The following is a 55,580-nucleotide window of genomic DNA, read 5'->3' as shown; positions in this document are numbered from 1 at the left end:
TCTTCACCGCCGCCAACGTCTATCTGGGCCTGCGGGTCGGACTGACTTTCGCCTCGGCCATTCCGGCGGCGGTGATCGCCATGGCGGTAATGCGGACGTTCCGCACCTCGACCATCTGGGAAAACATGACGGTGCAGACCGTCGCCTCCGTCGGCGGGGCGATGAGCGCCATCATCTTCGTCCTGCCCGGCCTGATCATGGTCGGCGCCTGGCGCGAGTTCCCGATCTGGGAGTCGATCACCATCTGTCTGCTGGGCGGCATTCTGGGGGTCACCTTCTCGATCCCGCTGCGCCGGGCGCTGGTCGTCAACGGCGGCCTGCCCTACCCCGAAGGCGTGGCCGCGGCCGAGGTGCTGAAGGTCGGTTCGCGCGGCGCGGATCAGACCGAAAGCGCGGTGCGGGAAAACAAGGCCGGCCTGTGGGTCGTGGTCTGGTCGGCCGTCGCCTCTGCCCTGTTCGCCTTCCTGCAGGCGGCGCGCGTGTTCGCCGGTGAAGCCGCCCGCTTCGTCAAACTGCCCGCCGCGCTCGGCGGCGGCGCGACCGGTCTGGGCGCCGGGATGCAGTTCGCCCTGCTGGGCGCCGGTCACCTGATCGGCCTGACCGTGGGTCTGGCCCAGCTGTTCGGCCTGCTGGTCGCCTGGTTCATCATCGTTCCGATCATGACCTCGCCGGACTATGTCACCTGGACCGCCGGGATGGGTCTGGAATCGCTGGCCGCCAGCGTGGCGCCGGGCGCATCGGCCGCTGAACTGGCCAATACCGTGTGGCGCAACGAAGTCCGCTTCATGGGCGCGGGCGTCATCGGCGTGGCCGCCATCTGGACCCTGATCAAGCTGGCCGGCCCGCTGGTCGGCGGCCTGACCTCGGCGCTGGCCACCCAGGCAAGGCGCAAGGGCGGCGAAGTGCTGGACCGCACCGAGCAGGACATTCCGATCAACTGGGTCGGCAGCGTCTCCGTCGCCTGCGTGATCGGCATCGCGGCCCTGCTGGCCTTCGTCGCCAACACCCAGCCCGCGCTGGCCGCCACCGCCCCGATGCTGGTCGCGGGCGGCGTAGTCTATGTGGTCATCATCGGCTTCGCCGTGGCCGCCATCTGCGGCTACATGGCCGGTCTGATCGGTTCGTCGAACAGCCCGGTGTCGGGCGTCGGCATTCTGGCGATCGTGGTCGCTTCGCTGCTGATGCTCGCCGTCATCGCCATCGCGGGCGTTCCCGCCGATCCGGCCTTCATCACCTACGCCCTGATCGTCACCGCCATCGTCTTCGCCGTGGCCGTCATCGCCAACGACAACCTGCAGGACCTGAAGACCGGTCAGCTGGTGGCCGCCACGCCGTGGCGTCAGCAGACGGCCCTGATCGTCGGCGTGGTCGCCGGCGCCATCGTCATCCCCTTCGTGCTGAACGCCATGAACCGCGCGTTCGGCTTCGAGGGTGGACCGGTCGGCATCGCCTCGGAGCCGCTGGCGGCGCCGCAGGCGACCCTGATCTCGGCTCTGGCCAAGGGCGTCATCAGCGGCGACCTGCGCTGGGACCTGATCGGCGTCGGCGCCGTGATCGGCGTGGCCGTGATCATTCTGGACGCCGTGCTGAGCGCGACGACCAAGGGCAGGATCAAGCTGCCCCCGCTGGCCGTCGGCATCGGCTTCTACCTGCCCGCCGCCATCACGACGATGCTGGTCATCGGCGCGACCGCCGGCTGGCTTTACGAGAAGGCGCTGAAGGGCAAGTCGTTCGAGGAGGTCGGCAAGCGCATGGGCATCCTGATGGCCTCCGGCCTGATCGTCGGTGAAAGCCTGTTCGGCGTGCTGAACGCGGGCGTCATCGGCGGCACCGAAAACGAGGCGCCGTTCGCGGTCTTCGGCATCGGCGAGCACTGGCCGGAAGGCGGCGGCATGCTGACCGGCGCGCTGGTCTTCGGCCTGATCGCCCTAGCCCTGTACAACTGGATCAAGCGCCAGTCGGCCAAGGTTTGACCGCCCTCTGATCGCCGCTTTCGGCGGCGATAAGCGAACATCCGGCGCCAGTGCGTGCTTCACGCGCACTGGCGTTTCGGCGTTCGGGCCTGTATGAGGCGCGCGCCTTCCCTGCAATTACGCCCTGTCCAGCGGCCCGAACCGTTCCGGCCGCCCATTCGCGATACTCAAATGAATCTGCGCAACGTCGCCATCATCGCCCACGTTGACCACGGCAAGACGACCCTGGTTGACCAACTGCTCGCTCAATCGGGCGTGTTCCGAGCCAACGAAGCGACGACCGAGCGCGCGATGGACTCCAATGACCAGGAAAAAGAGCGCGGCATCACCATTCTGGCCAAGGCCACCTCGGTGCTGTGGAACGGCAAGGCCGGCGAGACCCGCATCAACATCATCGACACCCCCGGCCACGCCGACTTCGGCGGCGAAGTCGAGCGCATCCTGGGCATGGTGGACGGCTGCGTCATCCTGGTGGACGCCGAAGAGGGCGTCATGCCCCAGACCAAATTCGTGCTGACCAAGGCGCTGAAGATGGGCCTGCGTCCCATCCTCTGCATCAACAAGGTCGACCGCGCCCACGCTGACCCGGACCGCGTTCACCTGGAAACCATCGAGCTGTTCGAGGCCATCGGCGCCACGCCAGAGCAACTGGACTTCCCGCACATCTACGCCTCGGGCCGCAACGGCTGGGCGACGCTGGACCTGAACGAGAAGTCGGACACCCTGGCCCCGCTGTTCGACCTGATCGTCGAGCACGTGCCGCCGCCCGCCGTGCAGGCCAACAAGGACCAGCCGTTCCGCATCCTGAACGTGCTGATCGAGTCCGATCCGTTCCTGGGCCGCATCCTGACCGGCCGCATCGAGAGCGGCAAAGCCATTCCGGGCATGCCGATCAAGGCGCTGGACCGCGACGGCAAGCAGATCGAACAGGGCCGTATCACCAAGGTTCTGGCCTTCCGCGGCCTGAAGCGTCAGGCGCTGGACGAAGGGTCGGAAGCAGGCGACATCGTCGCCATCGCCGGCATGTCCAAGGCCACCGTGGCCGACACCCTGTGCGCGCTGGAAGTCACCGAGCCGCTGGACGCCCAGCCGATCGACCCGCCGACCATCTCGATGACCGTCGGCGTGAACGACAGCCCGCTGGCCGGTCGCGAAGGCGACAAGGTCCAGTCGCGCGTCATCCGTGACCGCCTGCTGAAGGAAGCCGAGGCCAACGTCGCCATCCGCGTGACCGAGACGCCGGGCGCCGACGCCTATGAAGTCGCCGGTCGCGGCGAACTGCAACTGGGCGTGCTGATCGAGAACATGCGCCGCGAGGGCTTCGAGGTGTCGATCAGCCGTCCGCGCGTGGTCTATCAGACCGGCGAGAACGGCGAGCGTCTGGAGCCCATCGAGGACGTGGTCATCGACGTGGATGACGAGTTCACCGGCGTGGTCATCGAGAAGCTGTCGACCCGCAAGGCCGAACTGAAGGACATGGGCCCGTCGGGCGCCGGCAAGACCCGTATCCAGCTGGCCTGCCCGTCGCGTTCGCTGATCGGCTATCAGGGCGAGTTCCTGACCGACACCCGCGGCTCGGGCGTGCTGAACCGCGTGTTCAGCCACTACGAGCCCTACAAGGGCGCGATCGAGGGCCGCCTGAAGGGCGTGCTGGTGTCGAACTCGGATGGTGAAACGGCGGCCTACGCCCTGTGGAACCTCGAAGAGCGCGGCGTGATGTTCGTCGGCGCCGGCGAGAAGACCTATCAGGGCATGATCATCGGCGAGAACTCGCGGTCGGACGACCTGGACGTCAACCCGATCAAGGGCAAACAACTGACCAACGTCCGCGCCTCGGGCAAGGACGAGGCCGTGCGCCTGACCCCGCCGCGTCGTCCGTCGCTGGAACAGGCCATCGCCTACATCGAAAGCGACGAACTGGTGGAAGTGACGCCGAAGTCGATCCGCCTGCGCAAGTCGGTGCTGAACCCCAGCTTCCGCAAGCGTCGCGTGAAGGAAGACTAGGCTGCGTCGGCGATAGCCGGAGCTTCAGAAGGGCGGGCCGCAGGGCTCGCCCTTTTTGCATTCAGGCCCAGCATGCCGGTCCAGCCGCCGCTGGTCAGCAGGGCGACGTCCAGCAGGGCGAGAGCCAGCGGGGTCGAGGTCGGGGCGGCGATGAAGCAGGGCCGCCAGTCGGGCGCGAACTTGGCCTTCCAGGCGCGCAGGCCCGCGAAGCCATACAGGGCGCCGCCCTCCTCGAACACAAGGGCGCCGACGCGGGCGAAGACGGGGGCCAGACGACGGTTCTCGAGGCCCGCCAGGGGCGCGCGGCCGAGGTCGAGCCAGCGGTACTCGGCCTCCTTCGCCCATTCGATGGCGCGGATGAACAGATAGTCCATGACGCCGGGGGGCGCATCGGGGGTGAAGCGCATCAGGTCCACCGCCAGCCGGTCGCCGCCGGGCATCAGATTGGCGAAGGCGATGATCCGTCCTTCCTGCCGCACGACAGCGACCGGGGTGAGCGTCAGATAGGCCGGATCGAAACGGCCCAGCGAAAACCCCTTCTCGACCCCGATGTGGTGGGTCAGCCAGACATCGGACACGGCCTTCAGCTGGTCCATGACGTCCGCGGCGCCGCCGGGCGGGAGCATCTCGAAGTTCGCCCCCTCGCGTTCGCAGCGATTGACGGCGGTGCGCAGGTTCTGGCGCGACTTGCCCTGAAGGGTGAAGGCGTGGGTGTCGACCAGGGCCTCCTCGCCGATCTTGCGGACCGCGAGGCCAAGGGTGGCGAGGTCGGCCAGCGCGCTTTCCTCGACCGCATAGAAGACCGGAACGCCGCCGTAGCTGTCGGCCAGCTCGGCGAAGGCCCAGAGCAGGGGCAGACGCTCCTCCTGCGGGCCGACAGGCTCTCCCATGGTGATCCAGCGGCGACCGATGACGCGATAGGCCAGGAAGGTCCGGCCCGAGGGGCTGAACATCAGGGCCTTGTCGCGCAGCATGGCCAGCCAGCCGTCCGGCATCACGCCCTCCCCGGCGTGCAGCACCGTCAGGGCGCGCTGGATATCGGCGTCGTCGGCGGGGCCGTGGCTGCGGGCGCCCGGGGCGGAGATCAGGGACCGTCCGGCGACAATGACGGCCAGCAGGGCGAGAACGGCGCCGACGCGCAGGAAGCCCGACACCTCACGGTCGATCAGCAGGCTCCACCACAGGTCATCGGAATAGGCCACATCGCGATAGGCGAAGAAGCCGAGCCAGAGCATGCCCGCCACCACGGTCAAGACCAGCATCAGCCACGAGGGCGACAGGGTCTCGAACACCCGCGAGCGACGGTCGAACGCCGCGCGGCAGGGGGCCAGAAGCGCGGCGAGCAACAGCACTTGCGCTGCCTCTTCCCAATCCAGTCCCTTGAGCAGCGAGAAGAAGGCCGCGACGAGCAGGACCACGATGGCGGCCAGCCAGGCGCCCCGCCGACGACGCCAGAGCCCCGCCGACAGCAGCAGCAGGAGGAATCCGGAGATACTGGCCCCGAAGTGGGACAGTTCAATCAGAATCGGCGGCAGGACGGCGCGGATATGATCCAGCCGGTCCTCATAGGCGGGCGTCACGCCGGAAGTCAGCAGCAGGGCGGCCGCGCCGACGCACAGCGCGGCGAAGATCTGGGGTGACACCTCGAACAGCAGGGCCATGGCCCTGCCGATCAGTCTGCTCGCCCGCGCGCCGTTTACCTTGAACATGGCGCAGATAGACCCGAAGTCGGCCAATCACGGCAAGCCCAAGGTCATTTTCGGGCAGCTGAAACAAACAGAAACAGGCCGTGTTGGGACCGGGCGAGCAATCTTGCCCGCCCAGATTGAAAGCTGACATCATGCGAAAGACCGCGCTCCTCACCGGCGTCGCCGGCCTGTTCCTCATGACCGCTCCGGCGATCGCCCAGGACGGCACGGCGCCGTAACAAGACCCGTCCGCCCCTCCCGCCTCTGCCCAGCCCCGCTCGCTTGAGCTTCAGCCCGGGTCGCCCGTGGTCGGCTCGGACGGCTTGCCCCTCGGCGTTCTTGAAGGCGTCCGCAACGGGCCTTCCGGACAGGAGCTTACTGTCCGCGGTTCCGACGGCGTGCTTCGCGGCGTTCCGACGTCCGGCGGTCTTGAGCCGCAGGCCAACGGCGTGAAGGTCGGCTGGACGGCGAGTCAGTTCTCCGCCGCGCCCGCGATCGCCGCCGCGCCCGAGCCGTCCGCGCCCCCGGCGCCAGAGCCCATGCCGGAGCCTGCTCCGACGCCGGCCCCTTCGGAACCGACCTCGCCGCCGGAGGCCTCGCCTCCGACCACCGCGCCGGAACCCCGGACAGCGGGCGAACCCACGCCATCGCCGGAGCCCGCGCCGGGCGAAGGCCAGAGCCCTCCCGGCGCCTGATCGACATGACGCAACAGAAAGGGCGGCTCCTCGCGGAGCCGCCCTTTTTTCAGGCCCGACTGATCATCAGGCCTTTCGCTTGAACAGTCCCAGCAGGAACAGCAGCAGGATGGCGCCCAGGGTGGCGACGAGGGTCGAACCGATCCAGCCGCCCCACGAGAAGCCCAGGGCGTTGGCGATGAAACCGCCGAGGATGGCGCCCAGGATACCCACGATCAGATTGGTCAGCAGGCCGTGGTTGCGGCCCATGATCTGTTCGGCCAGCCAGCCCGCTATGATGCCGACGATAATCCAGAAGATGATGGTCATTTCAGCCTTCTCCAAAAAGCAACGCTCGGGCCGGAAACGCCTCGGTCGAGGTCGGGTTGCCTCCACTGGGCAGAACCGCGATTTTCCGTAATCCCCAAGGACGCGAGCGCGGCATGTCCCTTGCCGCGTGAAAGGCGAGCCGTCCCGCTTCGGGACAGGCGATCCATCAAGGGACCCGGGCCATGGCTTCGGACATCGATCTTCACCTCGGACGTCGGCTGCGTCGCCGCCGTCGCCTGCTGGGCCTGACCCAGCAGCAGCTGGCCATCCAGGTCGGCATCCGCTTCCAGCAGATCCAGAAGTACGAATGCGGCGCCAACCGCATCTCGGCCGCCCGCCTGTGGCAGCTGGCCGAAGCGCTGGAATCGCCGGTGAGCTATTTCTACGACGGGCTGGAAGAGGCCATCGAGCGCCGCGAGGCCGCCAGCCAGGGCGGCGAGATGTTTTCCCGCAAGGAAACGCTCGACCTGATCCAGGCCTACTATCAGCTCGACGAGAAGCCGCGCCGACGCCTGCTGGATCTGGCCAAGTCGCTGCACACGGACGGCTCGCCCGCTTGATGCTTGCCCTAGCGCACGCGACACGGTCGCGTGCTGTGAGGGCGAGGGTTTCCGGACGCGCGTTGCACCGCGTGTCTGATCGGCGGCCCATCCGCGCATTGCACGGCGTCGGAGGGTGACATGACGGCGGGGCGTGAGTATCCCGCCTGTCATGACCGAACATGAGCGCTTCATCGTTGAGCTGGCGAACGCGGCGGCGACCGTCACCCTGCCCTTCTTCCGTTCGGACATCGGACATGAGGACAAGGGCGGCAAGGCGGGCTTCGACCCGGTCACCGAGGCCGACAAACAGGCCGAGGCCGCGATCCGCAAGCTGATCGCCGAACGCTATCCCGACCACGGCGTGATCGGCGAGGAATACGGCGAGGACCGGCCGGACGCCGAGTTCGTCTGGGTGCTGGACCCTATTGATGGAACAAGAGCGTTCATCTCGGGCCTGCCCCTGTGGACGACGCTGATCGCCCTGCGGGTGCAGGGGAGACCGAGCGTGGGCGTGATCGCCCAGCCCTATCTGGACGAGATCTTCCTGGGCGGACCATCCGGCGCGCGCCTGATACGCGGCGGTCAGGAGACCCCGCTGAAGACGCGGTCCTGCGAAAAGCTGACCGAGGCGACGATCTCGACCACCGATCCGAACATCTTCAACGGCGCCGAACTGGGCGCCTGGACGCAGGTGCGGGCGGCGGCGCGACTGGCCCGGCTGGGCTGCGACGCCTACGCCTATGCGATGGTGGCGGCCGGAAAGATGGATCTGGTCGCCGAGACCAGCCTGAAACCCTGGGACTGGTCCGCCCTCGTGCCCGTCATCGAGGCGGCAGGCGGCAAGGTGGTCAACTGGCGCGGCGGCGCGCCCGATGACGCCGGACAGGTGCTGGCCGTAGGCGACGAACGCCTGATCGAACAGGCGCTGGTGACTCTGAAGCGGGCAGCGGTTTAGGCCGAGGGCCGTCGGTGGAGGCGGCGCCCGGCTAGTGATTGGCGGTTAGTGATTAGTGGTTCGATGCCGCGAAAGGCGGTTGTCGCCCTGACGCAGGCCGACCAGCGGCCACCCACGAATCACTAACCGCCAATCACTAGCCGGGCTCAGGCCGCCGAAGGTTCCGTGCCCTGTGGGAAGCCCACGTCAGCGGCCGGTTCAGCGGCGGCGGGTTCGGCCGCCGCGGTCGGGCTGAGATCCTCGACCGGCGAGACATAGGCGGCCATGGCGTCGAATTCCTCGAGGAAGACCGCGCGCTTGTCGTCGGTCTCCATGATGACTTCATGCTTGGCGCCGGGGACCTCGACGTAGCGACCACGGCCCAGACGGCGAGCCGCCCACTTGTTGGTCTGCTTCCAGACGCGATCATCCTCGCCCGATTGCACCACGGCGACAGGGATGCGGACGGCCTTCAGAGCCTTGGGCTTCAGCGCGCGTTCGCCGACGTCCAGCCCGAAAGCGAGCCAGCCCCAGGTCGGACCGCCGACCGCCAGATGCGGGCAGGCGTACAGTTGCTGCCGCCACTGCTCGTAGCGGGTCTCGTCGGACGTCAGGGCGTCCTTCTCGAAGGTGTGGTCGAAGGGATCGTCGGCGTCGTCGAGGACATAGTCGCCCGCCTTGCCGTGACGCAGGTTCCAGCGCACCGCCAGCTTGACCGACCACATCGACCGTTTGCCGGTCCGGATGCGCAGCATCGGGCTGGACAGGATCGCGCCGGAGAAGCGGCTTTCACCGTTCTCGAGCGTCATAAGGTTCAGGGCGCCGCCCATCGAATGGCCGACCATGACCCACGGCTTGGGCGCGCGGGCCTCGAAAGCGTCGAGCAGGCGGGCGTAGTCGTCCAGGAATTCCTCGACCGCGCGGGCGTGCCCTTTCAGCCGGTCCGGCAGCAGGCGGGCCGACAGACCCTGCCCCCGCCAGTCATGGGCCAGAACGCACCAACCCCGCGCCAGGAAGTTGCCGATGACCTCAAAATACTTCTCGATCGGCTCGGTGCGGCCGGGGCTGAGCACCACGGTGCCGCGCGGCTTGCGGGCCACCAGAGCCGAGGGCGTCCAGAAGGCGGCGCGCAGACGCAGACCGCCCGCGCCGCGGAACCACTCTCCCTCGCCGCCGGGAGGCGAGGAAGCGCCCGGAACGCCCATCAGGGGCGCATTGGCGGCATAGGCGGCGGCTCGGTTCACTCAGGCTTCCTGAATTTCAAGGTCATGCGGTCGCTTTCCCCGATCTCTTCATACTTCGTTCGATCAAAGCTCGGGTCCGGCGGAGAACCACGCGCCGCGGTCAGGCGCAGCGGCGGCAAGGTGTCCACTCCAAAGGGATGATCCTTGGTATCCCTTTCATTCGCGTTGATTTCCGACGCAGCGACGAAGGCGAAGCCCGCTTCGGCGGCCAGTTGTCTGACGAACGCTTCCTGCACGTATCCGTTCGCGGCGACCGGGTCCTGGTCCTCCTCGGGACCGAGACGGTGTTGCTCGACACCCAGAATGCCGCCGGGACGCAGGGCCGCCCAGGCGTCGGCGAAGGCCTTTTCGGCGATGCCCGCGGCCATCCAGGCATGGATGCTGCGCATGAACAGAACCAGATCGGCGGTTCCGGCGGGGGCCACCGGTCCGGAGGTCGGGCCGAAGCTGGTCAGCTCGATCTCGCCATACAGTTTGCGATCGTTGGCGAACCGCTGCTGGAAGGCGCCCATGAGCTGGACCTGCGCCGGATCCGCGCCCGGTCCGGTCTGATAGCCGGCGGCGATATAGTGACCGGCGCCCTCGGCGAGATAGGGGGCCAGAATCTCTGTGTACCAGCCACTGCCGGGCCAGAAATCGACCACGGTCATGCGCGGCTGAAGGCCGAAGAAACGCAGGGTCTCCATCGGATGGCGGGCGCCGTCACGCCAGCGGTCCTGGGCGCGCCAGGGACCGGCCACGGCCCACTCCAGCGAGCCCTTGGGCGGACCGTTGGGGGTTTCCGGCGGCTCGGCGGTCTGTTCCTTCTTCCCGCAGGCGGCCAGACCGACGAGGGCCGAGGCCGCAACGCCGGACAATACGCCCCGGCGAGACAGCAACGGTCGCAAACCCTCGGTGATCTTCGTCATGCACGGCCCCCGCGGAGCGGTCGGACCGCCACCGGAGCGGAGGGCTTAACCTTGTTCCCGCGCAGGGTCAAAACCGGGATCGGAAGCGGCACCTGCTTACTCCGGCTTGCGGAATCGCAGGGTCATGCGGTCGCTCTCGCCGATCGCGTCGAAGCGAGCGCGCTCCTCCTCCGTCAGGGGCGTGGGGCGATCATTGGCGTTGCCCTCGCGCGGCGCGCTCACCCGCGTCGGCGGCAGGGTCCAGACGCCGAAGGGGTGATTGTGGTCATCGGCCGGATTGGCGTTCAGTTCGCTTCGCCCCTCCAGCACGAAGCCCGCGGCCTGGGCGGCGTGGATCACATAGCTTTCGGAGACATAGCCGGTCGGGGCGGTCTGGTCGGCGTTCAGGCCTTCGGCGCCGCGATGCTGCTCGATGGCCAGAACGCCGCCCGGCTTCAGCGCCTTGAAGAAGGCCGCCATATAGGGCGCGGTGCGACCGGCGCGGTGCCAGTTATGCAGGGCGCGGGCGACCACGATCATGTCCGCCGATCCGTCCTCGACCCCCATGCCCTCCAGCGGGCGATTGACCCCGACATAGCGGCCACCGGTCGCGGCCGCATAGGGCTCGAGGATGTTTCGCCACCATCCGGCGCGGCCGGGCTCGATCTCCACCACCGTCAGGCCGGGACGCAGGCCCCAGAACGTCAGGGTCTCGAAGGGATGGCGGGCGGCGTCACGGGCGCGATCGGCCTCGGGACGGGTCGGGGACGCGACGGCGGCCTGCAGGGCGGCGTCTTCCTGAAGTTCGGGCGGAAGCATGGCGGCGCGGCGGGCCGAACGTTGGGACGGGCTTTCATCCAGAGACGGGAGCGTCGGCAGCGCCTGGGCCATGGCGGCGGTCGGGACAAGGAAAGCGCTGGTCGCGGCCAGAAGGGTAAGTCGCATCGGGGAGCCCCGCTTCATTTGAAGGAGGCGCGACCCTGACGGCGGAGTGCGGCAGGGGCAAGATGCATCACGTCCTGCGCGACACGATCACGCGCTCTTGACGTCGAAACGCGGCTTCCCATCTGACTTTCCGAGGCCGCCGATGTCGGGGCCTCCGGAGCGCGCGGGGCCGATCACGGGCCGCACGAGCCGAACTCCCATCCTCGGTCCGGGCAACAAACCGCAGGACCGACAACCTTGCTGATCCTCAGGAGGATGACACATGCGTACCTATGATTTCTCGCCGCTCTACCGTTCGGCCGTCGGCTTCGACCGTCTGGCCAGTCTGCTGGAAAGCGCCGCGCGCACCAGCCAGGAGAACGGTTGGCCGCCCTACAACATCGAGACCACCGGCGAGAACGCCTATCGCATCGAGATCGCCGTCGCTGGCTTCACGCCTGACGAGCTGAACATCGAGGTGAAGGAGAACCTGCTCACCGTGACCGGTCGCAAGACCGCCAATGACGATGCGGGCGCCGAGCGCAACTTCCTGCACCGCGGTCTGGCCGAGCGCGATTTCGAGCGCCGGTTCCAGTTGGCCGATTATGTGGTCGTGAAGACCGCCGACCTGGCGAACGGCCTGCTGTCCATCGAGCTGGCCCGTGAACTGCCGGAAGCGCTGAAGCCCCGCCGTATCGAGATCGGCGGCGGTTCGAAGCTGATCGAAGACAAGAAGACCAAGGCGGCGTAAGCGTCGTCAGACCAGAAGCCGAACCCTGAAGGTTGGCCGAACCCGGCCTCAAGCAGCCGACAGGCGCCAGGCCAAAAGAAGAGAGGGGCGGCGCGATGCGTCGCCCCTTTTTCTATGCCTGAAGCGCCGCGTCCAGGCCCTTGGCGCCGAAGGTGGCGGCGCCGCGAAGCTCGGCCTGGCGCAGGCTGGCGCCGTGCAGGATCGCCCGATTCAGAGCGGCGTCGGTCAGGTTGGCGCGCTTCATGTCCGCGCCCGAGAGGTCCGCGCCCTTGAGGCTGGCGCCGGTCAGGTCGGCGGACATCAGGCGGTCGGCGGCGATCATCAAGGGCCCGAGCTGGGCCTCGCGCAGGTCCGAGCCGTCGAGACGGGACCGGGCCAGACGGGCGCCGCGCAGATCGGCGCCGCGCAGGTTGACCGAGCGCAGGTCGGCGCCTTCCAGATGCGCGCCCTGAAGCTGCACTCCGCCCATGTCGAGGCCGTAGAAAACAGCGCCCTTGGCCGACAGGGCCGTCAGATTGTAGCCGCGGATGGACTTCAGCGCCCGCAGGTCGACGCCGTCGAAGACGGACGGCTGGCCCGAGGCGCCGCCGGTCTCGCACCACTGGGCATGTTCGGACAGCATCTCGGCGGCGGGCATCTTGCCCACCGGCTCACCGGCGGACCGGTTGTCCGTCAGGGCGCCGGCCATATCGGCGCCGTCGGTGCGCCACATGGCGGATTTCACCCCGACCAGTACGGCGTCACGCAGGTCGGCGCCCGTCAGGTCCGCGCCGGACAGGTCGGCGCCGGCGAGGTTCGCGCCCTTGAAGCTGGCCTGTTTCAGGTTGGCGCGGACCAGTTTGCAGTCCTTCATCACCGCGTCCGAAAAGTCGGCGGCCACAGCGATGACGCCGGTCAGCTTGGAGCGCTCCAGATTTGCGCCCGCCAGACAGGCCCCCTGGGCCGTGGTGTCGCGAATGGAGCGGGCCTCGACCACCCGGAAGCCGAGCCGGGAGTCCGCCGCGGCGATGGTGCCTTCGCGCAGGTCCGCCTCGAACAGGTCCGCGCCGGTCAGGTCCGCGCCGCGCAGGCAGGCGCCGCGCAGATCGGCCCGTCGCATGCTGGCGTCCCGGAAGACGGCGTCCTGCATGTCGGCCCCGAAGAAGGTCGCGTTATCGAGCCGCGCGCCGGTCAGGTCGCAGTCGATCAGGCAAGCGGCGGCGAAATCGGCGTCGGCCAGATTGCGCCCGGCCAGAGACAGGCCCGTCAGGTCCATCCAGGCGAAGACCGCGCGGGCGCCCCCCGGCTTGGCCTGCCACAGACGGTCGTGCCGGACGCAGATGGCGTCCAGTTCCTGTTGCGTCAGCCGCTTTCTGGCGGCCGGGGTTTGGGCATTACTTCCCGACATTGCCCCGGATTGGCACAGGCGACTTAAAAAAACGTGTGTTTCTAATGCCCTGTCGTGAGCTAGCTGGTCAGCAGGCCCTGTTCGCGCAGGGCTTCGGCCAGCTCGCCGGGGCCGACCCACAGACGGGTGTAACCGGCCTCGCCCAGTCGCTTGAGTTCGGTCGACAGGTCCGCGCGCGACGAGGCGGCGAAGCGGGCGTCGAAGCCCTCGCCGGTCTCGCTGATGCGAACCATGGGGCGGCCGGTCTCGACCCGGTGCAGATAGCCTTCGTACAGGACGGCGGCCTCCTGCGAGAGCAGGCCGGTTTCGACCTCCAGCCCGGCCTTGGTCAGCCGCTCGACGCCCCGGCCCGAGGCGAAGGGCGAGGGATCGACAGCGGCCACGACCACGCGGGTCACGCCCGCGTCCATCAGGAAGTGCGAGCAGGAGGTGCGGCCCGACGAGCGGGCGCCGCAGGGCTCCATGGTCACATAGGCGGTCGCGCCCTTCGCCTTCTCGCCCGCCGCGGGGACCGCCTGTTCCTCGGCATGGGGGCGGCCGCCGGGGGCCGTGGCGGCCTCGGACACGACCTCGCCGTCCTTGACGATCACGCAGCCGACCGCCGGGTTCGGCCAGGTCTGGCCCATCCGCGCCCTGGCGAGCGCGATGGCCCGGCCCATGAAACGGATGTCGTCGGAGGCCTGCTGAGCGGTGGTCATGGCTCAGGCTCCGGCGATCGGCGGCAGCGGGGTGGCTCGGCTGTCGTCCAGATAGCGGGCGGCGGTCGGGGTCAGCGACGCGTCCAGATCGATCTCCAGCGGGTTGCCGGTCGGGATCTCGACGCCGACGATCTGATCGTCGGGCACGTTGAACAGGTGCTTGACGATAGCCCGCAGCGAATTGCCGTGGGCGGCGATCAGCACGTCCTCGCCGGCCCTGAGGCGCGGGGCGATGTCGGCGTCCCAGTAGGGCAGGACGCGATCCAGCGTGGTCTTCAGGCTCTCGGTGTCCGGAATGGCCTTGCCGGCGTAGCGCGGGTCCGTGGTGAAGTCCCACTCGCCGCCCGGCGCCAGCGGGGGCGGCGGAATGTCATAGCTGCGGCGCCAGATCTTCACCTGATCCTCGCCGTGTTTGGCGGCGGTCTCGGCCTTGTCCAGCCCGGTCAGGCCGCCGTAGTGGCGCTCGTTCAGACGCCAGTCCTCGACTACCGGGACATCCTTCAGACCCGCCGAATTCAGCGCCAGGGCGCCGGTGCGTTTGGCCCGACGCAGGACCGAGGTGAACATGACGGCAGGCTTGAAACCGGCTTCCGCGATCAGTTCGCCGCCGCAACGCGCCTGCGCCTCGCCCTCGGCGGTCAGGTCCACATCGACCCAGCCGGTGAAGCGGTTTTCGAGGTTCCACTGGCTCTGGCCATGGCGCAGCAGGATCAGGCGGGGCATGCGGGTCTCCGAAAGTCTGTGCATCGGGGGTAGGCCGGGGGTTGAAAGGGGTCAAGCTCTGGACCGTCCACGATGGTTCGCACCCATCACGACGTTCGCGCGTTGTTGCGGCGCCCGAGCCGCCGGGGCTATCAAGGCGCACCTTCGCCGGGACCGCATCGGTCCGGCAAAACAGGACATTCCATGCTGAAGCCCCGCGCCGACCTTCGTCCCAACACCGCCGAGTACGAGATCACCCCTCTGGTGAAGGCGACCGGCTTCCGCGAGTACGACGCGCGCTGGGTGCTGGAGAAGGAAATCAACCTGCTGGGCATCCAGGCGCTGGGCCTGGGTCTGGCCACCTATATCCACGAGATCGGCCAGACGCCGAAGATCGTCGTGGGCCACGACTTCCGCAGCTATTCCCTGTCGGTGAAACAGGCGTTGACCCTGGGCCTGCTGGAAGGCGGGATGGAGGTGCTGGACATCGGCCTGGCCCTGTCGCCCACGGCCTATTTCGCCCAGTTCGAACTGGGTGCGCCCTGCGTGGCCATGGTCACCGCCAGCCACAACGAGAACGGCTGGACCGGCGTGAAGATGGGCGCCAATCCCCCGCTGACCTTCGGCCCCGACGAGATCGGCCGCCTGAAGGAGATCGTGCTCGAAAATCAGGGCGTGGCGCGCGCCGGCGGGACCCTGACCCGCATCGACGGCTTCCGCGAGAAATACATCGCCGACATCGTCTCGAAGGTGAAGCTGACCCGTCCGATCAAGGTGGTGGCGGCCTGCGGCAACGGCACGGCCGGCGCCTTCGCCCCCGAAGCCCTGCGCCGGATGGGCGCCGAGGTGATCGAGATGGACACGGACCTCGACTACACCTTCCCCAAATACAATCCGAACCCGGAAGATCACGCCATGCTGGTGCAGATGGCGGCCAGGGTGAAGGAAACCGGCGCCGATCTGGCGCTGGGCTTCGACGGCGACGGCGACCGCTGCGGCGTGGTGGACAACACCGGCGAGGAGATCTTCGCCGACAAGATCGGCCTGATGCTGGGCCGCGACCTGTCGGCCCTGCATCCGAACGCGACCTTCGTGGTCGATGTGAAGTCGACGGGCCTCTACAAGACCGATGAGGTGCTGAAGGCCAACGGGGCCGAGACCGTCTACTGGAAGACGGGTCACAGCTACATCAAGCGCAAGACGGCCGAGCTGGGCGCGCTGGCGGGCTTCGAGAAGTCCGGCCACTTCTTCTTCAACGCCCCGCTGGGCCACGGCTATGACGACGGCATCGTGGCCGCGGGCGCCGTTCTGGCCATGCTGGACCGCAATCCGGGCAAGAGCCTGTCGGAGCTGAAACAGGCCCTGCCGGACGCCTGGACCAGCCTGACCATGTCGCCGCACTGTGACGACGAGCTGAAGTACGGCGTGCTCGAGCGGATCGTGGCCGAGTACAAGGCGCTGGCCGATGCGGGCGGGGAAATCCTGGGCCGCAAGATCGTGGAAGCCATCACCGTCAACGGCGTGCGCGTGCACCTTGAGGACGGCAGCTGGGTTCTGGTCCGCGCATCGTCCAACAAGCCGGAACTGGTGGTGGTGGTCGAGAGCATGCGGTCGGAAGACGACATGCGCGCCCTGTTCCGCGACGAGGTGAAGCCTCGTCTGGCGAAGTACGAGGAGATCGGCGCCTACAATCAGGAGATTTGATCTCCTGATTTGACCCCCCTCCCGGCGCGGTCCAGAACCCGATCAAAAGGGGGCGTCGTGACCGGGAACATCCAGCATGTCGTGATCGTGGGCGGAGGCTACTCCGGCGCCATGCTGGCCGCGCGACTGGCCGAGAGCGGGATCGCCTCGACCGTCATCGACCGGGGCGGAGACTTCGGGCTGGGCGTCGCCTATTCCACGCCGTTCGACGGCCACCTGCTGAACGTGCGGGCCAACCGGATGACGGCGGTGGAGGGGCGTCCGGACGACTTCGTCGACTGGCTGGCGGCGAACCACCCGGACCGCGCCGATCCCGAAAGCTTCGCGCCCCGGCGGCTGTATGGCCTCTATGTGCAGGACCGGCTGAAGGCCGTGGACGCCGCCCATCCGGGCCTGATCACCCGCATCACCGGCGAAGCCGCGGCGGTCGAAGGGACCACCGTGAGACTGGCTGACGGCCAGGTCATCGCGGGCGACGCCGTGGTTCTGGCCACCGGTAACCCGGCGCCGAAGACGGCGGCCGATGAGGCCGGAAGCCGGGTCATCTCCGACGGCTGGGCGCCCGGCGCGCTGGACCGGATCGGCGAGACGGATGATGTGATCGTGGTCGGCACCGGCCTGACCATGGTGGACATGGTGCTGTGGCTGGAGGCGCGCGGCTGGCGCGGCCGGGCGAAGACCCTGTCGCGCCGGGGCCTGACGCCACGCGGCCACGAGGCCCGGCCTGACACGCCCGTGCCGCCCACGGACGAACTGCTGCGTGCGGCGCCGTCGAAGCGACTGCACGAGGCTCGGCGGCTGGCGAAGGAGACGACCTGGCGCGGGGTGATGGAAGGCCTGCGCCCGATCACCGCCGACCTGTGGCGTGACGCCGACACCGCGACCCGCGCGCGACTGGTGCGCCACCTGCGTCCCTGGTGGGACGTGCATCGCCACCGCATCGCCGACAGCATCGCCGCCGCCCTGAGCGCGCTGGAGACGGCGGGCCGCCTGACCGTCGCGGCCGGGCGCGTGTCGAAGATCGAGCAGGACGCCGAGGGCGTGACCCTGACCTGGAAGCCCCGGAGCGGCCCGGCGCAACCCCCGCTGACGGCGCGTTGGCTGATCGACTGCACCGGACCGGGGCATGACCCGGCGAAGGACGCGCTGACCGGACCGCTGCTGGCCTCGGGCCGGGCGCGGCTGGACGCCCTTCGGCTGGGACTGGACCTTGACGCGGAGGGTCGGGTGCTGGCCGCCGACGGCACGCCGGACCCGCGCCTGCTGGTGCTGGGCCCGCCCGCCCGCGCCGCCTTCTGGGAAACCATCGCCGTGCCCGACATCCGCAAGCGGATCGAGGCTGTGGTGAAGACGCTGACGGAAACGCCCGTATGAAACGCCTGATCGCCCTCCTGCCCCTGCTGGCCCTGACGGGTTGCGATCTGCCGGTGATGACCGCGCCGACGGCGACGCCCATGGCGGTCGAGAGCTGCATCCTGCCGACCCGCCTGCCCGCGCCGCACATGGAGGCGGTGAAGCCGGAGGATGTGGTCGCCGACCGGCCGATCCTGTTCCACATGCTGGCGGTGACCTGGATGCCCGAGACCTGCCGCAACGGCGGGGACGGTCAGGGGGATATGGCCTGTTCCGGGCCCAATAAGTTCGGCTGGACCCTGCACGGCCTGTGGCCGAACTCGGATGGGCGGCCCTATCCGCGCTACTGCCGGGCGGCGACGCGGGTGTCCGACGCCACCATACGCGCCGAACTGTGCCGGACGCCGTCGGTCGATCTGGTCCAGCATGAGTGGGCCGCGCACGGCACCTGCGGCTGGGACACGCCGGAAGCCTACTTCGCCCAGTCGGCGCAGATGTATGACAGCCTGGCGCGCCCCATGCCGCGCGAAGGAATGACCGCCGGCCAGCTGCGCGACGCCTTCGCCGCCGCCAACCCGGGCCTGCCGCGCGACAGCGTCTACATCGCCACCACGGACCGGGTGCGGCTGCGTGAGGTGCGCATCTGCAACGACCTGTCCTTCAACCCGCGTTCCTGCCCCGGCGGCGAGGTGGGCGCGCCGGACGCCACCGTGCTGACGGTGGAACCGGTGCGGCCTTAACCCGCCGCCTTCACCGCCGCCGAGACATCAGCGACCACCGCCTTCACCAGCGTCTCGTTATCGCCCTCGGCCATGACGCGGATCAGTTTTTCGGTGCCGGACGGGCGGACCAACAGTCGGCCCTGACCGTTCAGGCGGGCCTCTGCGTCGGCGATGGCGGCTTTGACCGTGGCGTCTTCGAGCGGCTTGCCGCCGGTGAAGCGGACGTTCTCCAGCAGTTGCGGGACCGGCTCGAACTGGCGGGCCAGTTCGCTCATCGGGCGGCCGCTCTCGACCAGAACGGCCAGCACCTGAAGCGCCGACATCAGGCCGTCGCCGGTGGTGGCGTGGTCGTGCAGGATGATGTGGCCCGACTGTTCACCGCCCACGTTGAAGCCGCCCTCGCGCATCCGCTCCATGACGTAGCGATCGCCGACCTTGGTGCGTTCCAGCGTCAGGCCCTCGGCGTTCAGCGCGCGCTCGAGCCCGAGATTGGACATGACGGTGGCGACCAGTCCGCCGCCGGTCAGCAGGCCGCGACGGGCCCAGTCCAGCGCGACCAGCGCCATGATCTGGTCGCCGTCGACGATCTGGCCCTTCTCGTCGCAGATGATGACGCGGTCGGCGTCGCCGTCCAGAGCGATGCCGATGTCGGCGCCGTGCGCCTTGACCGCCTCGACAAGGGTTTGCGGATAGGTGGAGCCGCAGTTCTCGTTGATGTTCAGGCCGTTGGGCTCGACGCCCACGGCGATGACCTCGGCGCCCAGTTCATACAGGGTGGTCGGCGCGACCTTGTATCCGGCGCCGTTGGCGCAATCGACGGCGATACGCAGCCCTTGCAGGCTGAGCCCCTTGGGGAAGCTGGCCTTGGCGATCTCGACGTAGCGGGCCTGGCTGTCGTCGATCCGCTTCACCCGGCCGATGCGGTCGGCGTCGGCCAGACCGGCGCCGAGATCCTCGTCCATCATCGATTCGATCTTCAGCTCGACCTGATCCGACAGCTTGTAACCGTCCGGGCCGAACAGCTTGATGCCGTTGTCGAGGTAGGCGTTGTGCGAGGCCGAGATCATCACGCCGATATCGGCGCGCATCGAACGGGTCATCATGGCCACGCCCGGCGTCGGCAGGGGACCGAAGGTGCGCACGTCCATGCCCGCCGCAGAGAAGCCCGCCACCAGCGCCGGCTCGATCATATAGCCCGACAGGCGGGTGTCCTTGCCGATCACCACCAGATGGCGCCGGTCATCGGACGACATAAACATCCGTCCCGCCGCGAGGCCTACGCGCAGGGCCACTTCGGGCGTCATCGGGTGGGTGTTGGCGCGTCCGCGAATGCCGTCGGTGCCGAAGTAGCGTCGTTCAGCCAAGTCCAGTCTTCCGTGCTTGCGATACGCCGTAACCTTGCGAAACCGCTTTTCAGGTGCAAATCCACGTTGTCGTCGCCTACATCGGCGCTGACAGACAAGGGTCGGCTTAGACCCTCCCGCGCCGAGGTGCAAAGCGCGGACTCCTGATTGAGCTGAGGACTTCTCCCATGTGCGGCATCATTGGCGTGACCGGAACCGGTCCGGCGGTTCCCCGTCTGATCGACAGCCTGAAGCGGCTGGAATACCGCGGCTATGACTCCGCCGGGGTGGCCGCGCTGGTCGACGGCAAGATCGAGCGCCGCCGGGCCAAGGGCAAGATCCGGGAGCTGGAGGCCGTGCTGGCCGCCGAGCCCCTGACCGCGACCATCGGCATCGGCCACACCCGCTGGGCCACCCACGGCGCGCCGACGACGGCCAACGCCCACCCGCACAAGGCGGGCCGGGTGACGCTGGTGCACAACGGCATCATCGAGAATTTCGCCGAGCTGAAGGCCGAGCTGGTCTCCGAAGGGCACGCCTTCGAAAGCCAGACCGACACCGAGGTGGTCGCCCACCTGCTGGACAGCGAGCTGGCCAAGACCAATGACCCGCTGGTCGCCTTCAAGACCGTGCTGGATCGCCTGACCGGCGCCTATGCGCTGGCGGTGCTGATCGAGGGCGAGGACGGCCTGATCCTGGGCGCCCGTCGCGGCAGCCCGCTGGTCGTCGGCTGGGGCGAGGGCGAGATGTATCTGGGCTCGGACGCGCTGGCGGTCGGCCCCTTCACCACCAAGATCAGCTATCTGGAGGAAGGCGATTTCGTCGCCATCGACCGGAACGGCGCACGCATGTTCGACGCCTCGGGCAAGGCGGTGGATCGCGCCATCGTGCAGGTCTCGGCCTCGTCCGCGCTGGTCGAGAAGGGCGAATACCGGCACTTCATGGAGAAGGAAATCCATGAGCAGCCGGACAGCGTCCAGCACACCCTCAGCCACTACCTCGACTTCGTGAACGGCAAGGCCAAGGTCGACGAGATCGACTTCGCCGCCGTGGATCGGATCCAGATCGTCGCCTGCGGCACCGCCTTCTACGCCGGCCAGATCGGCCGCTACGCGTTCGAGAAGCTGGCGGGCCTGCCCTGCGACGTCGAGATCGCCTCGGAGTTCCGCTATCGTCACCCGGCCCTGACCAAGGGCACGCTGGCGGTCGCCGTCAGCCAGTCGGGCGAGACCGCCGACACTCTGGCAAGCCTGACCTGGTGCAAGGCGCAGGGGCTGAAGACGGCGGCTCTGGTCAACGTCCACTCCTCCTCGATGGCGCGCGAGGCCGCGACCCTGTGGCCGACCCACGCCGGACCGGAAATCGGCGTCGCCTCGACCAAGGCCTTCACCGCCCAGGTCGCCGCCCTGCTGGCTCTGGCCGTCTCGGCGGGCGTACAGCGCGGCCGCATCGACCCGGCGACCGAGGCCGAACTGGTCAAGGCCCTGTTCGAGGCTCCGCGCCTGATCGCCGAATCCATGGGCATGGAAGCGGCCCTGAAGGAGGTCGCGCTGGACCTGTCGAAGGCGACGGACGTGCTGTTCCTCGGTCGCGGCTCGATGTTCCCGCTGGCCATGGAAGGCGCGCTGAAGCTGAAGGAGATCAGCTACATCCACGCCGAGGGCTATGCCGCCGGCGAGCTGAAGCACGGGCCGATCGCGCTGGTGGACGAGAAGACCCCTATCGTGGCCCTGGCCCCGCTGGACGAGGTGTTCGAGAAGACGGCCTCCAACCTTCAGGAGGTCGCGGCGCGGGGCGGCCCGGTCATCATGATCGCGCCGAAGACGGCCCCCGATCCGCACGGCGCCGGCATCCGCCGGGTGGACGCGCCGGAGTGCCATTCGCTGATCGCGCCGCTGATCTACGCCATCCCGGTGCAGCTGCTGGCCTATTACACCGCCGTCCAGAAGGGCACCGACGTGGACCAGCCGCGCAATCTGGCGAAGTCCGTCACGGTCGAATGATCGCTTCTTTGATGAAATGCGTTAGGGTCCCCGACCCTTCTGTTCAGGACTGTTCATGACCGCCCATTCTCGCCGCCTGCGCAAGGCCGTGCTGCCCGTCGCGGGCCTCGGCACCCGCGTCCTGCCCGGCACCAAGACCACGCCCAAGGAACTGCTGAATGTCGTCGACCGGCCGATCCTGAGCTATATCGTCGAGGAAGCCCGCGAGGCGGGCATCGAGCACATCGTCTTCGTCACCGGGCGTTCGAAGGGCGCCATCGAGGACTATTTCGATCACCAGATCGAGCTCGAAGCCCAGCTGGCCGCCAAGGGCAAGACCGAGATTCTGGCGATGATGAACGCCGAACTGGCCAGCGCCGGCGAGATGAGCTTCACCCGCCAGATGCAGCCCAAGGGCCTCGGCCACGCCGTCTGGTGCGCCCGTGACATCATCGGCGACGAGCCGTTCGCGGTGATCCTGCCGGACGTGATCGTCGACGGTCAGCCCGGCGCGCTGAAGCAACTGGCCGACGTCTATGCCGAGGTCGGCGGCAACGTCATTGGTGTCGAACAGGTGCCGGAGAGCGAGACCCACAAGTACGGCATCGTCGATCCGGATGGCCGCGACGGAAACCGCATCCACATGCGCGGCATGGTCGAGAAGCCCGCCATGGGAACGGCTCCGTCAAACCTGTCGATCTCGGGTCGCTACATCCTGCAGCCGGAAATTTTCAACATTCTGGAGACGCAGGAACGCGGCGCGGGCGGCGAGATCCAGCTGACCGACGGCATGGCGAGGCTGATGACCGACCAGTCGTTCACGGCGGTCGAGTACGCGGGCGTCACCCACGATTGCGGCGACAAGATCGGCCTGCTGCGCGCCAACGTGGCGCTGGCGCTGAAGCGCGCCGACCTCGGCGAGGCGGCGCGCGCGGCTATCGCCGCGCTGCTTTAGGAGACGGGCGCGCCGGGCTCAGTGCGAGGGGCTGGGCGCGCGGACCGTGCCGCCGCGGATTTCGCAGATGTTTTCCTGCTGCGGGCGCCCGGACTGCTGGCCGGTCGGGGACAGGATGCCGCCGCGCTCCCGGCAGCTGTCCGCGAGTTGCTGCAACTCGGTATTGTAGCGATCCGCGCCCGGCGCGGTCGCGCAGGCCGTCAGGGCCAGACCGAGGACGACGGGAGTGAAGGCGATCAGCTTACGCATGGTGTTCTCCTGCTGTCAGGACAATGTCGGGGCCTGACTCCGGTTCCGCTCGACCGCCTCGACCAGACGATCAAGATCGGCGGGCGAGGACAGACGATGATCTCCCTCTGCGATCAGGTCCAGCGTGATATCGCCGCCCTGAAGACGTTCGGTGAGCTCGATCTGATGACGCCACGGAACGACATCGTCCTTCCGCCCCTGAAGAACATGGACCGGCGCGGTGATGTCGATGACGCCGTCCAGCAGCAGCCAGCTGCGGGCTTCCTCGAACATGTGGCGGGTCAGGACGTACTCGCCCAGCCCTTCCTCGGTGATCAGAGCCTCCCCGTCGCGAATAATGGCCTGACGGATGTGGTCGGCCAGTCCGGGCCACATCAGCCGCTCGGTGAAGTCCTGCGCCGGATTGACCAGCACCAGCCCCGCCACCCGTTCGGACCGGGCGAGAGCCGCCAGCAGGGCCACCCAGCCGCCCATGGACGAGCCGACCGGGATGACCGGCCCCTCAAGGCTGTCGATCAGGGCGACGGCGTCCTCCCGCCAACGGCCGATCGTGGCCTTGCGCCAATCGCCGGACGACACGCCGTGGGCGAAATGGTCGTAGCGGACATAGTTCCAGCCCCGCTCGCGCGCGGCGGCGTCCAGCGCCAGCGCCTTGGTTCCCTCCATGTCCGAGCGGAAGCCGCCGATCCAGATCACCGTCGGGCCGGTCCCGGTCACCCGCTTCAGGGCCAGGGTCTCGCCGTCGGGGCGGGCCAGGCGTTCCAGATCATCCATGGCGGTTCCTCTCGCGAAATCGTTCCGGGACTGATAGCGAACCCCGACCACTCAAGCGAAGGCCCAAAAGCGTGTCAGACCCCAAGGTTCTGTTCGTCACCTCCAACCGGATCGGCGACTGCGTGATTTCCTCGGGCGTGATCCGGGAGATCGGACGCCAACTGCCGGGCGCGAAGATCACTGTCGCCTGCGGCCGTCCGCCGGCGCCCTTCTTCCGCCAGGCGCCCGGCGTCGAACGCACCATCATCCTCGACAAGAAAAAGATGGCCGGACACTGGATCGATCTGTGGAAGCAGGTGGTCGGAACCCGCTGGGACATGGTCATCGACATTCGCGGCTCGGCCCTGTCCTACCTGATCCCGGCGAAGCGGCGCGTGATCTACAACCGCTCGTGGGAGACCGGCCTGCGCAAGGTCGAGATGGTGTCGCGCCTGATGGGCTCACAGACGCCGCTGGACCCGGAAATCTGGCTGGATGACAAGGCCCGCGCCGAGGCCGCCGCCGTCATCGATCCGCAACTGGCGGGCGGCGCAGGCTCCGGCCCGATCATCGCCCTGGCGCCGATCGCCCACCAGCCCGGCAAGAGCTGGCCCGCCGACCGCTGGGGCGCGCTGGTGGAGAAGCTGAAAGCCGATGCGCGGTTCGACGGCTGGCGTTTCATGCCGGTCGGCGGGCCCGGCGACCGCCCGCCCGCCACCCCGGCCCTGGAAGCGGCGGGCGAGCGCGGCATCGACTTCGTCGGCAAGGGCGACATTCTGGCGTCCGCCGCCGCCATCGACCGCGCCGACCTGTTCGTTGGCAACGATTCCGGGCTGATGCACGTCTCGGCGGCGCTGGGCGGGCCCACGCTGGGCCTCTTCGGGCCGACGGAGTGGTGGCTGTACGGTCCGTGGGGCCCCAAAACCCGCACTGTTGCGTCGAACGAGACCCGAGGTCAGTTCGCCCCTATCGAAGACCTGACGGTGGATCGCGTCTACGCTGCGGTTCTGGCGCTACACGCCGACTTCATCGCGTCGGCGAAACCCGTCACGCCTTGAAAATAAGGGGTTTGGGGCTCATATAGGCCCACCCGAGGGGAACGCCGCGATTTGTCGCGCGCTTCGTCTCGTCAGAATATCGAACTCTTCGACCACATAAGGAAACGACGCCCATTCGCCGTCCGATGCAAACGCCGCCCGTGAAAGACGGGCCGCCCATCAACCAGGAAATCCGCGCCACCCGCGTTCTGCTTATTGACCAGAACGGCGAAAAGCAGGGCGTGATGCCGCTGTCGGCCGCGCTGGAGGCCGCCGAGGAGGCGGGTCTGGATCTGGTCCAGATCGTCGCCAACGCCGACGCCCCGGTCTGCAAGATCCTGGATTACGGCAAGCATCGCTTCCAGGAGCAGAAGAAGAAGGCGGAGGCGCGCAAGCGCCAGAAGGTCGTCGAGCTCAAGGAGATCAAACTCCGTCCGAACATCGACACCCACGACTATGAGGTGAAGGCCAAGGCCATGCACCGCTTCTTCGACGAGGGCGACAAGGTGAAAGTCACCCTGCGCTTCCGGGGTCGTGAAATGGCGCACCCGGAGCTGGGCATGAAGTTGCTCAACAAGGTGCAGGCCGACTTCGAGGAAGTGGCCAAGGTCGAATACGCCCCGCGTATGGAAGGCCGCCAGATGATCATGATCCTGGCTCCACGCTGAGTCGGTCGATCCGATCCTGAACACGAAACGCCCCGGCTCGCGCCGGGGCGTTTGCTTTTCGAGACCCCGACCACCTTGCCTGATCCGCGCGTCAGCGGTTAGCAATCCGCATGGCGCGTGAGGCGCTCCGGGGGATTTCGGTGTCATCAGTTCGTTTTCCGGTGGCGGTGGCCGCCGCGCTCATGCTCGCGTTCTCCGCAGCCGCCCGCGCCCAGACGCCGGCGCAGACACCCCCACCCCTGAACGCCTATGGCGCCCTGCCCGCGGTCGAACATGCGCGCATCTCGCCCAGCGGCGACCGACTGGCGCTGGTCACCGTCGCCGGTGACGACCGCGTGCTGGTCGTTCTGGACCCTCACGCAGGCCAGATACTCGGCCGCATCGAAGTCGGTCTGGCCAAGGTTCGCGACCTGACGTGGATCGGCGAGAACAATCTGATGATCACCACGACCAGCACCCAGTCCCTGAGCGAGCTGGGCGGTCGTCGCGGCGAACTGCGACTCGGCCAGATCTATGACATCGAGCGGCGGCGACTGGCGTCGGTGTTGCACAACGCCTCCGGCGTCACCCCCTTGCTGGCCGGAGCGGTTGAGGTCCGCCGCCTGCCCGAGGGCGAGGTCGCCTTCGTTCGCGCCTTCAGCTTCGGTGCGGATCGCACCAGCCTGTACCGACTGGACCCCGCCACCGGCCGTGGTCGCGAGGCGGTCCGGCTGAGCGACGACATCCGGGGCCTCGTTCTGGACGCGCAAGCCCAGCCCGTCGCCAGTTCAACCTATGTTCAGGCCTCCGGCCGGTGGGGCCTCGGCTTCTGGAACGGACGGAGCTTCGATGAGGTCTGGTCGACCGTCGCCCCGCTGGACCCGCCCTACATCATGGGACTGGGGCGCGACGGCCAGTCGGTCCTGGTCTCCGCCCGCCGCGATGACAGCCAGAGCACCACCGACGAGAACGGTGCGGTCGTCTTTGAGGTCAACGCCGCCGGAACCTGGACCCCGATGCCGCTCGGTGGTCGCGTCTATCCGCTCTATCACCCGGTCACCGAAGCCCTGTTCGGCAGCGCCCGCTCGACGGACGACGGAACGCAGTATCGTTTCCTGGACCCGGTGGCGGCCGCGACATGGACCACGGTTTCCGATGCCCTTGATGGCCGGGCGCCGGATCTGTCCGACTGGAGCGACGATATGCAGACGGTGCTGGCCTACACCTCCGGCCCGGGCGATTCCGGCTCCTATCATCTGTTCGATCTGGAGCGCCGGACGATGAATGTCGTCGGACAGGCCTATCCGTCGATCACAGGCGATCTGGTCGGCAAGGTGACGCCGATCGCGTATGACGCAGCCGACGGACTGAAAATCCATGGCTACCTGACACTGCCGCCCGGCGCGGACAGCCCGCGAGGTCTGCCGCTTGTGGTTCTGGCGCACGGCGGCCCGGCGTCGCACGACGTGATGGGCTTCGACTGGTGGGCCCAGGCCATGGCTTCGCGCGGCTATGCGGTCCTGCAAGCCAATTTCCGGGGTTCGACCGGCTATGGCCGCGCCTTCCTTGAAGCCGGCTACGGCGAGTGGGGCCGCAAGATGCAGACCGACCTGTCGGACGGCGTCCGCTATCTGGCCGGTCAAGGGATCATCGATCCGGCCCGCGTCTGCATCGTGGGCGCCAGCTACGGGGGCTATGCCGCCATGGCCGGGCCGACCCTGGATCGGGGCGTCTATCGCTGCGCCGTCTCGGTGGCCGGTGTTTCGGACCTGCGCCGTATGGTGGAGAGCGAAGCTCGCGACGCCGCTCGCCCCAACAACGAGACGGTCCGTTACTGGAACCGCTTCATGGGCGCCTCGCGACTGGGCGACCGCGCCATCGACGCCCTGTCCCCGGCCCGACTGGCCGATCAGGCGGACGCGCCCATCCTCCTGATCCACGGCAAGGACGACACGGTCGTGCCGATCGAACAGAGCCGGCTGATGGCCGAGGCCCTGCAACGCGCGGGCAAGTCGCATGAGTTCATCGAGCTTCAGGGCGAGGACCACTGGCTCTCGCGCGCCGAAACCCGCCAACGGATGCTGGCCGAAACGGTCCGCTTCCTTCAGGCGTACAATCCGGCGAATTGAGACTCAGCTTGCCTTGAAGGCTCACTTCGCCTAGAAGCCGCGCCTTCGCGTACCGAACCGCCGGGCGAACAGGCATGCCTGGGCGGTTCTTAATCAGGGCGATCACCCCTCGGGCTCAAGTAGCTCGAAGAGCGGTAGCCCACTCAAAAGAGAGAGTGAAAATGCCGAAGCTGAAGACGAAGTCGGGCGCCAAGAAGCGCTTCAAATTCACCGCCACGGGCAAGGTCAAGGCCGGCGTCGCCGGTAAGCGCCACCGCCTGATCAGCCACAACTCGAAGTACATCCGCCAGAACCGCGGCACTTCGGTCATGGCCGACGCCGACGCCAAGAAGATCAAGTCCTACATGCCGTACGCCTAAGGCGCACCGGCAGACCTGAACTTCCACCGCACGAATTTGAACTGATCCCTGACGCAGCAAGGCCCCGCGGGCCGCGCGACAGGGACTTCCGAAAAGAGAAAACATCATGGCTCGCGTTACCCGGGGCGTTACGTCCCACGCCAAGCACAAGAAGGTTCTGAAGCAGGCCAAGGGCTTCTACGGCCGCCGCAAGAACACCATCCGCACCGCCAAGGCCGCCGTTGATCGCGCCGGCCAGTACGCCTACCGCGACCGTCGCACCAAGAAGCGCAACTTCCGCGCCCTGTGGATCCAGCGCATCAACGCTGCGGCCCGTATCGAAGGCTTCACCTACTCGCAGTTCATCCACGGTCTCGGCGAAGCCGGCATCGAACTGGACCGCAAGGTTCTGGCCGCCATGGCCGCCGACGAAGCCGCCTTCAAGGCGATCGCCGACAAGGTCCGTGACGCCCTCAAGGCCGCCTGAGCCTTTCGGATCGGCTGACTGAAAATACGCCCGCTCCGGTCCGCCGGGGCGGGCGTTTTCGTTTGCATTTCGTCTATAGCCGCCTTGGCGCGCATGCCGGACGTGACGAAAGCGTCCGCGCCCGCTAGATGCTGGCGCACAATGACTGATCTCGCCCAACTCGAACTCGACCTGATCAACGCCATCGGCTCGGCGGAGACCGCCGCCGCTGTCGAGGACATCCGTGTCGCCGCCCTCGGCAAGTCCGGCTCCATCTCCGGCCTGCTGAAAGGCATGGGCGCGATGAGCCCCGATGAACGTCGCGAACACGGTCCGACGATCAACGGCCTGCGCGACCGGGTTCAATCCGCCCTGACGGCCCGCAGGGCCGACCTCGAGGCCGCCGAGCTGGACGCCCGGCTGAAGGCCGAGCACGTCGATCTGACCCTGCCCCCGCGCCCGCGTCGCGTCGGCAGCGTTCACCCGACCATGCAGGTCATGGACGAGATGGTCGCCATCTTCGCCGACATGGGCTTCGCGGTGGCGGAAGGCCCGGACGTGGAGGACGATTTCCACAACTTCACCGCCCTGAACTTCCCGCCCAGGCACCCGGCGCGGGAGATGCACGACACCTTCTTCCTCAAGCCCGACCCGGAAACCGGCGAGCGCAAGGTCCTGCGCACCCACACCAGCCCGGTGCAGGTGCGGACCATGATGAGCCAGAAGCCGCCGATCCGGATCATCGCGCCCGGCCGGACCTTCCGGAAAGATTCGGACGCCACCCACACCCCCATGTTCCATCAGGTCGAGGGTCTAGTGATCGACAAGGGGATCCACATGGGCCACCTGAAGTGGACGCTGGAGACCTTCGTCGCGCGCTTCTTCGAACTGGACGGCGTGGACGCCCGTTTCCGCCCGCACCACTTCCCCTTCACCGAGCCGTCAGCGGAAATGGACATCCGCTGTGATCGCTCGGGCGGCGAGCTGAAGCTGAACACCGGCGACAGCTGGATGGAAATCCTGGGCTGCGGGATGGTGCACCCGAACGTGCTGCGCGCCTGCGGCATTGACCCTGATGAGTATCAGGGCTTCGCCTTCGGCATGGGCGTGGATCGTCTGGCGATGCTGAAATACGGCATCTCGGACCTGCGTCCGATGTTCGAGGCCGACACCCGGTGGCTGGCCCACTACGGATTCTCCGCCTTCGCCGCGCCGAACCCGGCCAGCGGCCTGAGCTGAACCCCTTTCAAGAGAACGAGATCGCCATGACCGACGCCGCTCCCATCACCGTGACCATTGACCCGACACTGGCCGACCGCACCACCTACGAAAAGCAGGGCGTCTGGCTGCCGGCCTTCGCCATGGGCCACATCCAGGCGGGCAAGACCGTGATCGACGGCAAGACCTTCACCGACTGCGTGATCGAGGGGCCCGCCGTTCTGTACGCGACGGAGAACGTCTATTTCGACAACTGCAACCTGGGCATCACCGCCAACGGCGCGAACCTGCTGCTGCAGACCGTCGGCGAGAAGGTCACCGGCGTGATCGCGTTCTCCAACACCACCTTCGTGCGTTGCCGCTTCGTCGGCATCGGCTTCACCGGCCATCCTGACTTCATGAAGCAGATCGCCGAAAACCTTCAGATCATCGGCGGCGGCGAAGCGTGAAGTTCACCCTCTCCTGGCTGAAGGACCACCTCGACACAGAGGCTGACGTCTCCGCGGTGGCCGACGCCATGACCATGGCCGGGCTCGAGGTCGAGGACGTCCACGATCCGATCGCCGCCCTGGCTCCGTTCAGCGTGGCCAGGATCATCTCGGCCGAGCGCCATCCCAACGCCGACCGCCTGCAGGTCTGTCAGGTCGAGACCGTCGACGGGATGAAGGAGATCGTTTGCGGCGCCCCGAACGCGCGCGCGGGCCTGACCACCATCTACGCCCCCATCGGCGCCTATGTGCCCGGCTTGGGCGTGACCTTGGTCGAGAAGCCGGTGCGCGGCGTGGTGTCGAACGGCATGCTGTGCTCGGCCGCCGAGCTGGAGCAGCCGGGCGAGAGCGACGGCATTCTGGAGTTGAGCGACGACCTTCAGGTCGGGACGCCCGCCGCCGGCGTCTTCGGCGCCGAGCCGGTCATCGACTTCGAAGTGACCCCCAACCGTCCCGACTGGCTGGGCGTGGCGGGCATCGCCCGCGATCTGGCCGCCGCCGGTCTGGGCACGCTGACCACCCCGGCCATCGAACCGGTCGCCGGAAGCTTCACCTCCCCGATCACGGTGCGCCTCGATGCGCCGGAGATGTGCCCGGTGTTCGCCGGTCGCACTATCCGGGGCGTGAAGAACGGACCATCGCCCGAGTGGCTGAAGCGCCGTCTGGAAGCCATCGGCCTGCGCTCGATCAACCGGCTGGTGGATATCACCAACCTGATCTCCTACGACCGCGCCCGCCCGCTGCATGTCTATGACATCGCCAAACTGTCGGGCGACCAGATCGTGGTGAGAGGGCCGATGTCTCATCGGCGCCCCCCAATGCTTGCTGGTGAAATCGCCGATGGCGTTAGCGAGGTTATTGAGGACTACGATCAGTTCGTCGCTCTGAACGGCGTGACCTACGCGATCCCAGCTGACGATCACGTGGCCATTATTGCGGACGCGAATGGCGAACGCATGATCGGCCTCGGTGGCGTCATGGGCGGCGAGAGCACCGGCTGCTCGGACGAGACGGTCGACGTTTTCGTCGAGAGCGCCTGGTTCGACCCCATCCTGATCGCCCAGACCGGCCGGACGCTGGCCCTGACCTCGGACGCCCAGTACCGGTTCGCGCGCGGCGTGGACACGGCTTCGGTCGTGCCCGGCGTTGAACTGGCGACGAAGCTGATCCTTGAGCTGTGCGGCGGGGAACCGTCGGAAGTGACCGTCGCCGGTCAGGCCCCGGCCATTCCGGCCGCCTTCGCCTTCGATCCGGCCCGTGTCGGGTCGCTGACCGGCCTGACGCTGACAGACGACCGCATCGCCGACATCCTGATCGCTCTCGGCTTCACCGTGGAGCGTGGCTCGCTGTGGTCGGTGACCCCGCCGTCATGGCGCCGCGACGTTCATGGCCCCGCCGATCTGGTGGAAGAGGTCGCCCGCATCGAGGGCTTCGACCAGCTGCCGACCACCCCGCTGCCCGATCAGGGGGCTCCCTCGAGGGGTGTCCTGAATCCGCGTCAGGCGCGGGTGCGTCTGGCCCGCAGGGCGCTGGCGGGCATGGGCTATGCCGAAGCCGTCACCTGGTCCTTCACCAAACAGTCCATCGCGACCCTGTTCGGCGGTGGCGATGACAAGCTGGTGCTGGAAAACCCCATCGCGGCCGATCTGGACTGCATGCGACCCTCGGCCCTGCCGAACCTGATCCAGGCGGCGGCGCGCAACGCCGCGCGCGGCCACGCCGACGCAGCCCTGTTCGAGATCGGTCCGATCTATCTGGACGACCAGCCGAACGGTCAGCGGACCGTCATCGCCGGTCTGGTGGCACCGCGCTCGACCCGTCACTGGGGCGGGGCGTCGGAAGACGCGCTGTTCGCGCTCAAGGGCGACCTGATCGCCCTGCTGGACCAACTGGGCGCGCCGACGGCGTCGCTGCAACTGGTCCAGGGCCAGAACCGCGACTGGTGGCACCCCGGTCGCTCCGCGCGCCTGCAACTGGGCCCGAAGAACGTCATGGTCGAGTTCGGCGCCCTGCACCCGCGCGTGCTGAAGGCGCTGGACGCAGACGCCCCGATGCTGGCCTTCGAGATCGTGCTGGATGCGGTTCCCGAACCGCGCGGCGCCAAAACCAAGGCACGCGGCAAGGCCGGTCTGTCGACCCTGATGCCGCTGACCCGCGACTTCGCCTTCGTGGTCGAGGAAGCCAGGCCCGTGGGGGAGCTGACCCGCGCGGTGGCGGGGGCGGACAAGGCCCTGATCGCGGATGTGCGCGTGTTCGACGTCTATCGCGGCAAGGGCGTGGACGACGGCTTCAAGTCGGTGGCGCTGGAGGTCGAACTTCAGCCGGTCGAGGCTACCCTGACCGACGCGGAGATCGAGGCCGTCTCGGCCAAGGTCGTCGCGGCGGCGGCCAAGATCGGGGCCCAACTCAGGAGCTGAGGCTGGTGGAGCGGATGCAGGGGTCCGAGGGTGGGAGCGGCATTGAACAGCCGTCACACGCCCCACCGCCCCTTGGCTACGCCCGCCTGTTCCTGCGCTTTCTGGGGTTCGGCCTTCATGCCTTCGGCGGCCCGGTCGCGCAGATCGCGATGATCCGCAAGGCGCTGGTCGAGGACGAGCGCTGGATTTCGGGCAAGGACTTCAACCGTCTGCTGGCGGTGCTGCAGATCCTTCCGGGACCGGAGGCGCACGAACTCTGCGTGCATCTGGGCATCCGGGCCAGAGGGCGGATCGGCGGTCTGCTGGCGGGTCTCGGCTTCATGCTGCCGGGGCTGCTCCTGATGCTGGCGGCGGCATGGGCCTACAAGACGTTTCTTGCCGACGCCCATCTTGTGGAGGCGGCCTTCCTCGGCGTTCAGGTCGGGGTCCTGGCCCTCATCGCCCGGGCCGTGCGGCAGATCGGGGGCCATGTGCTTGATGACGCCCTGCTGTGGCTGCTGGCGCTCGGGGCGCTTGCGGCGACCCTTGCGGGAGTGAGTTTCTGGGTGGTTCTGGCGACCACCGGCGCGCTGTACACGGTATCCGCCCCCGGTCGATGGCTTCTGCGGATGGTGGTTTTGCTGGCGGGCGCCGGCGCGGCGCTGGCGCTTCATGGGCTGGACCTGAGCGGGACGCCCTTGCTGTCCGTGTCCGGGGGGGCGGTGCAGGCGGACGCGCCGGGGCTGTTCTGGTCCGGGTTGAAGGCCGGGCTGCTCACGTTCGGCGGAGCCTACACCGCCATCCCCTTCGTCCGCACGGATACGGTCGGACGCGGCTGGATCAGCGAGCCGTCCTTCCTCGACGGCGTGGCCTTCGCCGGCGTCCTGCCCGCGCCCCTGGTCATCTTCTGCACCTTCGTGGGCTATATGGCGGGCGGTTGGATCGGGGCCCTCGCCATCACCGTCGGGGTCTTCCTCCCGGCCTTCGCCTTCTCCATGCTTCTGTACGAACGACTGGAACGGATCGTCGGAGACCACCGCCTGCACCGGGCCCTCGCCGGTGTCGCCGCAGGCGTGGTCGGTCTGATCGCGGCCACCCTGCTGCAACTCGCCGGATCGACCGCGGAGCGTGTTCCGGCGCTATGGCCCGCGCTCCTGATTTTCGGAGCGGGAACGGCGATCATCTGGTTCTGGCGGAGCCGCTACGCCGCCCCCGCCGTGATCGCCGTCTCGGCCCTGATGGGACACGCCTTGTTCGTCGGTTGAGATCGACCCGGCAATCTCCCGTTAACTTTACGGCCCCAAGGCTGACGCAAAGCCCGGCGACGGTGGGTCGAACGCCCGCGTGAGCCGGGCGGACCATCCCGACTCCGGAGCCCAGCCCATGCACCGCCGCCAGTTGATCTTCTCGGGTCTCGCCGCCTCCGGCGCCGCCGGCCTGTCCGCCTGCGCCAGCACCGGCCCGGCGGACCCCAACTATCCGATCCGCTCGGACGCGACCGCGCCGACCTATACCTCGGACGAACTGATCGCCGCCGGGTCGCGCGAACTGGGCATCGCCGCCGAAGCGATCGGCGGCGCCATCGAGCGGGTCTTCGCCGATCAGGGCGGCGCCCCGACCGCCTATATCGCGGGTGAAGAAGGCGCCGGCGCCGCCGGCGTCGGCCTGCGCTACGGCCGAGGCGCCCTGCACATGAAGGACCTCTCGGCCTCGCAGGAAATCTTCTGGCAGGGCATCTCGATCGGCTGGGATGTCGGCGGCAACGGCAGCCGGGTCTTCACCCTCGTGTACGGTCTCTACTACCCGGACATGATCTATCGCCGGTACCCCGGCGTGGAAGGCTCGGCCTACCTCGTGGGCGGGCTCGGCGTGAACTACCAGCGCGCCGACGGCATCGTCCTGGCCCCGATCCGCACCGGCGTCGGCCTGCGCCTCGGCGCCAACGTCGGCACCATGTCCTACAGCCGCCAGCGCAATATCCTGCCGTTCTAGGACCCATGCTGCGGGCGGGGGCCATCATCACGGTCGCCCTTCTGGCGCTGGCGGGTTGCCAGCGCCCCGCTCCGCCGTCCGACATCACCGGCCTGCTGCGGGATCAGGGGTTCGCTTTTCTCGACATAGAGCCCACGGTCACGATCAGCCCGCTCTGCTCGATGCAGGTCGGCGCGACCCGCTACGATTTGTTCTGGCACGAATGGGTCCAGCAGAACCCGGTGGGGGCGCAGCACGCCGCCGGCCGCCTGATCCAGCTTCATGACGGCCGAACCTACGATGGCCACTATGGAGCGCTGCCGAATGAGCGGCCCAGCTGTCGGCCAGACCGACGGCAGATCATATTCGGTTCGAGTTTCATCGGCCTGGGCCAGGAAGGCCTGCCACAGAGCATCTTCGTCGACGGCCAGTTCTACACGCGCGACCGCTAGGCGCGGGAGATCATCGCCTCAAGCCCCTCGCGCCAACCCGGATATCTCGGTCGCCAGCCCAGTTCGGCCTTGGCCTTCGCGTTCGAGAGGCGTTTGGAGTCGCGGTAGAAGCGACGCATGGAGTCGGACACCGACGGATCGTCCAGATCGACTTCGGGCGGCAGGGGCAGGCCCAGCCGCTTCGCCGCGCCCTCGATGACCACGTCCGCCGCCGACGGCTCGTCGTCGCACAGGGTGTAGGCCGCGCCGGGGTGCGGGCGGGCCATGGAGGCGAACAGGCCCGCGACCGCGTCGTCCACATGCACCCGGTTGAAGATCTGCCCGGGCTTGCGGACGATCCGCGCCGTGCCGTCGCGCAGGCGATCCAGCGGCGAGCGGCCGGGGCCGTAGAGGGCGGGCAGGCGGAACAGCTGGACCGTCAGCCCCATGCCCCGTCCGGCGTCCAGCCAGTCCCGCTCGGCCCGGACGCGGCGCGCGCCCTCAAGGCTGGCGGCGTTCAGTTCATCGTCCTCAAAGGCCCAGCCGCCCGCGCGGTCGCCGAAGACGGCGGTGGACGAGACATAGCCGATCCAGTCGGGCCAGGCGCCCGAGGCGGTGATGGCGGGGATCAGCGCCTTCAGCCCCGGACAGCCCTGGGCGTCCGGCGGCGTGGTGATCAGCAGGGCGGTAGCCTGCCCCACCGCGGCGGCCAGCGCGGCCTCATCCGCCGGATCGACGGCTGCAACGCCCTCGGCCTCCAGCACGGCGCGGGTGGCGGGGTCGCGCGAGGTGGCGACGGCCTCGCCGCCCCTGCGCAGGGCCTCCAGCGCCGCGGCGCGGCCCAGCCATCCGCCGCCGAAGACCAGCAGGGACAGAGGCGGCGAAACAGCGTCGGACATCAGACCTCAGGCGGAGCGGATTTGGTCGGCGGCGCCGCTGGAAACAGTGACGCTTTCGCTCTTCAGCGCGTCGGCGCGCTTCCCGTTCCAGCTGGAGACGCAGGGAATCTTGGTCCGGTCGGCGCGGTCGGCGTACCGGCGGGCGATTTCGGTCACATCCTGCATCAGGCCCTCGGCCAGGGTGATCGGCTTCAGACCCAGTTCCCGGAACTGGTCATTGGCCACGACCAGCTCATTCTCGTCCGCCTCCTGACGCGGGTTGGGGACATTGTGAACTGGAGCCCCCGTCATGCCGGCCACCATGGCCGCCAGATCGCGCACCCGGCGGCTCTCGGTCATCTGGTTCAGGATCTTCACCCGTTCGCCCGACTTTGGCGGGTTCTTCAGGGCCAGTTCGACGCAGCGGACGGTATCCTGAATGTGAATGAAAGCCCGCGTCTGCCCGCCCGTGCCGTGCACCGTCAGCGGATAGCCCAGCGCGCCCTGCATCAGGAAGCGGTTCAGAACGGTGCCGTAGTCGCCGTCATAGTCGAAGCGGTTGATCAGCCGCTCGTCCTTGCGGGTCTCCTCGGTCTGGGCGCCCCAGACGATGCCCTGATGCAGGTCGGTGATCCGCAGCCCGTCATTCCTGGCGTAGAACTGGAACAGCAGGGCGTCCTGCGTCTTGGTCATATGATAGATCGAGCCGGGGTTCGGCGGGAACAGGATTTCCTGCTCGGTCGGGCCGAACTCGGTGTCCACCGTGACCTTCAGATAGCCCTCGGGGATGCGCAGGCCGGCGGTCGTATAGCCGTAGACCCCCATGGTGCCGAGGTGCGCCAGATGGACGTCCCGCCCGCTCTCGACGATGGCCGCCAGCAGGTGGTTGGTGGCGTTCAGATTGTTGTCGACCGTGTACAGCTTGTGCCGCGCGGTCTTCATCGAATAAGGCGCGGCGCGCTGTTCGGCGAAGTGAACCACGCTGTCAGGCGCCCAGTCCCGGATCAGGGTGACGAGCCGGTCGAATTCCTTGCCGACCGTCATATTCACGAACTCGATGGTCTTGCCCGAAACCTCCTGCCACGCGGCGATGCGCTCGCCCATGGTCCGGATGGGGGTCAGCGACTGGACCTCCAGCTCGTTATCGATGTTCCGACGGCTGAGGTTGTCGACGATGCACACGTCCCAGCCGCGCGCCGAAAGATGCAGCGCCGTCGGCCAGCCGCAGAAGCCGTCGCCGCCCAGAACCAGTACGCGCATGATCTTCCTCGTCATTAGGTGGCGACCTGCCTAGCCGAAGCCGGGCAGCCGTAAAAGCGGCGCCTTATCGCAGGTTCAACGGCGCGGGCGGGACTTCCAGTCGGCCCGGCTCTGTCCCCAGGCGTCGACGGACACGTCCGCGAAGGGCGGCGGCAGGCGCGTCGGTCCCAGATTGCGCGATCCGACCCGCTCGGCCAGCCGTTGGGACGGGGTGTTCTCCGGGTCGATGCAGTGGATCACATCCTCCCAGCCCAGCACGTCGAAGGCGTAGTCCAGCGTCGCCGTGGCCGCCTCCACGCCATAGCCCTTGCCCTGCGCGTCCGGATGCAGGCCCCAGCCGACCTCATTGCCCGGCCAGCCCTCGGGCCGCCACGGCCCAATCCGGCCCAGCCAGAGGCCGGTGTCGCGTTCGATGACCGAGAACATTGCGATCCCCGTCAGGCTCCACGCCCCGGCCATGGTCATGAAGCCCCGCCATGCCGTCGCCGCGGGCTGAACGCCGCCGAGGAAGCGCGACGCCTCAGGGTCGGCCATCATTTCCGCCCAGCGCGGGAAGTCCTCCATCGCAATGGTGCGCAGGATCAGGCGTTCGGTGTTCAGCACCGGTCCGGTCACAGCAGATACTCCCGTTCAAGCTGGTACTGGCTGCCGTCCGAGGTCAGGACGCTGGAATAAAGGCCAAAGCGGTCGATCCGGATTGGCGGCGAATGCAGCAGGTTGTGGCCGGTGATCCAGGCGCCGACCCGGGCCGGATCGGTCTGGGGCTTCAGATAGGCGAGGGTCAGGTGCGGACGGTACTCGCGCCGTTCGATCTCGATCCGCGCGCGCTCGGCGGCCGACCGGCAGCGCCCCGCCAGCACGTTCAGCCGTTTGCTGGGCACGACCCCGGCCCAGATGGTGTGACTGCGGTGCGCGTCGCCGAAGGCGCCCACGCCCTGAAGTTCGATCTCGAACGCCCCGCCGGTCGCCGCCCGCTCCAGCTCGGCGGCCAGATCATCCGCCCGGCGCTCGTCAATCTCGCCATAGAAGGCCAGGGTGATGTGAAGGTGATCCTCGCCACGCCATTTCGCGCCGGGCAGGCCCGTTTGCCGACGCTTCAGCGTCTCGGCCACATCGTCAGGGACGGAAAGGGCGGTGAACAGCCGGATCATGCGACCGTTGGTAGCGGGTCCGAACCCAAGTCCCAAGTCCGCTTTTCCTTGCGGAAGGGACGGCCGCGACCGATATTTGCGTGAATGGTCGGGATTGCCCGACCCAAAGGAGGATCGAAACCGCGATGAGCGATTTCAGAAACGGATATTCCATCCCGCAGACCGTCGACATGTCGGTGGACGCGGGCCTGCGCAAATTCATGCTCGGGGTCTACAACAAGGTCGCCCTCGGCCTGCTGGTCTCGGCCGTACTGGCCTATATCACCGGCTCGGTGCCGGCGGTCACCCAGTTGCTCTTCAACACGGCCGTCTTCCCTGACGGCGTGACCCGCATCACGGGATACACCCTGCTCGGCATGATCGTGGCCTTCTCGCCGCTGGTCATCCTGCTGGGCTCCAACTTCGTGATGAAGAACCCGACCTCGGGCGGAGCCAGCGCGCTGTACTGGCTGATCGTGGCCCTGATCGGCGCCTCCATGGGCACCGTGGTCCTGCTCTACACGGGCGCCTCGGTGGTCCAGACCTTCCTGATCACCGCCGCCGCCTTCGGCGCGCTCAGCCTGTTCGGCTACACGACCAAGAAGGATCTGACCGGCATCGGTTCGTTCCTGATCATGGGCGTGATCGGCCTGATCATCGCCTCGGTGGTGAACATGTTCCTGCAGAACGGCATGATGCAGCTGATCATCAGCGCCGCCGGCGTGCTGATCTTCGCGGGCCTGACCGCCTACGACACCCAGCGCCTGAAGATGACCTACTACGCCATCGGCGGGAACGAGAACGCGATGGGCGTGGCCACCAGCTACGGCGCGCTGAGCCTCTACATCAACTTCATCAACATGTTCCAATTCCTGCTCGCCCTGTTCGGCGGCCGTCGTTGATTGGAGAACTCTGACGCTCGCGAAGCGAGCGTCAGGCGACCTGACATGGCCTCAAGCAGCGAGCCGCCGCGCGGCGAGCGTTAGGCGGAAAAGAGGAAGGGCCCAGACGGCGACGTCGGGGCCCTTTTGATTCCGGGGCTTTTTCTATTCGATGACGGTGAACTTGCGGCTGTCGAAGACGCGCAGGACCTGGGCCAGATCGCGCCCCCGTTTCAGGACCATGCCGCCCTCGCCGATCACCGCCCACTCTCCCTGTTTCAGACGCAGGGCGGGCCGCTTCTCGATCCGGTAGGCAGGGGCGTCGCCCGAGCGGCGGAAGACGGCGAACTCAGCGACGTCCTTGTGGCCGATCATGGCGTAGTCGCGCCACTCGCCCGAGGCGACCATCCGGCCATAGACCCTGAGGATCTGGTCCAGCTCCCGCCGGTCAAAGAAGACCGGCCCGGCCTGGGGCTGCGCGTCGGCGGCGTCGTTCATCACTCCAATCTAGGCCGGTCCGCGCCCGGCGCCAGTCCCTCGGCCGGACCCGCCGCTCCATCGAACAACGTGTCCGGAACGCCGCAACGCGAAGAAATCGCACAGAACACGAAAACGCCTCTGTTCCGCCCATCGCCCGCCCCCTTGGAAGGCGAAACGAGAGACATCGGCTCGTCGGAGTTCGGAACGGTCCCGGATCCTGAACAGCCCCCCCAGCCCCCCTGGATTGTTCCATTCAAGGGCTTCGGCGGGCCGATGCTTCCTCCAAAGCGAGACGCCCGCTCCGCCTCTCCCCCAACCGGCTGAGCGGGCGTTTTGCTGTCCGCGGTCCGGGCCGGAGCCCCGGGCGGAGCTCCGGATCAGGAGAGGATCAGGGCAGGGTGACCCGCTCGGTGTCGCCGCTCCGTTCAACCGACAGACGCCGCTCGCCCTGACCGTCCAGCGCACGGGCAAACGCCGAAAGGGTCGACACCGACCGGCCATTGACCGACCGCACGATGTCTCCGGCCTGCAATCCGGCCGCCGCGGCGGGGGAGCCGCCTTCAACCGCGAAGACCTGCAGACCATCGGCGCTTTCGCGGATCGAGGCGCCCCGGCTGATGACGACCTCGGCGCCGACCGTGACCTGACGTTCGCTGTTCGCCTCTACCGTCAGGGTCGCGCGGGCCTCGTGGCCATCACGCAGATAGACCACCTCCACCTGGGTTCCGGGTTCGGCGATGCCGATCGCGGCCTGCACGGTGCCGGCGTTGGAGACCGGGCGGTTGCCGACACGGGTGATCACGTCGCCACGACGCAGGCCCGCGCGCTCGGCGGACGAGCCGGGCGCCACGTCCTCGACCACCGCGCCTCGCACGATGCCCAGACCGAATTCGCGCGAGCGTTCAGCGTTCAGCGAGCCGAGAATGGCGCCGGTGACGCCGCGACGCACCTCCCCGTGAGCGCGCAGCTGCTCGACCACATACATCATGATCCGGCTGGGCACGGCGAAGGCGATGCCGTCGTTGCCGCCGCCGCCGCCTGACAGGATGGAGGTGTTGATGCCGATCAGGCGGCCCCGGCTGTCCAGCAGAGGCCCGCCCGAGTTGCCCGAGTTCACGGCGGCGTCAGTCTGGATGTAGTCCTCGATCCGGTCGCCCATGCCCGATCGGCCCAGACCGGAGATCACACCCATGGTCAGGGTCTGGTCGAGGCCCAGCGGATAGCCGACCGCGAAGGCCAGGTCGCCGGTGCGCAGGCGATCCGAACTGGCCACCTCGATCTGCGACAGGCCCGGCGCCGTGATCTGGAGCACGGCGATGTCGGTGGCCTTGTCGGCGCCGATCAGCACGGCGTCGAAGATGCGGCCGTCCGTCAGATCGACCGTGAATTTCTGGCCGCCGTCGACCACGTGATTATTGGTCACGACAATGCCCTGCGCCGCGTCGATCACGGCGCCGGAGCCGCTGGCCGTCGGGCGGGGCTCGTTGTCGCCGGAGCTCGGTCCACGCGACTGACCCAGGGTCGTCACCTGCACCACGGCGGGCAGGGCGCGCTCCAGATCGGTGGCGAAGGTGAACACGCCTCGCTCGGCGTCATAGGGGATCGGCGACGTCGGGGTCTGGGCGGCGGGGGCCGGATCGACCGACTGGGCCACGGCCGGGGTCACGATCAACAGGGGGGCGGCGAACGCGAGGGCCAGAACGGAAACTCCGCCTGCCCGGAAGATGGTGCGCCGCATGCTCGTGTCCTCTTCAGTCCTGATCCGGACCCTAGCGCGAGAATTGCGCTGTGACGACAGCCCCCGGACGGGCGTCATCAATCGTCATGGACGCGCCGTGGCGTTTCAGGATCGCGCGCACAAAGGCCAGCCCCATGCCATGGCTCTCGCGACCCTCGGCCGTGGAGGCGGCGACGACGGCCGCGGCGTCCGCAGCCTCGTGCCGGAAGCCCGGCCCCTGGTCCGCGACGGACAGGCGGGGGCGTCCCTCGACGCTGGACACGCTCAGGGTCACCACGCCCCCGTCCGGTGAATATTTGACCGCATTGTCCACCAGATTGGCTGTCGCGCGCTGCAACAGGGTGCGAACGCCCAGCACCTCGACGGATTCGGCCTCCACCCGGATCGAGACGCCCCGTTCCTCGGCCAGCGGCTCATAGAGTTCAGCGCATTGTCGGGCCAGAACGTCCAGCCGGACCGGCTCGAAAGACCAGGCCTCGCCGTCGCGCAGGGCCATGGCCTCATTCATCGCGCGGGTCAGTTCCTGCAAGTCCGCGCGGGCCTCGGCGACCAGCCGCTTCATCGCGGGCGTGGACGCGGTCTCGCCCAGCTTCTCGAGGCGGGCCGTCGCGCGGGCGATGGGGGTGCGGAAATCGTGGGCCAGCTGGTCCGCCGAATCCCTCAGCCAGGCCAGCAGCTCTTCCAGCCGATCCAGCGTCCGGTTCACATGGCCGGACAGCTCTGTCAGTTCCGGCGCCACCTCGGTCTCGGGCGCCCGCTCGGAGAAGTCACCGACCGCGGCCCGGTCCAGGGCCACGCTGACGCGGGCGACGGCGCTGGTCAGACGACGACGGGCGAAGGTCGCGGCGACCAGACCGATGGCCACCAGCAGCACGCCCGCGCCGATGACCGCCGCCACCGCCCAGCCCCAGGCGTCGCCCGAGGCATCCACCACCCGGCCCACCGCGATGTCCAGCGCGCCGAGCGAGCGGCGAACCACCACGACCTCGACCGGACGGGTCGAACACAGCACCCCCTTGCCCAGCCGGACCACATAGACATCTTCGCCCAACCGCGACGAACGCTCGCCGCGCGTGGTCTCCAGCTCCGAAAGGCCCGCGGGCTTGCCGACCGGGGCGCGGATGAACCGCACGCCCGCGCCGCCCCGTCCGGTCTGGCAGGTCTCCTCCAGCGTCCGGGCCTCATTCTCGCGCGCGGGACCGTTCTGGAAGGCGGTCAGCCAGTTGGACAGATAGACGGCGTCGGCGGGCGACAGGGCGTCGCCGGTCATGCCTTCGACCCCCAGCTTGGCGGCCATGGCGCCGTAGTCGTCCAGCGCGGCCAGCGCGGCCTTCTCACGCTGGTCGATCCGCACCGCCGCACCGGTAATAGCCAGGGAACCGGTCAGGGCCAGCGCCGACAGCACGGCGATGCCCACGGCCAGCTGGGTGGTCGTCCGCCGTCCCAGCCAGGCTCGAATCCGCCGGAACGGCCAGCTCGCCACAGTGTCAGCCCGTCCAGTCGGACAGGTCGCGGAATACCAGACTCTGGCTACGCGCGGAGACGATCAGCGGGTGCAGGTCTTCGCCCAGTTCCGGCGCCTGCTCCTTCAGCCGACGGCGCAGGGCGCTGATGCGGGCGTCGATGATGTTGACGAAATTGTCGGGCAGGAAGTTCCACTCCACCCAGCACCGGTCCCACAGCATGGTCTTGGTCACCGGCTGGCCCCGAGCGCTCATCAACTCGCACACGATGGCGAACTCCAGCGGCGACAGGTCGATGGTGCGCGAGACATCGGACAGCTCCAGCTTCACCGTCCGCGCGCCGAACGACAGGCGGAAGGGACCGTTGACCAGATCGGCGTTGACCGGCCTGGCCCGGCGGGCGGCGCGGCGCAGCTGCGCCGCGATGCGGGCCAGAAGCTCCTCGTCCCCGACCGGCTTGGCCAGATAGTCGTCGGCGCCTTCCAGCAGCCCCTCGACCTTCTGCCGCTCGCCGCCCAATGCGGTCAACATCAGGGCGGGTGCGTCCGCCGACGGACCGCTGGAGGCCCGAAGGCGCTTCAGGGTCTCCAGCCCGTCCAGCCCGTTGGTCATGCGATCAAGGATCAGCACGTCGTAGGATTTTCCCGCCGTGGCCTCGAGCGCGGCCTCGCCCCGATCGACCCGGTCCACGGTCGCGAACCCGGCGCGCAGCAGCCGCTCGGCGACATGTTCGGACAGGTCGGGATCATCCTCGAGCAGCAGGGCGGCGCGGCCCGCGAAGACCTCATGCAACCGTGCGAAGGACTCGTCTCCCTCAGTCACCGCTTCTCCGTCCATCAGCTGTCTCCCGTCGCCGGACGATAGGCCGTTGAAGCCCGATGGCAATGCTCGACCGTCCCGGTCGCCGACCCTGCTCGCGGGCGGGCGCGGGCGGGCCTGATTCTTCCTGACCGAACACCGATTGCGGAGCCGGGTCGCCGTGATACCGTCCCGATCCCGACAGGAGGTTCCGCCATGCTCGCCGCCGCCGCTCTCGCCCTCGCGCTTCAGGCCACGCCGTCGGGCTCGGTCGCTCCGACCTCACCCGACCATCTGGCGGTGCTGGCGCCGGTCAACGCTGTCTTCGACGCCCTCGCCGCCCGCAGCGCCGCAGGGCTGGACGCCCATTTCGACCCGACGGCGCAGCTTACGGTCGTGCATGAGCGAGCCGGAGCCGAGAGCCGTGTCACCCACATCACCCTGCAGCAGTTCACCGGCGGGCTGGAGCCCGGCCCCGAGCGGCTGGAAGAGGTGATGATAAACCCCACCGTCGCGGTGAACGGCGACGTCGCCATGGTCTGGGGCGAGTACGTGTTCCGCATCGACGGTCGCCTGAGCCACTGCGGCGTCGACCATTTCAATCTGGTCCGTCAGGCCGGCGTCTGGAAGATCGCCAGCCTGACCTGGAACCAGCGCACCACGGGCTGCGAGGCGCTGGACGCGGCGGCGCGCGCGCAGTGACGCGCACCTGAGAAAGCGCTCAAGCAGCGAGGCTCCGCGAGCCGAGCGTTAGCGCGGCGCGAAGCGCCCCTTCCTAGAATGCGCTTTCGCCCGTGATCGCCCGACCGAGGATCAGGGCGTGGACGTCGTGGGCGCCCTCGTAGGTGTTGACCGTCTCGAGGTTCATGGCGTGGCGCATGACGTGCAGCTCGCCGGTGATGCCCGCGCCGCCGTGCATGTCGCGGGCCTCGCGGGCGATGGCCAAGGCCTTGCCGCAGTTGTTGCGCTTCATCATCGAGATGGCCTCGGGACACCAGTCGCCGTTGTCGAGACGACGGCCGAGCGCCAGCGCGCCCTCGAAGCCGAGGAAGATTTCGGTTTGCATGTCGGCCAGCTTCTTCTGCACCAGCTGGCGCGAGGACAGCGGGCGGCCGAACAGCATGCGCTCCGCCACATAGTCTCGTGTCGCGTGGAAGCAGAACTCGGCGGCGCCCATCGCGCCCCACGAAATACCGTAGCGCGCCTTGTTCAGGCAGGAGAACGGCCCGCGCAGGCCCTTCACGTTCGGCAGCAGGTTCTCTTCCGGCACGAAGACGTCGTTCAGGCCGATGTCGCCGGTGATGGAGGCGCGCAACGAAAGCTTGTCGCCGATCTTGTCGGTGGTGAACCCGTCCATGCCGCGCTCGACGATGAAGCCGCGGATCACGTCATCCAGCTTGGCCCACACGACCGCGAGGTCGGAGATCGGCGAGTTGGTGATCCAGTATTTGGCGCCGTTCAGGCGATAGCCCCCATCGACCTTGACCGCCCTGGTCTTCATCGACGCGGGGTCCGATCCGCCGTCCGCTTCGGTCAGGCCGAAGCAACCGATCAACTCGCCGGCGGCCATGCGCGGAAGGAACTTCATCTTCTGCTCTTCCGAGCCGAAGGCGTAGATCGGGTACATGGCCAGCGACGACTGCACCGACATGGCCGAGCGATAGCCCGAATCCACCGCCTCGATCTCCCGCGCGATCAGGCCGTAGGCGACATGGCTGGCGCCCGCGCCGCCGTACTGCTCCGGCAGGGTGGCGCCGAGAAAGCCCATCTCGCCCATCTCGGTCATGATCGAGCGGTCGAAGGTCTCATCGCGGAAGGCGGCGACCACGCGCGGCAGCAGCTTCTCGCGCGCATAGGCGCGGGCCGCGTCCTGGATCATCCGCTCGTCATCGGTCAGGCGGCCGTCCAGATCCAGCGGGTCTTCCCAGCGGAAGGTCTTTTGGGTGGTCGAGCCGTCGGCCATGGTGTGTTTCCTGTCTGTGCGGGGTTCAGGCGATCGTGAGATGACGTGACGATCAGCCCCCTGTTCTCCTGCGCGGTTTAGGCCAGAATGGCGGTCGCGGGTAGAGGCACGGCCCGCGACATGTCAGGGTGGGGACCATGATGCACGCGATGAAACGCCTGTTCGCCGATCATCCTCGCGAAGTGGGCGAGGGCTATTTCGAGCATATGGGCCATGCCCTCGGCTTTTGCCTGAAGCTGGCGCGTCTGTCCGGCTGCGCCCTGGCCCATGCCGTGGTGCCCGGCGTGCACAAGACGACCGTGTCCGACGAGATCAGGCGCATGGCCCGCGACATGGGCGGACGCGCCGAGGAAGCCCGCAACACCCGCATGCGCGACGCCGGCGTGTGGGACGTCGGTCTTTGAGTCGTCTGTCGGCCGTTCTTCTGCTGACGCTCGGTCTGGGCGGATGCTTCTGGTTCGACGAGGACGCCGGACAATGGTCGACACCCGACCAGATCAGGGCCGCCGCCGCCCGCTGCGGGATCGCCGACTTCGAACCGACCAAGGCCGGCGACGCCTGGGCCGCCTATGTCGATGACAGCGTGCCCGACCATCAGGCGAAGGAAGACTGCATCTACGCCGACCTCGAGGCGCAGGGCCGCCTGACCACCCGCTAGGCCGGACCTTCTCCACCGGACGGCGGTGGGGTACTCAATCCCCATGACCCAAGGCCCCCTCTCCGGTATCCGCGTTCTCGATCTCAGCCGCGTGCTGGCCGGTCCATGGGCGACGCAGACGCTGGCGGACCTCGGCGCGGAAGTCATCAAGATCGAGCGGCCCGGCGTCGGCGACGACACCCGCCAATGGGGCCCGCCCTTCACGACGAAGGCTGACGGATCAAAGGGCGACGCCGCCTACTTCCTGTGCGCCAACCGGGGCAAGAAGTCGGTCGAGCTGGACATCGCCAGCCCAGAAGGCGCCGCCGCCGTGCGCGAACTGGCCAGGACCTGCGATGTGGTGGTCGAGAATTTCAAGACCGGGGGCCTGCGCAAGTACGGGCTCGACTACGCCGGGCTGTCGGCGGTCAATCCGAAGCTGGTCTACTGCTCCATTACCGGCTTTGGTCAGGACGGGCCGGACGCCCATCGCGCGGGCTACGACTACATGATCCAGGCCATGGGCGGCCTCATGTCGATCACCGGCCAGCCGGACGGCGCGCCGGGCGCCGAGCCGATGAAGGTGGGCGTGGCCGTCGTGGACCTGTTCACCGGCCTGTACGCCTCCAACGCCATCATGGCCGCCCTGCTGCACGCCCGCGCGAGCGGTGAAGGTCAGCACATCGACGTCGCCCTGTTCGACGTCCAGACGGCCATGCTGGCCAATCAGGCGGCCAACTACTTCGTGTCCGGCAAGGCGCCGACGCGGATGGGCAACGCCCACCCCAATCTGGCCCCCTACCAGCCCTTCCCATGCAGCGACGGGATGGTGGTGATCGCGGTCGGCAATGACGGCCAGTATCGCGCCCTGTGTCTGGCGCTGGGCGTGGAAAGCCTCGGGACCGACGCCCGCTTCGCCACCAACGCCCAGCGGGTGGCCCATCGCGAGGAGCTGACGCCCGCCCTGTCAGCCCTGACCTGCAAGCACAGCATGAAGGCCCTGATGGCCATGCTGGAGGCCGCGGGCGTGCCCTGCGGCCCGGTCAACACGATTGATCAGGTGTTCGACGAGCCGCAGGCCGTGCATCGCGGGCTGGAGGTCCATCAAACCCGCGCCGACCTCGACGGCCCGGTCCGCACCGTCGCCTCGCCGATCCGGATGTCGAAGACCCCCGTCGCCTACGACCGCGCGCCGCCCGCGCTGGGGGCGGATACGGAAGAGGTGCTGGGCGGGCTGAAGAAGAGCTAGCCGCCGGGCTACATGCAGACCCAGTCATCATAAGGCACCGGCGCACGCTCCCACCCCGTCAGGGTCAACAGAATGCCCAGCCCCACCGCGACGGCGAAGAGAACCGGCCCCAGCCCGCGCGGCCGACCTGAACGCCCGTCCGTGGCCTCCGCCGGCTCCTCCTCGAGCTGCTCGTCACCGGCGCGCAGGCGGCTGAGCAGGGCGCGGGCTGCCGCCGCCTGATTGTCCGGCACGGACAGCCCCACCCCGCCCAGCGCGAGCAGCGCCAGCGTATTGGTCTTGGCGTGCTCCGCCCCGCCCAGCACCGGATCATAGCCCTCCGCGCGAAGACGCGCGGCGGCGATCTCGGCTTCGTACACATCCGCGAAACGGGCGATTTCGGTCAGGTCCATCAGCTCCAGATAGTGATGGTCGCCGTCCAGACCAGTCGCCACCGGAATTGAAAACGGCGGTCGCCCTTCGGCGACCGCCGCTTCAATGTCAGTCCGGAGACCGCCCTTACAGGTCCAGCAGGGCGCGCGCCGGGTCTTCCAGCAGTTCCTTGACGCGGACCAGGAAGGTCACGGCTTCCTTGCCGTCGACGATGCGGTGATCGTAGCTGAGGGCGATGTACATCATCGGGCGGATCTTCACCTCGCCGTTGATGGCCATCGGGCGCTGCACGATGTTGTGCATGCCCAGAATGCCCGACTGCGGCGCGTTCAGGATCGGCGTCGACATCAGCGAGCCGTAGGTGCCGCCGTTGGTGATGGTGAAGGTGCCGCCCTGCAGCTGGTCCAGGGTCAGGCTGCCGTCACGGGCGGCCTTGCCCAGCGCGCCGATGCCCTTTTCGATACCGGCCAGCGACAGGGTGTCCGCATCGCGCAGGACCGGAACCACCAGACCCTTGTCGGTGCCGACGGCGACGCCGATGTCGTAGTGGTTCTTGTAGATGATGTCGGTGCCGTCGATCTCGGCGTTGACCGCCGGAATCTCGTGCAGGGCCGCGACGACCGCCTTGGTGAAGAAGGACATGAAGCCGAGCTTCACGCCGTGGCGCTTCTCGAACACGTCCTTGTACTGGGCGCGCAGGGCCATGACGTTGGTCATGTCCACCTCGTTGAAGGTGGTCAGCTGGGCGGCGGTATTCTGCGATTCCTTCAGGCGACGGGCGATGGTCTGACGCAGGCGCGTCATCTTCACCCGTTCCTCACGCGGCTGGTCGGCGCGCGGGGCGGCCGGAGCAGCAGCGGCGACCGGAGCAGCGGCGGGGGCCGGCGCGGAGGCGTCGATGGCGGCCAGCGCGTCACCCTTGGTGATGTTGCCCTTCGGACCGGTGGCCGGAATGGCCTTCGGGTCGAGGTTGTTCTCGGTCACCACACGCTGGACGGCCGGCGACAGGTGCGGCGCGTCAGAAGCGATCTGGGCCGAACCGGCGTTGGCCGAAACGGCGGCCGGGGCCGGAGCAGCGGCGGCAGCGGCGCCCGAAGCCGAGATCGAACCGATCTGCTGGTTCGGGGTCACGCTGGCGCCGGGGTCGGCCAGAATGGTCAGCACGCCCGCGGCCGGAGCCGAGACTTCCACGGCGACCTTGTCGGTCTCGATCTCGACCAGCAGTTCGTCCTTGGCGACGGTGTCGCCCGACTTCTTCAGCCAGGTTCCCATCGAGCCTTCGGCGACGCTTTCGCCCATGGTCGGAACGTTGATGGCGACCACATCGCCCGACGGGGCCGCAGCAGCGGCGGGGGCGGCAGCCGCCGGAGCAGGCGCGGCGGCCGGAGCGGCGGCGGCGGGAGCAGCGGCGGCTCCGCCTTCCGACACCACGCCCAGCACGGCGTTGGGAGTGACGGTGTCGCCTTCGGCGAATTTGATCTCGGCCAGAACGCCGTCGGACGGCGACACGACTTCCAGCGAGACCTTGTCGGTTTCCAGCTCGACCAGGACCTCGTCCTTCTTCACCGGGTCACCGGCCTTCTTCGTCCACTTGCCGATGGTGGCTTCAGTGACGGATTCGCCGAGGGCGGGGGTGAGGATGTCGGCCATGGTCGGGTCCGGTTCTCTTTTGACGGTCAGTTATCTAGTCATCATCCCGGCGGCGGGGGAACCACCGACCGGGACTTTAATGTCAGGCGAAGGCGTCGGTCAGGAAGGCGTCGAGTTCCTTGAGGTGGCGGCTCATCAGACCCGCCGCCGTCGAGGCGGAAGCCGGGCGGCCCACATAGCGGGCGCGCTTGGACTTCACGTTCAGCTTCTCGAGCGTCAGTTCGATCCACGGATCAACGAACGTCCAGCCGCCCATGTTCTTCGGCTCTTCCTGGCACCAGACCAGTTCGGCGTTCGGGAAGCGGGCCAGTTCGGTCATCAGCGACTTCATCGGCCACGGATAGAACTGCTCCAGACGCAGGATGTAGACGTCGTCCACGGCCTTGCCGGCCTGGGCGTCCTTCTCGCGGCGCTCCAGCAGGTCGTAATAGACCTTGCCCGAGCACAGGATCACGCGACGGATATCCTTGTCCGCCTTGATCTTGATCCCGGCCACGTCCGGACGCGTCTGGGCGTCGTCGTGCAGCACGCGGTGGAACGAGCTGCCCTCGGCCATGTCGGCCAGGGTCGACACAGCCTTCTTGTGACGCAGCAGCGACTTCGGCGTCATGATGATCAGCGGCTTGCGGAACGGCCGGTGCATCTGGCGACGCAGGATGTGGAAGTAGTTGGCCGGCGTCGTGCAGTTGGCGACCTGGATATTGTCCTCGGCGCAGGCCTGCAGGAAGCGCTCCAGACGGGCCGACGAGTGCTCCGGCCCCTGACCTTCGTAGCCGTGCGGCAGCAGCATGGTCAGGCCGCTCATGCGCAGCCACTTGCGTTCACCCGAGGTGATGAACTGGTCGATGACGACCTGGGCGCCGTTCACGAAATCGCCGAACTGGCCTTCCCACATCACGAGCGTGTTCGGGTCGGCCAGCGAGTAGCCGTACTCGAAGCCCAGCACCGCCTCTTCCGAAAGGGCCGAGTCGATCACCTCGAAGTGGGCCTGCTTGTCCGACAGGTTGTTCAGCGGGACGTAGCGCTTCTCGGTCGTCTGATCGACGATCCCCGAGTGGCGCTGCGAGAAGGTGCCGCGCACCGAGTCCTGACCGGACAGGCGGACCGGGAAACCTTCTTCCAGCAGCGAGCCGAAGGCCAGGCTTTCCGCTGTCGCCCAGTCAATGTTCTGGCCGGTCGTGATCATCTCACGACGGCCGTCGATGACCCGCTTCAGCGTCTTGTGAATGTCGACGGCGTTCGGGATCGTGGTCAGGCGGTGCCCCAGATCGGCCAGCTTGGCCGCCGGCACTGCGGTCTCGCCGCGACGTTCCTCGCCCTCGGCCAGACCGATGCCGGTCCATTGACCGTCCAGCCAGTCGGCCTTCTTGGCCTCGAACGCCTTGCCCGCGTCAAACTCGGCGTCGAGGAAGGCCTCGAAGCGCGCGACCTCGGCGTCCACCTCGGCCTGCGAGACCACGCCCTCGGCGACCAGTCGCGCGGCGTAGATTTCGCGGGTCGACGGCAGGGCGCGGATCTTCGAGTACATGATCGGCTGGGTGAAGGTCGGATCGTCGCCTTCGTTGTGGCCAAAGCGGCGGTAGCAGAACATGTCCACCACCACGTCCTTGTGGAACTTCTGCCGGAATTCGGTGGCCACCTTGGCGGCGAAGACGACCGCCTCGGGGTCATCGCCGTTCACGTGGAAGATCGGGGCCTGGACCATCAGGGCGACATCCGACGGATACGGCGAAGAGCGCGAGTTCCGCGGGCTGGTGGTGAAGCCGATCTGGTTGTTGATGACGAAGTGCAGGGTGCCGCCGGTGCGGTAGCCCTTCAGCCCCATCAGAGCGAAGCACTCGGCCACCACGCCCTGGCCGGCGAAGGCGGCGTCGCCGTGGATCAGCAGCGGGATGACGTGGCTGCGGTCCAGCACCCAGTCTTCCTCGGGCTTGCCGGCGTTGGCCTCACGGATGTCGAACGCCTGCTTGGCGCGCGACTTGCCCAGCACCACCGGGTTCACGATCTCGAGGTGCGACGGGTTGGCGGTCAGCGACAGGTGGACGGTGTTGCCGTCGAACTCACGGTCCGACGAGGCGCCCATGTGGTATTTGACGTCGCCCGAACCCTCGATGTCCGACGGCACGGTCGAACCGCCCTGGAACTCGTGGAAGATGGCGCGATAGGGCTTGCCCATCACGGCGGCGAGCGTGTTCAGGCGACCGCGGTGAGCCATGCCGAAGACGATCTCGTCCACGCCCAGATTGCCGCCGCGCTTGATGACCTGTTCCAGCGCCGGGACCATGGCCTCGCCGCCGTCCAGACCGAACCGCTTGGTGCCGGGGAAACGCTTGTGCAGGAAGCGCTCGAAGCCCTCGGCCTCGATCAGCTTGTTCAGAATCGCCAGCTTGCCTTCCTTCGAGAAGGCGTTCTGCTCGAACTTGTCCGGCCCTTCGAAGCGCTGCTGGAGCCAAGACTTCTCTTCCGGCTCGGCGATGTGCATGAACTGGATGCCGATGTTGCCGCAGTAGGTGCGCTTCAGCAGGTCCAGCACCTGACGGATGCTGCCTGTCTGCAGGCCCAGCACGCCGTCCAGGAAGATCGGGCGGTCCAGATCGGCTTCGGTGAAGCCGTAGAATTCCGGGGTCAGTTCCGGGTTGTGGGTCGGCTGCTCGATGCCCAGCGGGTCCAGGGTCGCCTGCAGGTGACCCCGCACGCGATAGCTGCGGATCAGCATCAGGGCGCGGATCGAATCGTGCGCGGCGGCGCGGATTTCATCGGCCGAGGCGGCAGGCGCGGCGGCCGGAGCCGGGGCGGCCGGAGCCGGGGCGGCGCCCGACTTGACGGCGGCCTTCGGATCGGGCTTCGGCGCCGGCCAACGGCCGTCGAACACGCCGGTGGCTTCGGTCGGCTCGGTCGTGACCGAACGGCCCCAGCCACCAGCGGCGCCCGCGGCCTTCACCTGCTCCGCATTGTCACGCAACTGGTCGAAGAAGGCCCGCCATTCGGCCGACACGGAGGCGGGATTGTCGGCCCACTTTTCGTGCAGGTCCTCGATAAACGAGGCATTGGAGCCATACAGGAAGCTGGTCTCGGCAAAGACCTGGTTCAGCCGACCGGCATCGTCCGCCATCGTTCTCGTCACAGTCCCTATAAGCGCGCGCGCACGTCTGCGCGGAGGCGACGGCGCTCATATAGGCGCTGTTTCCTTATGGGTCATGACCGAATAGCGGCGCTGGGGCGGGTTTTTTCGTCTCAGGCGAATAAAAACGCCCCCGGAGGAGTCCGGGGGCGTCTTCAAACAGCGATCCGGGGCGAAATCAGCCCTTCAGAACCTCGACCAGGGTCTTGCCGAGGCGCGCCGGCGACGGCGACATGCGGATGCCCGCGGCCTCCATGGCGGCGATCTTCGATTCCGCATCGCCCTTGCCGCCCGAGACGACAGCCCCGGCGTGGCCCATGGTGCGGCCCTTCGGCGCGGTGCGGCCCGCGATGAAGCCGGCCATCGGCTTCTTGCGGCCCTTCTTCGCCTCGTCGATCAGGAACTGGGCGGCGTCTTCCTCGGCGCCGCCGCCGATTTCACCGATCATGATGATCGACTGGGTGGCTTCGTCGGCCAGGAACATTTCCAGCACGTCGATGAACTCGGTGCCCTTGACCGGGTCGCCGCCGATGCCGACGGCCGTGGTCTGGCCCAGGCCTTCGTTCGAGGTCTGGAACACGGCTTCATAGGTCAGGGTGCCCGAACGCGACACGATGCCGACGTTGCCCTTCTTGAAGATGTTGCCCGGCATGATGCCGATCTTGCACTCGTCCGGGGTCAGGATGCCCGGGCAGTTCGGGCCCAGCAGGCGCGACTTCGAGTTTTCCAGACGGCGCTTCACCTGAACCATGTCCAGCACCGGGATGCCTTCGGTGATGCAGGTGATGAAGGGAATCTCCGCGTCGATGGCTTCGATGATGGCGGCGGCCGCGCCCGACGGCGGGACGTAGATCACCGAGGCGTCGGCGCCCGTGGCGTCCCTGGCTTCAGCGACCGAGGCGTAGATCGGCAGGCTTTCGCCGTGCGAACCGGTCCAGTTGGTGCCGCCCTTGGTCGGGTGCACGCCCGCGACCATCTGGGTGCCGTGATAGGCCAGCGCCTGCTCCGTGTGGAAACCGCCGGTCTTGCCGGTCAGGCCCTGCACGATGATCTTGGTGTTCTTGTCGACAAGAATGGACATGTCTGTGCTCTGAAATCTGTGTGTCTGCTGGGCGGTGCGGCGCTTACGCGACCGCCGCGACGATCTTCTGGGCGGCGTCGTCCAGGTCGTCGGCGGCCTGAATGGTCAGGCCCGACTCGTTGAGGATCTTCTTGCCCAGCTCGGCATTGGTGCCTTCCAGACGAACGACCAGCGGCACCTTCAGGCCCACTTCCTTCACGGCCGCGACGACGCCCTCGGCGATAACGTCACACTTCATGATGCCGCCGAAGATGTTGACCAGGATGCCTTCGACCCTGGGGTCGGCGGTGATGATCTTGAAGGCCGCGGCGACCTTGTCCTTGCCGGCGCCGCCGCCGACGTCACAGAAGTTGGCCGGCTCCTTGCCGTACAGCTTGATGATGTCCATCGTGGCCATGGCCAGACCGGCGCCGTTGACCATGCAGCCGATGTTGCCGTCGAGGGCGACGTAGGCGAGGTCCCACTTCGAGGCCTCGATTTCCTTGGCGTCTTCCTCGGTTTCGTCGCGCAGTTCCTTGATGTCCTCGTGGCGGAACAGGGCGTTGCCGTCGAACGAGACCTTGGCGTCCAGAACGCGCAGGTGACCGTTCTTCATGACGATCAGCGGGTTCACTTCCAGCATGTCCATGTCCTTCTCGACGAAGGCCTTGTACAGCGCCGGGAACAGCGACTTGCCGTCTTCGGCCGCCGCGCCTTCAAGGCCGTAGGCGGCGTTGATCCTGGCGACGTCGGCTTCGGTCACGCCCGTGGCCGGGTCGATGACGATGTTCTGGATTTTCTCGGGGGTGTCGTGAGCGACGGTCTCGATGTCCATGCCGCCTTCGGTCGAGACGACGAAGGAGATGCGCCCATAGGCGCGGTCGACCAGCAGCGAGCAGTACAGCTCACGCTCGATGTCGGCGCCGTCCTCGATGTACAGGCGGTTCACCTGCTTGCCGGCCTCGCCCGTCTGGGCGGTGACCAGGGTGTTGCCCAGCATTTCCCTGGCGTGGGCGACGGCTTCCTCGACCGAGAAGGCCAGACGGACGCCGCCCTTGGCGTCGGCGGGCAGTTCCTTGAACTTGCCCTTGCCACGGCCACCGGCGTGGATTTGCGACTTCACGACATAGAGCGGGCCCGGCAGCGACTTCGCGGCGGCTTCGACTTCATCAACCGAGGTGACGGCGACGCCGGCCGCGACGGGCGCGCCGAAGCCCTTGAGAACCTGCTTGGCCTGATATTCGTGAATGTTCATTGGGAGACCGCCGCCACCTGCTGGGGAAAGTTGCCGGGCTTATAGGCCCCCCGCCTTCGCAGGTGCAACCGTCACGCCGCGTGAGGGGCGGCCACGCCGGGCCGGGACGGGCCAATCCGGCGGTTTCAAAGCCTAATCCACCCAGTCTTTCTTCAGCGTGCGAGAGGCGCCCATCAGAAGGATCGAGGCCAGCACATAGAAGCCCATGCCCGTGTAGATCGCCCAGCGCAGGCTTTCGTCGCCGAAGCGCGGAGCCAGCAAGTCGCTCATCCAGCCGAAGTAGAAGAAGCCCACGGCGATGCCGAGCAGGTTATTGATCAGCAGGAACAGGGCCGAGGCGGTCGAGCGCATCGGGGCCGGAGCCAGATGCTGGACCGCCGCCGTCACCGGCCCCAGCCAGGCCAGGTTCAGGCCGGTCGGGATCAGGAAGATGAGGAAGGCCACGGTCAGTTGCTGGACCTGGCTGCCGCCGCCCGGGAAGATCAGGCCGATCAGCCAGGGCGAGTTCATCGCCAGGATGAAGCAGGGCGCCGAGATCAGGAAGGCGATGGCCGGAACCAGCGGATAGGCGCCCTTGCCGCGCCTGGCCAGCTTGTCGGCGATGGCGCCGCCGGCCCAGATGCCCAGAATGCCGCCGATCAGGGCGATGCCCGAATAGTACCAGCTGACTTCCTTCAGGCTCAGCTCGAAGCTGCGCATGAAGAACAGCGGCAGCCATCCCGCCA

The 55,580-nt window shown here is 67.9% G+C and carries 54 protein-coding genes (2 of these 54 only partly in view); 27 read left to right on the top strand and 27 right to left on the bottom strand.

Annotated elements, in window-relative coordinates:
• Both ACODRV_RS13615 and typA read left to right on the top strand, forming a co-directional pair.
• On the top strand, positions 1–1,973 hold the 3' portion of the coding sequence (locus ACODRV_RS13615; protein ID WP_488908670.1) for an OPT family oligopeptide transporter. It extends 94 nt beyond the left edge of the window; 1,973 of the gene's 2,067 nt are visible here — the last part of the coding sequence; its start codon lies off the left edge, out of view; the stop codon is at positions 1,971–1,973.
• Between the two features lie 171 nt (positions 1,974–2,144).
• A complete protein-coding gene (gene typA / locus ACODRV_RS13610; protein WP_141625623.1) occupies positions 2,145–3,977 on the top strand; it encodes a translational GTPase TypA in 1,833 nt (610 codons plus the stop codon).
• Here the strand turns inward: typA and ACODRV_RS13605 are convergent.
• Complete coding sequence (locus ACODRV_RS13605; protein WP_488908669.1) at positions 3,974–5,638, bottom strand: GNAT family N-acetyltransferase; 1,665 nt, start codon at positions 5,636–5,638, stop codon at positions 3,974–3,976. The two genes, typA and ACODRV_RS13605, sit on opposite strands and share 4 nt — an antisense overlap.
• On the opposite strand from ACODRV_RS13605, the gene ACODRV_RS13600 reads away from it, so the two are divergent.
• Complete coding sequence (locus ACODRV_RS13600) at positions 5,637–5,813, top strand: hypothetical protein (protein ID WP_488908668.1); 177 nt, start codon at positions 5,637–5,639, stop codon at positions 5,811–5,813. The two genes, ACODRV_RS13605 and ACODRV_RS13600, sit on opposite strands and share 2 nt — an antisense overlap.
• A 324-nt stretch (positions 5,814–6,137) precedes the next feature.
• On the opposite strand, the gene ACODRV_RS13595 is transcribed toward ACODRV_RS13600, so the two are convergent.
• Both ACODRV_RS13595 and ACODRV_RS13590 read right to left on the bottom strand, forming a co-directional pair.
• Positions 6,138–6,374, bottom strand: coding sequence for a hypothetical protein (locus tag ACODRV_RS13595; RefSeq protein WP_488908667.1), 237 nt, complete (start codon positions 6,372–6,374; stop codon positions 6,138–6,140).
• Between the two features lie 52 nt (positions 6,375–6,426).
• A complete protein-coding gene (locus ACODRV_RS13590) occupies positions 6,427–6,669 on the bottom strand; it encodes a GlsB/YeaQ/YmgE family stress response membrane protein (RefSeq protein ID WP_141625621.1) in 243 nt (80 codons plus the stop codon).
• 182 nt (positions 6,670–6,851) lie between these two features.
• Between ACODRV_RS13590 and ACODRV_RS13585 the strand changes: the two genes are divergently transcribed.
• On the top strand, positions 6,852–7,229 hold the full coding sequence (locus tag ACODRV_RS13585; protein WP_141625620.1) for a helix-turn-helix domain-containing protein: 378 nt from the start codon (positions 6,852–6,854) through the stop codon (positions 7,227–7,229).
• A gap of 151 nt (positions 7,230–7,380) precedes the next feature.
• Positions 7,381–8,166: a histidinol-phosphatase gene (hisN, locus tag ACODRV_RS13580; protein WP_488908666.1), complete on the top strand. Its 786-nt coding sequence runs from the start codon at positions 7,381–7,383 to the stop codon at positions 8,164–8,166.
• A 146-nt stretch (positions 8,167–8,312) separates the two neighbouring features.
• Here the strand turns inward: hisN and ACODRV_RS13575 are convergent, their stop codons facing one another.
• The 3 genes from ACODRV_RS13575 to ACODRV_RS13565 all read right to left on the bottom strand — a co-directional run bounded on the left by ACODRV_RS13575 (position 8,313) and on the right by ACODRV_RS13565 (position 11,221).
• Positions 8,313–9,389: an alpha/beta fold hydrolase gene (locus tag ACODRV_RS13575; protein ID WP_141625619.1), complete on the bottom strand. Its 1,077-nt coding sequence runs from the start codon at positions 9,387–9,389 to the stop codon at positions 8,313–8,315.
• Positions 9,386–10,297, bottom strand: coding sequence for a class I SAM-dependent methyltransferase (locus tag ACODRV_RS13570; RefSeq protein WP_141625618.1), 912 nt, complete (start codon positions 10,295–10,297; stop codon positions 9,386–9,388). The genes ACODRV_RS13575 and ACODRV_RS13570 overlap by 4 nt, the downstream gene beginning before the upstream one ends.
• A 96-nt stretch (positions 10,298–10,393) precedes the next feature.
• Positions 10,394–11,221: a class I SAM-dependent methyltransferase gene (locus ACODRV_RS13565; protein WP_141625617.1), complete on the bottom strand. Its 828-nt coding sequence runs from the start codon at positions 11,219–11,221 to the stop codon at positions 10,394–10,396.
• Positions 11,222–11,483: 262 nt separating this feature from the next.
• Between ACODRV_RS13565 and ACODRV_RS13560 the strand changes: the two genes are divergently transcribed.
• The gene (locus ACODRV_RS13560) at positions 11,484–11,951 is read left to right on the top strand and encodes an Hsp20 family protein (protein ID WP_141625616.1); all 468 of its coding nucleotides are present in this window, start codon (positions 11,484–11,486) and stop codon (positions 11,949–11,951) included.
• A gap of 112 nt (positions 11,952–12,063) precedes the next feature.
• Here the strand turns inward: ACODRV_RS13560 and ACODRV_RS13555 are convergent, their stop codons facing one another.
• The 3 genes from ACODRV_RS13555 to gpmA are packed head-to-tail and all read right to left on the bottom strand — an operon-like array spanning position 12,064 to position 14,759.
• Positions 12,064–13,338: a pentapeptide repeat-containing protein gene (locus ACODRV_RS13555; RefSeq protein WP_488908665.1), complete on the bottom strand. Its 1,275-nt coding sequence runs from the start codon at positions 13,336–13,338 to the stop codon at positions 12,064–12,066.
• A 59-nt stretch (positions 13,339–13,397) separates the two neighbouring features.
• Entirely contained in the window at positions 13,398–14,036 is a 639-nt protein-coding gene (gene ribD / locus ACODRV_RS13550) for a bifunctional diaminohydroxyphosphoribosylaminopyrimidine deaminase/5-amino-6-(5-phosphoribosylamino)uracil reductase RibD (RefSeq protein WP_141625614.1), read from the bottom strand.
• 3 nt (positions 14,037–14,039) lie between these two features.
• A complete protein-coding gene (gene gpmA / locus ACODRV_RS13545; RefSeq protein ID WP_488908664.1) occupies positions 14,040–14,759 on the bottom strand; it encodes a 2,3-diphosphoglycerate-dependent phosphoglycerate mutase in 720 nt (239 codons plus the stop codon).
• Positions 14,760–14,942: 183 nt separating this feature from the next.
• On the opposite strand from gpmA, the gene ACODRV_RS13540 reads away from it, so the two are divergent.
• The 3 genes from ACODRV_RS13540 to ACODRV_RS13530 are packed head-to-tail and all read left to right on the top strand — an operon-like array spanning position 14,943 to position 18,535.
• Complete coding sequence (locus ACODRV_RS13540; protein ID WP_488908663.1) at positions 14,943–16,442, top strand: phosphomannomutase/phosphoglucomutase; 1,500 nt, start codon at positions 14,943–14,945, stop codon at positions 16,440–16,442.
• Between the two features lie 57 nt (positions 16,443–16,499).
• The gene (locus ACODRV_RS13535; RefSeq protein ID WP_488908662.1) at positions 16,500–17,816 is read left to right on the top strand and encodes an FAD/NAD(P)-binding protein; all 1,317 of its coding nucleotides are present in this window, start codon (positions 16,500–16,502) and stop codon (positions 17,814–17,816) included.
• On the top strand, positions 17,813–18,535 hold the full coding sequence (locus tag ACODRV_RS13530) for a ribonuclease T2 family protein (RefSeq protein WP_488908661.1): 723 nt from the start codon (positions 17,813–17,815) through the stop codon (positions 18,533–18,535). Before ACODRV_RS13535 ends, ACODRV_RS13530 begins: the two co-directional genes overlap by 4 nt.
• On the opposite strand, the gene glmM is transcribed toward ACODRV_RS13530, so the two are convergent.
• Positions 18,532–19,881: a phosphoglucosamine mutase gene (gene glmM, locus ACODRV_RS13525; RefSeq protein WP_488908660.1), complete on the bottom strand. Its 1,350-nt coding sequence runs from the start codon at positions 19,879–19,881 to the stop codon at positions 18,532–18,534. The genes ACODRV_RS13530 and glmM overlap by 4 nt on opposite strands.
• 167 nt (positions 19,882–20,048) lie before the next feature.
• On the opposite strand from glmM, the gene glmS reads away from it, so the two are divergent.
• Entirely contained in the window at positions 20,049–21,863 is a 1,815-nt protein-coding gene (gene glmS / locus ACODRV_RS13520) for a glutamine--fructose-6-phosphate transaminase (isomerizing) (protein ID WP_141625608.1), read from the top strand.
• Between the two features lie 55 nt (positions 21,864–21,918).
• The gene (gene galU / locus ACODRV_RS13515; protein WP_141625607.1) at positions 21,919–22,797 is read left to right on the top strand and encodes a UTP--glucose-1-phosphate uridylyltransferase GalU; all 879 of its coding nucleotides are present in this window, start codon (positions 21,919–21,921) and stop codon (positions 22,795–22,797) included.
• A gap of 18 nt (positions 22,798–22,815) precedes the next feature.
• Here galU and ACODRV_RS13510 read toward each other — a convergent pair whose 3' ends face one another.
• Both ACODRV_RS13510 and ACODRV_RS13505 read right to left on the bottom strand, forming a co-directional pair.
• Positions 22,816–23,046, bottom strand: coding sequence for a hypothetical protein (locus tag ACODRV_RS13510; RefSeq protein ID WP_488908659.1), 231 nt, complete (start codon positions 23,044–23,046; stop codon positions 22,816–22,818).
• A gap of 15 nt (positions 23,047–23,061) precedes the next feature.
• Complete coding sequence (locus tag ACODRV_RS13505; protein ID WP_488908658.1) at positions 23,062–23,820, bottom strand: alpha/beta fold hydrolase; 759 nt, start codon at positions 23,818–23,820, stop codon at positions 23,062–23,064.
• Between the two features lie 71 nt (positions 23,821–23,891).
• Between ACODRV_RS13505 and ACODRV_RS13500 the strand changes: the two genes are divergently transcribed.
• The 11 genes from ACODRV_RS13500 (at position 23,892) to ACODRV_RS13450 (ending at position 34,941) form a co-directional block, all read left to right on the top strand.
• Positions 23,892–24,857 (top strand): glycosyltransferase family 9 protein, encoded by a 966-nt coding sequence (locus tag ACODRV_RS13500; protein ID WP_488908657.1) that lies wholly within the window; start codon positions 23,892–23,894, stop codon positions 24,855–24,857.
• Positions 24,858–24,982: 125 nt separating this feature from the next.
• Positions 24,983–25,504 carry a translation initiation factor IF-3 gene (gene infC / locus ACODRV_RS13495; protein WP_141625603.1) on the top strand — a complete coding sequence of 174 codons (522 nt, stop codon included), beginning with the start codon at positions 24,983–24,985 and terminating at the stop codon, positions 25,502–25,504.
• A gap of 140 nt (positions 25,505–25,644) precedes the next feature.
• On the top strand, positions 25,645–27,612 hold the full coding sequence (locus ACODRV_RS13490) for an alpha/beta hydrolase family protein (RefSeq protein ID WP_488908656.1): 1,968 nt from the start codon (positions 25,645–25,647) through the stop codon (positions 27,610–27,612).
• Positions 27,613–27,773: 161 nt separating this feature from the next.
• Positions 27,774–27,971, top strand: coding sequence for a 50S ribosomal protein L35 (gene rpmI / locus ACODRV_RS13485; RefSeq protein WP_003166435.1), 198 nt, complete (start codon positions 27,774–27,776; stop codon positions 27,969–27,971).
• A 106-nt stretch (positions 27,972–28,077) separates the two neighbouring features.
• Complete coding sequence (gene rplT / locus ACODRV_RS13480; protein WP_141625602.1) at positions 28,078–28,437, top strand: 50S ribosomal protein L20; 360 nt, start codon at positions 28,078–28,080, stop codon at positions 28,435–28,437.
• 141 nt (positions 28,438–28,578) lie between these two features.
• Entirely contained in the window at positions 28,579–29,655 is a 1,077-nt protein-coding gene (gene pheS, locus ACODRV_RS13475) for a phenylalanine--tRNA ligase subunit alpha (protein ID WP_488908655.1), read from the top strand.
• A 26-nt stretch (positions 29,656–29,681) separates the two neighbouring features.
• Entirely contained in the window at positions 29,682–30,083 is a 402-nt protein-coding gene (locus tag ACODRV_RS13470) for a hypothetical protein (RefSeq protein ID WP_141625600.1), read from the top strand.
• Positions 30,080–32,539 (top strand): phenylalanine--tRNA ligase subunit beta, encoded by a 2,460-nt coding sequence (pheT, locus tag ACODRV_RS13465; protein ID WP_488908654.1) that lies wholly within the window; start codon positions 30,080–30,082, stop codon positions 32,537–32,539. Before ACODRV_RS13470 ends, pheT begins: the two co-directional genes overlap by 4 nt.
• A 14-nt stretch (positions 32,540–32,553) precedes the next feature.
• Positions 32,554–33,783 carry a chromate efflux transporter gene (chrA, locus tag ACODRV_RS13460; RefSeq protein ID WP_488908681.1) on the top strand — a complete coding sequence of 410 codons (1,230 nt, stop codon included), beginning with the start codon at positions 32,554–32,556 and terminating at the stop codon, positions 33,781–33,783.
• 118 nt (positions 33,784–33,901) lie between these two features.
• Positions 33,902–34,510, top strand: coding sequence for an EipA family protein (locus ACODRV_RS13455; protein WP_141625598.1), 609 nt, complete (start codon positions 33,902–33,904; stop codon positions 34,508–34,510).
• Positions 34,511–34,515: 5 nt separating this feature from the next.
• Entirely contained in the window at positions 34,516–34,941 is a 426-nt protein-coding gene (locus tag ACODRV_RS13450; protein ID WP_488908653.1) for a hypothetical protein, read from the top strand.
• On the opposite strand, the gene ACODRV_RS13445 is transcribed toward ACODRV_RS13450, so the two are convergent.
• The 4 genes from ACODRV_RS13445 to thpR all read right to left on the bottom strand — a co-directional run bounded on the left by ACODRV_RS13445 (position 34,938) and on the right by thpR (position 38,209).
• The gene (locus tag ACODRV_RS13445; RefSeq protein ID WP_141625596.1) at positions 34,938–35,819 is read right to left on the bottom strand and encodes a Rossmann-fold NAD(P)-binding domain-containing protein; all 882 of its coding nucleotides are present in this window, start codon (positions 35,817–35,819) and stop codon (positions 34,938–34,940) included. The genes ACODRV_RS13450 and ACODRV_RS13445 overlap by 4 nt on opposite strands.
• Positions 35,820–35,825: 6 nt before the next feature.
• Positions 35,826–37,058: an NAD-dependent epimerase/dehydratase family protein gene (locus tag ACODRV_RS13440; RefSeq protein ID WP_488908652.1), complete on the bottom strand. Its 1,233-nt coding sequence runs from the start codon at positions 37,056–37,058 to the stop codon at positions 35,826–35,828.
• A gap of 75 nt (positions 37,059–37,133) precedes the next feature.
• A complete protein-coding gene (locus tag ACODRV_RS13435) occupies positions 37,134–37,673 on the bottom strand; it encodes a GNAT family N-acetyltransferase (protein WP_141625594.1) in 540 nt (179 codons plus the stop codon).
• The gene (thpR, locus tag ACODRV_RS13430; RefSeq protein WP_141625593.1) at positions 37,670–38,209 is read right to left on the bottom strand and encodes an RNA 2',3'-cyclic phosphodiesterase; all 540 of its coding nucleotides are present in this window, start codon (positions 38,207–38,209) and stop codon (positions 37,670–37,672) included. The genes ACODRV_RS13435 and thpR overlap by 4 nt, the downstream gene beginning before the upstream one ends.
• 125 nt (positions 38,210–38,334) lie before the next feature.
• On the opposite strand from thpR, the gene ACODRV_RS13425 reads away from it, so the two are divergent.
• Positions 38,335–39,090: a Bax inhibitor-1/YccA family protein gene (locus ACODRV_RS13425; RefSeq protein ID WP_141625592.1), complete on the top strand. Its 756-nt coding sequence runs from the start codon at positions 38,335–38,337 to the stop codon at positions 39,088–39,090.
• A 144-nt stretch (positions 39,091–39,234) separates the two neighbouring features.
• Here ACODRV_RS13425 and ACODRV_RS13420 read toward each other — a convergent pair whose 3' ends face one another.
• The 4 genes from ACODRV_RS13420 to ACODRV_RS13405 all read right to left on the bottom strand — a co-directional run bounded on the left by ACODRV_RS13420 (position 39,235) and on the right by ACODRV_RS13405 (position 43,587).
• Positions 39,235–39,567 (bottom strand): DUF2794 domain-containing protein, encoded by a 333-nt coding sequence (locus ACODRV_RS13420; protein WP_141625591.1) that lies wholly within the window; start codon positions 39,565–39,567, stop codon positions 39,235–39,237.
• A gap of 370 nt (positions 39,568–39,937) precedes the next feature.
• Positions 39,938–41,287 (bottom strand): trypsin-like peptidase domain-containing protein, encoded by a 1,350-nt coding sequence (locus tag ACODRV_RS13415; RefSeq protein ID WP_488908651.1) that lies wholly within the window; start codon positions 41,285–41,287, stop codon positions 39,938–39,940.
• Between the two features lie 31 nt (positions 41,288–41,318).
• A complete protein-coding gene (locus ACODRV_RS13410; protein WP_488908650.1) occupies positions 41,319–42,770 on the bottom strand; it encodes a sensor histidine kinase in 1,452 nt (483 codons plus the stop codon).
• Positions 42,771–42,774: 4 nt separating this feature from the next.
• On the bottom strand, positions 42,775–43,587 hold the full coding sequence (locus ACODRV_RS13405) for a response regulator transcription factor (RefSeq protein WP_141625588.1): 813 nt from the start codon (positions 43,585–43,587) through the stop codon (positions 42,775–42,777).
• Positions 43,588–43,764: 177 nt separating this feature from the next.
• Here ACODRV_RS13405 and ACODRV_RS13400 point away from each other — a divergent pair, with 177 nt between their 5' ends.
• Positions 43,765–44,250 (top strand): nuclear transport factor 2 family protein, encoded by a 486-nt coding sequence (locus tag ACODRV_RS13400; RefSeq protein WP_488908649.1) that lies wholly within the window; start codon positions 43,765–43,767, stop codon positions 44,248–44,250.
• Between the two features lie 73 nt (positions 44,251–44,323).
• On the opposite strand, the gene ACODRV_RS13395 is transcribed toward ACODRV_RS13400, so the two are convergent.
• A complete protein-coding gene (locus tag ACODRV_RS13395; RefSeq protein ID WP_488908648.1) occupies positions 44,324–45,511 on the bottom strand; it encodes an acyl-CoA dehydrogenase in 1,188 nt (395 codons plus the stop codon).
• Positions 45,512–45,660: 149 nt separating this feature from the next.
• On the opposite strand from ACODRV_RS13395, the gene ACODRV_RS13390 reads away from it, so the two are divergent.
• From ACODRV_RS13390 to ACODRV_RS13380, 3 genes are read left to right on the top strand one after another with little or no spacing between them, the layout of a single operon-like run.
• Positions 45,661–45,915 (top strand): DUF6356 family protein, encoded by a 255-nt coding sequence (locus tag ACODRV_RS13390; protein ID WP_240811707.1) that lies wholly within the window; start codon positions 45,661–45,663, stop codon positions 45,913–45,915.
• Entirely contained in the window at positions 45,912–46,169 is a 258-nt protein-coding gene (locus ACODRV_RS13385; RefSeq protein WP_488908647.1) for a hypothetical protein, read from the top strand. The genes ACODRV_RS13390 and ACODRV_RS13385 overlap by 4 nt, the downstream gene beginning before the upstream one ends.
• 43 nt (positions 46,170–46,212) lie before the next feature.
• The gene (locus ACODRV_RS13380) at positions 46,213–47,397 is read left to right on the top strand and encodes a CaiB/BaiF CoA transferase family protein (RefSeq protein ID WP_488908646.1); all 1,185 of its coding nucleotides are present in this window, start codon (positions 46,213–46,215) and stop codon (positions 47,395–47,397) included.
• Between the two features lie 8 nt (positions 47,398–47,405).
• Here ACODRV_RS13380 and ACODRV_RS13375 read toward each other — a convergent pair whose 3' ends face one another.
• From ACODRV_RS13375 to ACODRV_RS13350, 6 genes are all read right to left on the bottom strand, one after another.
• Entirely contained in the window at positions 47,406–47,831 is a 426-nt protein-coding gene (locus tag ACODRV_RS13375) for a hypothetical protein (RefSeq protein WP_488908645.1), read from the bottom strand.
• Between the two features lie 64 nt (positions 47,832–47,895).
• Positions 47,896–49,419 (bottom strand): 2-oxoglutarate dehydrogenase complex dihydrolipoyllysine-residue succinyltransferase, encoded by a 1,524-nt coding sequence (gene odhB, locus ACODRV_RS13370; protein ID WP_488908644.1) that lies wholly within the window; start codon positions 49,417–49,419, stop codon positions 47,896–47,898.
• 82 nt (positions 49,420–49,501) lie between these two features.
• Positions 49,502–52,531: a 2-oxoglutarate dehydrogenase E1 component gene (locus tag ACODRV_RS13365; protein ID WP_488908643.1), complete on the bottom strand. Its 3,030-nt coding sequence runs from the start codon at positions 52,529–52,531 to the stop codon at positions 49,502–49,504.
• A 187-nt stretch (positions 52,532–52,718) separates the two neighbouring features.
• Entirely contained in the window at positions 52,719–53,621 is a 903-nt protein-coding gene (gene sucD / locus ACODRV_RS13360) for a succinate--CoA ligase subunit alpha (RefSeq protein ID WP_141625578.1), read from the bottom strand.
• A 43-nt stretch (positions 53,622–53,664) separates the two neighbouring features.
• Positions 53,665–54,855: an ADP-forming succinate--CoA ligase subunit beta gene (gene sucC, locus ACODRV_RS13355; RefSeq protein WP_488908642.1), complete on the bottom strand. Its 1,191-nt coding sequence runs from the start codon at positions 54,853–54,855 to the stop codon at positions 53,665–53,667.
• A 132-nt stretch (positions 54,856–54,987) separates the two neighbouring features.
• Positions 54,988–55,580, bottom strand: the end of a protein-coding gene (locus tag ACODRV_RS13350; RefSeq protein WP_488908641.1) for a spinster family MFS transporter. 925 nt of this gene lie beyond the right edge of the window; the window shows 593 of its 1,518 coding nt (coding positions 926–1,518); its start codon lies off the right edge, out of view — the gene reads right to left on this strand; the stop codon is at positions 54,988–54,990.

It is taken from the genome of Brevundimonas sp. FG8, from assembly GCF_057808845.1.
The sequence above is the reverse complement of the archived record's forward strand: the minus strand, read 5'-3'. Positions and strand labels throughout refer to the sequence as shown.

Coding starts and splice junctions, on each gene's coding strand:
- typA (WP_141625623.1), top strand. CDS start 2,145: ATGAATCTGCGCAACGTCGCCATCATCGCCCACGTTGACCACGGCAAG.
- ACODRV_RS13600 (WP_488908668.1), top strand. CDS start 5,637: ATGGCCCTGCCGATCAGTCTGCTCGCCCGCGCGCCGTTTACCTTGAAC.
- ACODRV_RS13605 (WP_488908669.1), bottom strand. CDS start 5,638: ATGGCCCTGCTGTTCGAGGTGTCACCCCAGATCTTCGCCGCGCTGTGC.
- ACODRV_RS13590 (WP_141625621.1), bottom strand. CDS start 6,669: ATGACCATCATCTTCTGGATTATCGTCGGCATCATAGCGGGCTGGCTG.
- ACODRV_RS13585 (WP_141625620.1), top strand. CDS start 6,852: ATGGCTTCGGACATCGATCTTCACCTCGGACGTCGGCTGCGTCGCCGC.
- hisN (WP_488908666.1), top strand. CDS start 7,381: ATGACCGAACATGAGCGCTTCATCGTTGAGCTGGCGAACGCGGCGGCG.
- ACODRV_RS13570 (WP_141625618.1), bottom strand. CDS start 10,297: ATGACGAAGATCACCGAGGGTTTGCGACCGTTGCTGTCTCGCCGGGGC.
- ACODRV_RS13565 (WP_141625617.1), bottom strand. CDS start 11,221: ATGCGACTTACCCTTCTGGCCGCGACCAGCGCTTTCCTTGTCCCGACC.
- ACODRV_RS13560 (WP_141625616.1), top strand. CDS start 11,484: ATGCGTACCTATGATTTCTCGCCGCTCTACCGTTCGGCCGTCGGCTTC.
- ACODRV_RS13555 (WP_488908665.1), bottom strand. CDS start 13,338: ATGTCGGGAAGTAATGCCCAAACCCCGGCCGCCAGAAAGCGGCTGACG.
- ribD (WP_141625614.1), bottom strand. CDS start 14,036: ATGACCACCGCTCAGCAGGCCTCCGACGACATCCGTTTCATGGGCCGG.
- gpmA (WP_488908664.1), bottom strand. CDS start 14,759: ATGCCCCGCCTGATCCTGCTGCGCCATGGCCAGAGCCAGTGGAACCTC.
- ACODRV_RS13540 (WP_488908663.1), top strand. CDS start 14,943: ATGCTGAAGCCCCGCGCCGACCTTCGTCCCAACACCGCCGAGTACGAG.
- ACODRV_RS13530 (WP_488908661.1), top strand. CDS start 17,813: ATGAAACGCCTGATCGCCCTCCTGCCCCTGCTGGCCCTGACGGGTTGC.
- glmS (WP_141625608.1), top strand. CDS start 20,049: ATGTGCGGCATCATTGGCGTGACCGGAACCGGTCCGGCGGTTCCCCGT.
- galU (WP_141625607.1), top strand. CDS start 21,919: ATGACCGCCCATTCTCGCCGCCTGCGCAAGGCCGTGCTGCCCGTCGCG.
- ACODRV_RS13510 (WP_488908659.1), bottom strand. CDS start 23,046: ATGCGTAAGCTGATCGCCTTCACTCCCGTCGTCCTCGGTCTGGCCCTG.
- ACODRV_RS13505 (WP_488908658.1), bottom strand. CDS start 23,820: ATGGATGATCTGGAACGCCTGGCCCGCCCCGACGGCGAGACCCTGGCC.
- infC (WP_141625603.1), top strand. CDS start 24,983: ATGCAAACGCCGCCCGTGAAAGACGGGCCGCCCATCAACCAGGAAATC.
- rpmI (WP_003166435.1), top strand. CDS start 27,774: ATGCCGAAGCTGAAGACGAAGTCGGGCGCCAAGAAGCGCTTCAAATTC.
- rplT (WP_141625602.1), top strand. CDS start 28,078: ATGGCTCGCGTTACCCGGGGCGTTACGTCCCACGCCAAGCACAAGAAG.
- pheS (WP_488908655.1), top strand. CDS start 28,579: ATGACTGATCTCGCCCAACTCGAACTCGACCTGATCAACGCCATCGGC.
- ACODRV_RS13470 (WP_141625600.1), top strand. CDS start 29,682: ATGACCGACGCCGCTCCCATCACCGTGACCATTGACCCGACACTGGCC.
- chrA (WP_488908681.1), top strand. CDS start 32,554: ATGCAGGGGTCCGAGGGTGGGAGCGGCATTGAACAGCCGTCACACGCC.
- ACODRV_RS13455 (WP_141625598.1), top strand. CDS start 33,902: ATGCACCGCCGCCAGTTGATCTTCTCGGGTCTCGCCGCCTCCGGCGCC.
- ACODRV_RS13450 (WP_488908653.1), top strand. CDS start 34,516: ATGCTGCGGGCGGGGGCCATCATCACGGTCGCCCTTCTGGCGCTGGCG.
- ACODRV_RS13445 (WP_141625596.1), bottom strand. CDS start 35,819: ATGTCCGACGCTGTTTCGCCGCCTCTGTCCCTGCTGGTCTTCGGCGGC.
- ACODRV_RS13440 (WP_488908652.1), bottom strand. CDS start 37,058: ATGCGCGTACTGGTTCTGGGCGGCGACGGCTTCTGCGGCTGGCCGACG.
- thpR (WP_141625593.1), bottom strand. CDS start 38,209: ATGATCCGGCTGTTCACCGCCCTTTCCGTCCCTGACGATGTGGCCGAG.
- ACODRV_RS13425 (WP_141625592.1), top strand. CDS start 38,335: ATGAGCGATTTCAGAAACGGATATTCCATCCCGCAGACCGTCGACATG.
- ACODRV_RS13420 (WP_141625591.1), bottom strand. CDS start 39,567: ATGAACGACGCCGCCGACGCGCAGCCCCAGGCCGGGCCGGTCTTCTTT.
- ACODRV_RS13415 (WP_488908651.1), bottom strand. CDS start 41,287: ATGCGGCGCACCATCTTCCGGGCAGGCGGAGTTTCCGTTCTGGCCCTC.
- ACODRV_RS13405 (WP_141625588.1), bottom strand. CDS start 43,587: ATGGACGGAGAAGCGGTGACTGAGGGAGACGAGTCCTTCGCACGGTTG.
- ACODRV_RS13400 (WP_488908649.1), top strand. CDS start 43,765: ATGCTCGCCGCCGCCGCTCTCGCCCTCGCGCTTCAGGCCACGCCGTCG.
- ACODRV_RS13395 (WP_488908648.1), bottom strand. CDS start 45,511: ATGGCCGACGGCTCGACCACCCAAAAGACCTTCCGCTGGGAAGACCCG.
- ACODRV_RS13390 (WP_240811707.1), top strand. CDS start 45,661: ATGAAACGCCTGTTCGCCGATCATCCTCGCGAAGTGGGCGAGGGCTAT.
- ACODRV_RS13380 (WP_488908646.1), top strand. CDS start 46,213: ATGACCCAAGGCCCCCTCTCCGGTATCCGCGTTCTCGATCTCAGCCGC.
- odhB (WP_488908644.1), bottom strand. CDS start 49,419: ATGGCCGACATCCTCACCCCCGCCCTCGGCGAATCCGTCACTGAAGCC.
- ACODRV_RS13365 (WP_488908643.1), bottom strand. CDS start 52,531: ATGGCGGACGATGCCGGTCGGCTGAACCAGGTCTTTGCCGAGACCAGC.
- sucD (WP_141625578.1), bottom strand. CDS start 53,621: ATGTCCATTCTTGTCGACAAGAACACCAAGATCATCGTGCAGGGCCTG.
- sucC (WP_488908642.1), bottom strand. CDS start 54,855: ATGAACATTCACGAATATCAGGCCAAGCAGGTTCTCAAGGGCTTCGGC.